The following is a 57,671-nucleotide window of genomic DNA, read 5'->3' as shown; positions in this document are numbered from 1 at the left end:
AACCAAAGCCGGTGGTAACAGGCGTGATATTGGTGAATGCCCCTGTTGATGTATTGTATTTATAAACATAACCCGTGGCGTTGCTGTTATTGGGCCCGTTATTGCTTGCGTATGTAAGATAAAATGTGGTGCCGATTAAGACTCCGCGGAACGCCTGCACGCCTGCCGGCTGCCCTGCAACCAAAGTCCATGTAGCGCCGCCATCCGTGCTTTTATAAAGGCTGCTGCCGTTAACGCCCGCTCCCACATAAACCGTCTGTGTGCCGGCGGCTGTGACAGTTGAATTTTTATCAAAGATAATAAAATTTATTATTGTCTGCGGGAATGATGTTACCTGTGTAAAGGAAGTCCCTCTGTTCGTGGATTTCCATAATCCGCTTGGAGTGGTGCCGGAGCTTCCGACAAATATTACAGTTCCAAGATTAGGGTCAACCGCCACCCTTTCGCCTGCGCCGCGGCCAACTTCGTTGCCGCCCACTTTAAAGTTAAGCGCGTTAATTGTCCAGGTATTGCCTTTATCATTTGACGCAAGAAAATTCCCATTGACCGCCCAGCTCTGTGTGTATTTGCCGCAAAGCATGTAGACTCTGTTTACATCAGACGGGTCAACCGCCATTCCTAAAATACCCATATTATCGGCGTTGTCCCTTGTCATGGAATCTGTTATGGGAATCCATTTGCTGTTTGTATTGTCCCACCTGTAAGCGCCGCCCATGTCTGTGCGCGCGTACAGAAGGTTCTGTTCAAGGGGGTGATAAACAAAACCGGTCACAAATCCGCCGCCGCCCACCTGCACGCTTTTCCAGGTATAGGGTTCGGCGAATACCGCGCCTGCCAGAATAAATATTATTAATAAGGAGAGCAGCTTAGCTTTCAGTTTGTTCATTAATTTCTCCCGTATATTTGTTGATTCCCTTAATTCATTTAAATAATAACTTTTAATTAATCCCCCGTCAATTGCTTTATTCCCGATTTAACAAAAACGCTTTAGTTTCAATGATATTTAGACAAACAAAAAGCGTTTTTGTTGTGGTTATTTTTGTGCAAAAATAGATCAGAGGGACGGATGTGCGGAGGGACGGAAGGAAAACTGAGGGTCAGAAGGTCGGAGGGTTGGATGATTGGAAGATACAAGAGCAAACAGAGCCGGATAGCGTGAATGTTGAGACATCGCAGGCATTCGTGATATTAATACAAGTTCAAAGACAAGATAAACTGCCGCACCTTAAAAGGTGCGCCTACCAAACAAAAGAGCCGGACAATGCGGGTGACGAAACTATAACAATATTAAAAAACTATTTTTTAAACGCGTATTCGTTGTTTTTGTCTTTGCGGAAAACGCGTAAAAAGGTTACTTTTAAATTGTGCATCATAACGGTAAATACCGGTATCATAAAAAGAGTTACCACCGTGGAAAATATCAGACCCCACGCAAAAACAAGCGCTACAGGTTTTAAGAATGGGTCGTTTGCGCCGAAAAGGCCGTATCCCAGCGGCAATAAACCGGCCGCGGTGGTTGCGGTTGTAAGAAAGATAGGCCTTAACCTTGATATTGCACCGCTTAAAACAGCTTCTTCAAAAGCAATCCCGCTTTTAATATTTTTGTTTATAAAATCCGTCATTATCAAAGAGTTATTTACAACCACGCCTGACAGCCCCACAAACCCCATAAACGCTCCGAATGATACAGGCATGCCGTGAATTGCAAGCGTAAGCATAACTCCCATAAATCCAAAAGGTATTGCAAGCATTATAATAAACGGCTGAATCAGTGAATTAAAAAGCGTGGCCAATATAATGAATATAAGGAATAATGCCACGGCAAAAGCGTTCCCCAAAGACCTGAACGTTTCCCGCATCTCTTTAAACTCCCCGCCTGTTATAAATTCAACATCCGGATATTTCATCTTAAGCGCCGCTATTTTTTCAAGCAGTTTTGAATTTACGCTGTTTACGGTTGTTTCTTTTTTATCAATAGACCCCAGAACACTTATTGCCTTTTTTGTATCCTTGTGTTTAAGCACGGAATAGCTGTAGCCTTTTTCTATTGATACCAGATTCTTCAGGGGTATATTTGCGCCTGTCCTGTTTGGGATTTTCAGGGACAGCAGGTCATCTAATGATTTTATCTCTGAATCTTTTGCCTTTACTATGACGTCTATATCTTCCCCGTCCCTCTTTATTGATGTTACTTTTACGCCCGCTACTGCTCCGCGCAGCATCATTCCTATATCCGACAGCATAATACCGGCCTGTGACGCTTTCTTTTCGTCCATGATAAGGCGCAGTTCTTTCTTTCCCTGTTCAAGGTTAGCCGATATTTCAGTGACCCCGCTGATGGTTTTCGCGGCCGTAATAAGTTCCAAAACCGCAGGCTGAAGTTTTTCATACGAATCGCCCACAACCGAATAATCAATGTCATTTCTTCCCGGTCCGCCTTCTCTGGTGACTCCGGATATTTTTATGTCGGTTACACCTTCGGGCTTGCCTACAAACTGCCTGACCGCGCTTATCACGTCATTGGTGTCTTTGGTTTTTCTTTCAGCTTTTAATTTCAGATAAATTTCTATCTGCGCAAGATTGCTGCCGGTTTCGGGCTGCCCCTGGGAATTTGGATACTTTCCTATATAGTAGAAAATTGTTTCCACGTCATCTTTTAAAAGATTTCCGTCAAGCTTCTGTTCTATCTGCCTTACAACCTTATCCGTATCCGTTATGGAAAAAAGATTATCACACTTTATTTTTATGTTTATGGCGTCAGTTTCCTGGCTGAAAAATTCCACCCCTTTCATCCCGCCCGCGAAAACCGCCCCCAGGAAAATAACCATCATAACACCGATAAATTTCCATCTGTGTTTAAGAACCGGGGTAAGAACTTTCAGGTAAATATTTTTCAGTGTGTTTGTAAATGAATCCTGCAGCGGGGCCAGCCTGCCGGAACCGCCAAACTGCCCGAAATAAGCCAGATGCGAAGGCAGTATTATGTAGCATTCCATCAATGACGCGGTAATAGCTATAATAATCGCCGTCGGAATAGGCGCCAGAAAACTTCCAAGCACACCGCCTACCATTAACAGAGGAAAAAACGCGGCTATAGTGGTTGCAACTGACGCGGTTACGGGAATTACCATTTCCGCGGCCCCGTCAACAGCTGACTGCATGGCGCTTTTTCCCATTTCCATATGCCTGAAAACATTTTCCCCCACAACTATGGCGTCATCTACAAGAAGCCCAAGCGCCATAACAAAGCCAAAAAGCGAAAGCATATTATAGGATAATCCAAGCGCTTTTAAAGTTATAAGCGCAAGTCCAAATGCCACAGGAAGGCCAAGCGCGGTCATTACGGCTATTGACGGCCTTAGCATCAAAAGCAGGATGGCTACAACCAAAAACGCCCCGGCTATGCCGTTTGAAAATACAATATTAAGCCTGTCTTTGACAAATAATGATGTGTCATTGGAAAATTTTATCCTGACCGACGGCGGTATAAGAGTTTTTATGCTTTTTATATTTTCTTTTACATCCCTGCTGATACGAAGCGTGTCATCGCCGCTTGTTTTAAGTATTGTAAAGAGTATCGCGGTCTCTCCGTCCGCCCTTGTTAAAAAGTCTGAATCAGAAAATCCTTCATAAACATCCGCCACGTCAGCAATATTTATGTATCTGCCCACATCGTTTGACCTTAGAATCACACCGCCGACATCTTTGCTGTCTTTAATTTCCGCAAGGGCCCTGATGGAATTCTCATAACCGTCAAACACCTTATTGCCGGCGGGTATTGAAATATTCCTGTTTTTAAGGGCATTGGCAATGTTAAAAAGAGTAACGCCGTACTTTCTTTCCTTTTCCGCGTCAGATTCAACCCATATAACTTTGTCATAATAACCAATTTTATCAACCTTTGTAACGCCGCGGATTTTAGACAGTTTGTTTTCTATAAATTTTGCGGCTTCTCTTAATTCGCCGTAATTGCTTCCGCCGGAAACGGAAAGCTGTATTACCGGAAATTCATCAGTTGTAAGTTCGCTTACAACCGGGTCCTGCGCGTCAGCGGGCAGAGTGCGTATTTTATCAATTGCACCTTTAATGTCATTTAAAATAACAGAAGCGTCTTTAATTCCCGATTTTAAAGTGATACTTACTATTGAAACCCCTTCAGATGATGAAGATGTAATACTGTCAATACCCTTTATGCCGTCTATTGCCTCTTCTATCGGGGTGGTAATAAGTTTTTCAACTTCCTGCGGCGCGGCTGACGGATAAAGAGTCTGTATCACTATCAGCCCGAATTTGATTTCAGGCAGAGCTTCTTTGGGCGAAGTAAGAAAAGTATAAAAACCCGCGGCAGTCACAAACACAGCCAGAAGATTTACCAGTATGTGTTTCTTGGCAAAAAATTCAATTATCTTCATGTTCACCCCTGTAAATATATAGTGGAAAAACCGTAAACGGCCTTTCCACTATATTATAACATTCAGCCTGTTATGCCCGGTAAAATAAATCCGGGATTTCCATTTAACTTATCTTCTGACTGCTTTCTTTCTTACTGAAAGCCTTTTTCTCTTCCCCGCCTTTTCCAAGTTTTCTTTTTATGGAAATTTTAAGATTATTAACAGTTACCATAAAACTTGGAATAATGAACAGCGTTACAAAAGAGGCAAACAGCAGCCCCCACGCAAACACAACCGCCATAGGCGTAATCATAGGGTCATTTCCGCCAAACCATCCGTATCCCAGCGGCATAAGCCCGATTACCGTGGTGAAAGTCGTAAGCACTATCGGCCTTAATCTTGTTTTAGACCCTTCAATAATCGCGTGTTCAAAGGATTTTCCTTCCGCAATCAGGCCGTTTATAAAAGAAACCATAATAAGAGAATTATTTACAACAACACCCGTTAAACCCACAAACGCCATGAATGCCATAAATGAAATTGACATGCCGTGGAATACAAGCGTCCACATAACGCCTATAAACCCAAAAGGTATGGCAAGCATTATTATAAACGGCTGAACAAGCGAGTTAAACAGCGTCGCAAGGATAATAAATATCAGAAAGAGCGCGACAACAAAAGCTTTTCCCAAATCCTGAAAACCTTCCGCCATAGCTTCCTGCTCGCCGCCTGTTTCAAAGCGCACATCTTTATATTTTTCTTCAAATTCCTTAATAACGCCTTTCATCTTCATGTTAAAAAAGTTAACATTTATATTTGGTTCTTTTTTTATCTTTGTTTTTTCAGTTTTATCCGCTTCTGCTTTAACGACGTTTGATTCGCCTTTGTCTTTTTTAACGGGTTTTTTAAGAGTTCCAATTACCGATACGCTCTTTTTGCCGTCAATATGCTTTAACTGCGAATATGTTGTGCCCTGTTCAACTTTCACGATTTCCCGCAGCAGAATCCTGTTGCCCATCATGTTTGGCACCTTTAACTGAAGCACATCATCAATAGTGGCAATTGACTGTTCGTTCACCCTTACTTTAACCTCTATGTCTTCGCCCAGTTTTTTAATGGTTTTCAGTTTAAAACCGGCTATCGCGGACCTCATTATTATACTTGCCTGCGTAAGGTTTACCCCCGCCCTTGAAGCTTTTGCTTCATCAACAACAAACCTTAATTCTTTTTTGCCCTCTTCAAAATCCGTATTTAAAGAAGCAACAGGGTTATAAAACGCGGCGGAATCTTTTTTAGTATCGGCAAAATTAATCTTTTTTACCGCTTCCATAAACTCTTCTGAAACCGCAACCGCCCTGTCAAAACTGTCCGCGGATATGGCGACATCAATTTCTTCGCCTGACGGCGGGCCGCCTTTAACAACTTTAATATCAAGGGTCTTTACGCCTTCCGGCATGCCTATGCGGTTTCTTAACGTTTCAAGTATCTTATTGGCGTCTTTCGTCTTTCTGTTATCTTCTATATGAAGAATTACCGCAATATTTCCGATATTCGGGGCAAAAGTCGGCGGGCCGTTTGTGGAATTCCACATACCCACAAAACTGTTAACCGCTTCAAGGTCTTTTGGATCAAGCTCCAAAACTATTTTTTCTATATCTTTGACAATTCTTTCCGTATCATCCACTGAAAACTCTTTATTAGTTTTTAGTTTTATCTCTATTTCATTTACCTGTGAATCAGTAAAAGAAAAACCGTTTCTCATTTCAAGCCCTATTCCAAAAATAAACATAAGGGCTATCAGAACCGCGGTTGTACCCCTTTTATACAGGGATATTTCCAGAAGTTTGCCGTATTTTTCCTTAAGCACTTCAAACCAATGCTCCTGTAACTGTTCGCCTTTACCGCGCGTTTTCTGCTTTACAAAATCCGCCAGATGAGAAGGCAGAATAAAGAAGCATTCTATTACAGACGCTGCCAATGCAATAATTATAACTTTGGGGATGGCAGATAGGAATTCTCCCATCATGCCGCCAATCATCATCAGCGGCGAGAATGCCGCGATAGTGGTTGACACAGAAGCAATAACCGGCATTATCATTTCCGATGTCCCGTCCACAACGGCGTTATATGTATCCTTTCCCATTTCCATATGCCGGTAGACATTTTCTCCGACAACAATCGCGTCATCCACAAGCATACCCAGAACCATTATGAAACCGAAAATTGACATCATGTTGAACGAAATGCCCAACTGGTTTGTTGCAAAAAATGATATTCCAAAAGCCACCGGAAGGCCAAGCGCGGTAAAAACAGCTATGGATGGGCGGAGCAGAAGCATAAGCATGCCCACAACCAGCAGCGCTCCAAAAGCGCCGTTTGAATAAAGCACATCCAGCCTGTCCTGAAGGTAAATGGACATATCATTGGAAAATGAAACTTTAATATCGCCGTTGAATTCTTTTTCAAGGTTAAGCGCTATTTCACGGACCTGCTTTGCTATTTTAATGCTGTCTTTGCCCTGATTTTTTAAAACATCAAACAGAACAGCCCTTTGGCCCTGCGAACGCAGGTACATATCTTCGTCCTGAAAACCGTCAATTACTTCAGCGACATTTTTTACCTGAAGTTTTCTGCCCGCATCATTAGAACGTAAGATTACATTTTCAACATCTTCTTTGCTGTCCATGGGAGACAGGAACCTTACCGCGTATTCATACCTGTCAAACGTCTTGTTTCCCGCGGGCATTGAAATATCCCTGTCCTGCAGTGTTGAAATGAAGTTAAAAAGCGTAAGGCCGTATCTGTCAAGTTCGTTCTTGTCTACATCTATCCAAAGGGCTTTGTCGTAATAACCCCACATTTCAATTTCACCCACACCCTTTACTTCCAGAAGCCTTTCTTCAAGCCTTTTTGAAGCTTCCCTAAGCTGTGCATAATCTTTGCCGCCGGAAACAGAGACATTAATAACCGGAAAGATATCAGACGCAATCTCAAAAACATTGGGGTCCATTGCTTCGTCCGGCAGATCGCTTATAGCATCAACCGCTTTTTCAATATCATCAAGAGCCTCTTTGATATTAGCGTCAGCGACAAGTTCTATTCCTATCATTGACATGCCTTCAGATGTCCAGGAAGTGATTTTATCAATCCCGTCAACATCTTCTATGGCGTTTTCAATGGGTATGGTGACAAGCTTTTCAACTTCTTCGGAACCAGCCTGAGGATATACGGTTGTTATTACAATATAACCCATCTGAATATTTGGAAACACTTCCTTTGCGGATGTAAAGAACATAAAGAAACCGATTAACGTGATGAAAACCGCCACTAAATTTACTAAAATACTTTTCTTTACAAAATAACGTATCAGGCCCATGAATTACTCCTTGTCTTTAAGGTATTCTTCAAAATACCCGTTATATTTTCCCGAAATTTTACTCCAGTTATTTACCGCCTGAATATATGTAATAAAAGAACCTATCTCGCTTAACTTTGCGGTTGAAGCGTCTGTCTGCGCCATTAACAGTTCCCTTGTTGAAGACCTGCCCTGTTTAAAATCTTTTTCTTCTATACCAAGCCTTTTATTCTGAAGTTCTGTGGCTTCTTTTTTCTTTTCATAATCATTTTTAGCGGAAAGCAGTTTTCTGTACCCGTCCCTTATCATTATCTTCATCTGCCTTCTTAAAAATTCATAATCTTCCCGGGCTTTCTTCAGTTTTTCTTCTGTCTGGCTTTTTGCGGCTATGTTTCCCCTGTTAGGAAATGAATATTTAAGATTCACGCCCACCATAAAGTTATTGTAATTATTTGTGGACAGAGTATCAAACGCACCGTCCATATCTGTTCCAAGCCCGTCAATTCCATAGCTGCCGATAAGGTTAAGTTCCGGAAGCATGTCCGCGAATTTCATATCATCTTCAATTCCGGTCATATCCATCCCCAGCTTTGCCATTACAACTTCGGGCTGAAAATCAACAAGGGTTTCTTCCATTTGGGAATTCAGTCCGCCGGGAATCTCTATTTCTTCAACAGCGCCTGTCATTTCAACTTCTATATTTTCCCACTGCGCGTCAGAGTAACCCGCAAGGTTCAAAAACTGTTCTTTGGCAAACTTAAGCTGATTCTCGGCAGGTGTAATGCCCGCTTCAGCCGATAATAAGGAAGCCTGCGTCTGATAAACATCTTTTGTTTCCCTCATTCCTATCTGCTTTAAATTCAGCGTTTCCTTATAGAACTTGCTTGCGTCTTCGTACAGCTTTTTCTGTGTTTTCAGCATTTCATCGGACATATATACAAAATAAAACGATTCACGCAGGGCTGATATCTGATTATAAACAGTATTTTTCAGGGCTTCTTTTGAAAGAAGGATGGATTTTTTCCCTATCTCAATGGCTTTTTCATCAGGCCTGCCCCATACGCCTTTTAACAGAGGCTGAGAAAGGGATATTGAAAGCGAAGGGTCGTATGTTTCTGCCGGCCCTAAAAACGCCGCCATCATGGGGTCAATATCACCATAAAGCATTGTGGTTCTGTCGTTTGTAAGTTTTAACCCAAGAAACCCGCCTGTGAATATTTTCTCTGAAAGCCCCACATTATATGAAAGGACTTTTAATTCGGACGGCGAAAGCGGGGAAGTTGCAAGGTCCCTCTGTTCTATATAATTGACGCCGGCATCAAGCATTACATCAAACATGCCGTATGTCTGTTCTACCACCGCTTTTGAAATTTTATAGTCCGAATACGCTTTTGTTATGGATGTATTTTTTTCAAAAGCGTTTTTTAAAGCGTCATTAAATGCCAAAGGCTCCGCCGATACCGTGCCCGCGATAAATACCGCGCTTAAAACCAGTGCTATTAATCTTTTCATTTTTCTCCTCCAAAGTTATCCGGATGTATATTATTTTCCAAATTTGACCGTAATTCAGTAAGCAGTTTTATAAGCTGCCTTTTTTTAGCATCAGAAAAGTTCTGATAAATATCTTTAACCCTGTGCGCTTTTTTCATTCTTAATACAATATCCGAAAGAAGCAGCACGCCCTTATCGGTAATTTCCACCTGCACAGCCCTTTTGTCTTTATCGCTTGAACTTTTCTTGGCGTAATTTTTTCCTATAAGGCGCTGAACAGCCCTTGAAACAGCAGGCGCGTCCTGAAGCGTAATATCGCCAAGCGCCTTCTGCGTAAGCGCCCCTTTGCTTCCAAGTATCATCATTATCTGCCATTGCTCCGGGGTAAGGTTATACCTCATAAGCATTCTTGCCCCTTCCCTGCGCATCATCATGCCCGTGCGGTAAAGGTTCCAACCCACCTGGTTATTCAGGCTTTTATCCTTTTTCTGTTCTGTCATCTCAACCTGCTCTCCTTCCGCTAATTTACAGTTAACGGAATGTTAATACTTGTCTAAGCAACTATATTGTTGTTCGGACAAGTATATATATTATCCCGCCTGATGTCAACAGAAATTATTTGTTCAGACAACTGTTTTTTTAACAACTGAGGCTTGGAAGCTTGGATGGTTAGAGGCTTGGGAAAACACGAGGGACGGAGGGACAGATGCACGGAGGGACGGTTTAAAACGCGAGGGGCGGCGGGTCAGTTTGTTTTGGCAGTGGTAGCCGCGTCCTTTCAGGGCGCGTTGTTTTGATTTAATTCACAGATTAAAATCAACTGCCGCACCTTAAAAGGTGCGCCTACCAAACATTTAATACCAGACAACAAAAGAACCGGACAGCGAGGGAACGCCGTCCCTACAAGTTCCAAGACAAGATAACTGCCGCGGGCTAAAGACCCGCGTCTACCAGGACAAAAGATCCAGAACATAAAGAAAAAATCAACTACCGCACCTTAAAAGGTGCGCCTACCAAACATTTAATACCAAACAAAAAGAGCCGGACAGCGCGGGAGCGCTATCCCTACAAGAGCAAAAGCAAAAACGCGCGGACTCTATGTTGCCAAGCATCTAAGCATCTAAGCGTCCAAGCCTCTATTTAATAATTATAATCTTCTGCACCCTGCTTCTTGTTTCGTCGCCCTGTTCTCCGGCTAAAAGGACAAAATAGTATGTGCCGTTGGATAAAGTTTCAAGGTGTTTGGATTCGTATTGTATGTATCCCCTGTTCACAATCTGCGTAAGGGCATCACGTTCGTACGATACTTCCCTTATTAATCTGTATGACGATGAATATATCCTCAACGAAAGGCGTTCTGTATCCGGCTGCGCTATTTTAAATGATATCCTTACATAGTTATAACGCGACGGGTTAAACGGATTTGGGTATGGCAGTACTTCTGTAATTTCCTGTTTGTCCGCGGGAACCTTTGTATATGTCGGTGTTGCTGTAAAGACAGGCGTTTCTGTGGCCGTATAAGTAAACGTGTGTGTCTGCGTAAAAACAGGAGTTTCTGTAAGTGATGATGTATATGACGGTGTCTGTGAGTATGTGGCGGTAAATGTTGCGGTGTATGTATTTGTATGGGTTACGGTATCAGTTGCTGTATTTGTCGCCGTATCAGTAACTGTGTTTGTATTTGTTGCGGTGTTTGTATTTGAGCTTGTATGTGTGTGCGTGGGTGTGCCGGTTTCTGTCGGCGTATCAGTAAACGTAAGCGTGGGGCCGCCGGGTGTAATTGTGTCTGTAAAGGTATTCGTAATAGTAGGCGTATATGTTTCTGTGCTTGTGTTTGTATTTGTTGAAGTATAAGTGTATGTGGCTGTATAAGTATGTGTGAAAGTATCCTGGGGTGTATTTGTATTGGTATTTTCAGGGGTGTGCGTAAACGTGTCTGCAGGAGTTTCAGTATAAGTCTGTGTGAATGTATATGTGTAAGTCTCTGTGGGCGTGTCCGTAAACGTGTGCGTTGACGGCGGTGTGCCTGTAACCGTATCCGAAGGGGTATAAGTTATGGTTGCTGTATGCGTGTCTGTGGCTGTATCAGTTACCGTGTATGTATGCGTGTATGTGGCGGTGTTTGTATTTGTGTCTGTATTTACAGGTGTGTTTGTGGCGGTTTCAGTATATGTGTCCGTGTAAGTGTGCGTGGCGGTATCAGTATAAGTGCTTGTAGATACGGGAGTCTGAGTATAAGTTTGTGTATTTGTATATGTATGCGTATTACTGAACGTACTTGTGGCGCTGAAAGTATATGTGGGTGTCTCGGGGACTGTATTTGTAGGCGTGTTTGTGGGAGGATAATACGTACTTATCCTTATCGCGTTAATAAGCGGCCAGTCCGCGCTTCCCTGAGTAAGATTAATATTTAAAGTGCCGTCTGTAACTTCAACGTAATAAGTTTTTACAAGCGCCGCACGCTGCGCGCCTGTTTCCGCGTATATATCAAGATTGGTTTCAACTGTAAGCGATTCAAGGGCGATATTAAACTGCCTGCATCCCGCAGCCGTGCAGAACCCTTCTGTAAAATGAAGTTCAACTTCAAACATCCCATTTCCCGTATCCGCGTTATACTGTAAAAGTGTATTGCCGCTGCCCGACCACCTTTCGCTTTGATACAGTTCGTCATCATTTGTTAAGGTAATCTCGCCGGTGTACCAGTCATTTGTGGAACCTGCTGTGACATATCCCCACGCGTTGCCGCCGCCATACGCCTGATCCGCAAGCCAGATATTTCCCTGCCCGTCTGTGTAATTATCATTGGACGCGCAGTCAATAAAAAGGTCATCAATCCGCGTGGGCGTGATTGAGGCGGTAAACGTGGCTGTAGGCGTGTTTGTGATTGTATATGTATTTGTATAAGTATAAGTTGCCGTGTTTGTTGCCGTGTCCGTATATGTATAGGTAAAAGTCTTTGTCCATAACGGGTCAGGTGTCTGTGTGTCCGTGGCTGTATAAGTAGAAGTGGCGGTGGGCGTGCGCGTGGCGGTTGAAGTGTGCGTTGAAGTGGGCATCTGCGAAACAAGCACAACTTCAATGGCGGTAATGTTAGCGTTGTCAACAGATGCCGAAAAAGTAATATTTAAGACTCCGTCAGAAACCTGAACGGCGCTAAACACTTTATCCAGCGCCGTGCTTGCGCCGGCTTCGGCAAAAATATCAAAATCATCAAGTACGCGTGTGCCTTCTATAAATACATCAAATACCCTTGCACCCACAGAATAAGCGCCCGAATACGTCTCCGCAAATTTTAAAGTTATATCATAAGTGCCAAAAGGAATGTTATTAAAAGTGTACGCGGACATTCCCCATCTTTCGGTCTGATAAAGCGTTCCCTGCCCTGCAGGCGCGCCCGCAACCGCACCCGAAGGCCCTGCCGCCGTACCCGCGGTGTAACCATAATCCGCCGCCCATATATGCGTTCCGTCATTGTGTGCCGCCCCGCCGCAGTTTACCCTGATGTCGGCAAATGTAGGCGTTACTGTGGCTGTATGGGTATAAGTACTTGTATTGGTTGCCGTTGCTGTATTGGTAAAAGTATATGTTGGATACGCGGGGTCCCAGGTATTGGTATTCGTGGCAGTGGGCGAAGGCGTATAAGTGGGCACGGGATGTACGGAATCATACGCGTGTTTAACAGCCCACACCGCTGTTGCCCTCATATAATAAAACGCCCTTGGTATTGTAAGGTTAACGCGGAACGCTTCGGGTGTCCTAAACCAGTACTGCCCGGTATTCCAGATTGTGTTTAAAAGCGACTGGCCTATATCGTCAGCCTGCGCTTCCATTCCCTGATGAATCATTCCCGCGGCAACGCCCCACGAAGTGCCAACCCAGCATTCTTCTGTCTGGCTTGAAGTTGTGTCTATTGTACCGTTCGCGTTCATTACGTTAATTACACCGTGCGTGCCGTTCCCGAATTTGGCAAAATTATTATCGTATATTTTCTGAAAAGAAGAAACCGCATTGGCGTCTGACACTATTCCGGGAAGCCCAAGCGCTTTGTTATACCACTGACCGCACAGCTGGTCTGACATTATCCTGGTTGGATCATGGCTGTCAGTATCAATCCTGTAATATTGCCCCGTCCACAGCTGTGATTCAAAGTTGGGCTGCGCGAAATCAAACCTGTCCTGATACGTCTGCGCAAGCGCGGTTTCGCCCTTTGCCAGCGCCATTTCTTTTGCCGCAAGCAATGACGCAAGATACAGCCCGCCGCAGTATGAAGTGTCGCCTGTTAAATCCATGTCATCATAAGTCTGGTCTATACCGTTGGAATCCGGCAGCCCGTCGCCGTCCGCGTCCTGCGTTGCGGTTTTTTCCATTGCTATTTTGCACGGCTGCCAGCAGTAATCAAGAAAAGCCGAATCTGTCCTGCCTGTTAAGTGCCAGTCGCGGTAAACCATAAGCACAAGTTTGGAATTTAAATCTTTCCAGTTTGTGGAATCCCTGTACACGTAAGCGTTCCAGCGTGTAAAGACATCGGCCCTTGAACCTATATCGTGCGCGGTTGTCCCTAATCCCGCGGGCCTGTCAGAGCGGTTGTTGTAAACAGAGTCTGAAAATTGTTTTATGCACTGCTTGTCAATTTCCGGCCAGTTCATGAACAAAGCCCATGAACCGTAAAACCTTACGTCTGACGTGCCGTAAAAATCATAAATATATGATTCCAGATGCGAAAACATATTTTCCGAAGGGTTGTCCGCCTGCCCTGAAGCAGCGCCCGCTTCCCAGTATGTGCCTGCGGTAAAATAAATATACATTTCATTTAACAGCATGGATTTAAGCCATTCGGGGTAATTGGGGTTATCGGTTATCCTGTGAATCCATTCATCAAGTTTCTGTTCCCACACAGACCTGTCAGCAAGCGCTTCACGCGCTATTGCCCACGAATTTGTCCCAAGGCGGTTAAAGTGCTGCGTATATTTTCTGTACCACTTGGCGTTATACTGCGACTGTGTTATTGGAATGTCCCACGATAATATTATTGGAATCCTTACTGTCTGACCCGGCGCAAGGGTGACCTTAAAAGCAACCGCGCCTATTGTGTTGCTGCCGACTGTATTTGAAAGCGCGCCGTCCGTGGAAAAATCAGTTTCAAGGGCGGCCCTGTTTGCCGCTGACATTCTTGTGACTGTAACGTTCGCCGATGATAAAGACGCAAGGCAGAACTCACCCTGTGTTTCAAGCGTTGGCGTGCCTGTGCCTGCTTTGTTTAAAACAAGGCCGGTATAATTTCCGTCCGTTACAAGCGAAGCCGAAGAACCATAGGGATTTTCCCACGTTAACATTATTGCCGCGTCATAGTTCTGGGTTGTGGGGTTTGTAAGCTCCCATTCATAAACGCCCACAGGATAACTTACGCGCTGATAATCTTCGGGAATAAGCGGAGAGTATTGCGTCACTTTTGCTTTTACATTAAACCTGCTGCCGGAATAGTTGACCCACGCAAAAGGAAAAAGCGAATTGTAAACAGCCTGCCCTGTGCCTAAGTTAGCAGAATCAAGGCGCTGTACTGTAGCCGCACCTGACGCCGGTTTCTGATACATAAAGAATTTGCAGTTAGTGTTGGCCGCGGTAAAAGTTCCCGTTTCATCGCCGGCGCCAATGTCAAGGCGTGAAAGGTAAAAATCCCCGTTATTTTTCCATGTAATTGTTCCTGCGCCAAAGCCGCCTATAGGCGCGCCGTCGGTATAGCCGGAAGCGCCCACATCGCGCGACCACGCCTGGGTTGGTATTATAGAAGAAGCGCGCAGGCCGGTAATAAAAACAAGCAAAACCATCACTGTAAAAAGCGTTCTGCGCAGCAAAGTTTTCTCCCGATAATATTAATAAAGGCGTATTGTTTAACCGTTTAAACAATATACAAAATTAGGGCAAAAGTGTCAAATGGTTTAAAAGGCGGCAGCTTGGCAGCTAAGTAGCTAGGCAGCTAGGAAAAACATGAGGAACGAAGGGACGGAAGTAAAAACTGAAGGTCGGAAGGTTGGATGGGCAGAGGGTCGGTTTGTTTTAGTCTTGGTAGACGCGGGTCTTTAGCCCGCGGCAGTTGGTCCGTTTTTACATAATCAAATCAAAACAACGCGGGCTAAAGACCCGCGTCTACCAAGACATAAGAATTAACCAAGCCTCTAACCATCTAACCATCCAAGCGTCTACTTCATTATAATCAGTTTATCCACCTTGCTTTTAATTTCGCCTTCGCCGTTATCTGTGGTTAACACAAAATAATACGTTCCTGTGGAAAGGTTTTTCAGTTTTCCCCTGTTTACGCTTCCGGTGTTTATTCCCGGGGTGCAGTTTTGGGATATTTCTGTTTCGCTTATCAGCCTGAACGCCGACGAATATAAACGCAGTTTCACCAACCCTGTACTTTTTGAAAGCTTGTATCTGATAAACATTTTCATCTCGTCAGATTCAGGGTTAAACGGATGCGGGTAAATAAATACATCTGTAATTTCCTGTTTATCCCCTTCCTGAATTGCCGGTGTAAGCGTAACGGTTGGGGTTAATGTGTTTATAATATTTGTAACAGTGGGAGTAACCGTCACCGTGATTGTACGTGTAAAAGTGGCTGTTATAGAAGGCGTAACTGTTGGTGTCGGAGATGTAAATGACGTGATAGTAATTGTCCTTGTAACCGTATTTGTAGCGGAAATAACCGGCGTCAGCGTTATGGTCGGCGTTGCCGTAAAAGTTAAGGACGAAGTAATTGTTATTGTTACAGTGATTGTATTTGTAACTGTCGCGGATAATTCTTCCGTATGCGTTGCCGTGGGGGTTGCTGTCTGTGTTGATGTAGCGGAGACCTCCACCGTCGAAGTTCCTGTTGCCGTTGCCGTCGGCGTCGATGTGGATGATATATCCTGTGTTACAGTTACTGTCGCGGTAGGCGTCTTGGTTATAGTTAACGAAAACACCTCTGTCATTGTAACTGTTGCAGTTGCTGTTAATGTCGCCGTGGCGGATAATACTTCTGTCATTGTAACTGTCGCTGTTGCCGTCGCGGAAATTACCGGGGTAAGTGTTATCGTGGCGGTTGGTGTCTCCGGGGATGCTGTTGAATAAAGGATCATATTGTCAAAATATAACGTCCCTGTATTTCCTGTCTCTGAATTTATAATAAATGTAAGATTGCTAATTGCGTCTATGGGCAGTATCGGGTCAGGGTCCAAATCAAGTGCCCAGTTTATTGTAAACACCAGGTGGTTCATGCCTGTTGTAATATTCTGATTTGCTGTAATAGTCCTGTACCATTTTGAAGTATCATTTGAATCCACAACTAATACAAGCTGATGATAAGTATCTGCCGCGCCCCAAGGTTCTTCGCCGGGCGCGATATAAACATCCATTTCAATGCGTGCAATACCGCTCCAGTCTGACGGAACAAAACCGCCAAGTGATGCTATTCCGTCCTGCCATGCCGCAATTGTTTCAACATCAATCTGAAGCGCGCCTGTCCCCTGCGTAATGGCCGCTGTTTCAATTGTGTTGATGGATATTGTAGAAGCGGTTTCTGTCCAGGCGCCGTTGTAATTTATGGTATCGCAGGTATTAAAAAGCACGCTTACAGGCGTGGGCGTCTGTGTGGAAGTGTGGCTGTTTGTAAATGTTTCAGTGGGCGTGTGCGTAAAAGTAAACGTAGGCCCGCCGGGTGTTATTGTATCGGTATAGGTAAAAGTATATGTGGGCGTGGCTGTCGGGCCCGCGGCAGAGGCGAAAAACGAAGCAAGCAGAGTGTATCGCGACTGGTAGCCCGTTGAATTTTCCGTTACTTCCCATGAATTTTCCGGCCAGCTTGTGTTCCAATCCTTATATGATTTCATGGGCGGCTGATTTTGCGGCGGTTCTATTGTGCCTATATACGAAGCGTCAGGAACAAAGTACCAGTTAGGCCCGCCGGATAATATTCCGGGCGCTGGATTTATATCCCAAACCGTGCCGTGGTGAAACCAGCCGTGATATATCTGCTTTATCGGCTTATCCGCGCCGTAAAGCTGAGACTGTGTAATGTAATTAAACGCGTTAGGGTTGCGCCCGTGAATGTAATGAAGATACTCTTCGCCTGTTTTTAAATATGCCGCAGAAAGCCCGGCGTTAACATTTAACTTATTACCAAAGACGCAAAGATTGCCCCATTCAGATTTGATTCCGTTTGAACCCCAACAGTGATGGCCATCCCAAGTATAAGACTTATATGGGTCGTTATTGCGCTGGCCATAAGCCTGGTTCTGTATACCCTGATTGATTGAATTTTTTACCGCGGTTACAACTGATGACGTGGCGCCCGGCACCAGGCAGTAAGAAATCAATCCCCTTTGAATTTCATAAGAACCGCTTGTTTCAAAATATCCGCTTGTAATCGGATTATGCACTCCGGTAGAAGGCGGGTCATCGTAGTGATCGTCAATATAAGTTCTATAATCTGTATCTCCGGTCAGCCTGTATAGTTCCGCTGCCGACATTATCCTGTGCCCCCTGTCAGCATCAACCCCTTTATTGGCGTTGGCGTTATCAAACCCGGTGTGATTGTAAGTAATATTCGAAGGATTTGCCTGAAGATAAGCCCACGCGTTTTCGGCGGCGATTTGAAGCGCGGCGGAATAACCCGGATAAGCTGCTTCATAAGGCGCAAAAAGGCGAGCGCCTATTGCGAATGACGAACAGCCGGAACCTGTGGCCGCTGTTGAATAGTTGGCATAAAAATACTGCCTGTTCTCTGTTGACGGGTCTCCGATACCGTTTCCTGTTCCGTTTATTCCTGTCACGACAAATGCGCCTGAATAAAGCGCGCCGTTTGTACCCTGCATTCTCAAAAGCCAGTCAAGTTCCCATTTTATTTCATCTAATATATCCGGTACGCCATTGTTAGATTCCGGAATTCCGGTAGCATCCGAAAATGCGTCCGGGTTCCATTCGTAAGCATAAGCCAAGTCCCATACTATAACAGCCATCCAAGATGTGTACTTTCTGTAATCGCCGGCATCGTGCCATCCGCCGGTAATGTCGCGTGCGGTTGCCGCTCCCTGATCGCCGCCAAGTGATGCGTCGTAAAGGCGCGCAGTCTGTTGAGTGGTTGTATGGCAAGCGGCATGTGTCCACGTACCGCCGTGAGCGCCGGTAATTGCCGTACCGCACCGCTGGTAATAATAGGATTTAACAGAGCTTTCAAGAATTGTGTTATACGTATCATCCGCAATATCAAAATCAAATGACTGAGTATTGTTTGTGGTGTCAAATATGTAATAAGTACCGGGCGTTGTATATGCGGAAAAATTTCCCTGCCATACCACATCGCCGGACTGGGAATGTTCCGCGCCGGCATTCCATGCGGTAACGGGGATAGTCATAACCGATATATCATCAGATGCGCGCCTTAATTCCACGCTTGCACCCGGAACGTATGTAACAGCTGCGTTATAACCCGTCCTTGGATCCGCAATCATAAACCATTTGTCGGCAGTTGTCCTGTACCCTATCTGGTCAACGATAATCTGCTCTGTTATCGGCGCACTAATAATGTAAGAGTTTAATATGGAAAGAAGAAATACCGTGGCTAAAACCCGTTTAAGTGTCATCTTTTCTCCTTTGATATAAGGCGTTAATTCGTTTTTGGACAAAAACAAATGAATAAAGTTGTGATGATTATAGCAGAAAAATTGAGGAAAGAGAAGCGGCTAGGCAGCTAGGCAGCTAGGCAGCTAGGAAAACATGAGGGACGGTTTAAAGCGTGAGGGACGGAAGTGTATCGAGAATCGAAATTCGAGATTCGAAATTTGATAATACCAACATTCACCTATCCCATAGGTAAAGACGCGGCCGGATGTATGCCTTTATTTATGGGATATGGGATAACAGGTTATGGGATAAGGTTTTCATTCTAACCATTACTTCATTATTATCATCTTATCCACTTTACTTCTGACCTCTGTTGCATTATCTTCCGAGATCAGGACAAAATAATACGTCCCGTTGGACATTGTTGACAGCCTTCTTCCGCTTATCGCGCCGATATTACTGCCCGGGTGGCAGTTTTTTGCTATGTCCGATTCTTCCAACAACCTGAAAGCTGATGAATATAATCTTATCTTTACCACAGCCGCGCTTTTGGAAAGGTTAAACTTTATGCCGGCGTAAGGATTTTTGGAAGCGTTATATGGGTGCGGGAAAACCATTACATCCGTAATCTTCTGTTTATCCCCTTCCTGTATCACAGGGGTTACAGTATATGTAGGCGTTGGAATTGTTGGAGTTTGAGTGAAAGTATTTGTCGGCGCTGTTGCTGTGCTTGTAAATGTATTTGTAGATACTGTTACTGTACTTGTAAACGTATTTGTAGGGACTGTTACAGTACTTGTAAACGTATTTGTAGGGACTGTTGCAGTATTAGTAAATGTATTTGTCGGTACAGTTGCCGTGTTAGTGAAAGTATTTGTCGGAACAGTTGCCGTATTTGTAAACGTCTGTGCTCGTAAACGTATTTGCAGGTGCAGTTGCTGTGCTCGTAAACGTATTTGCAGGTGCAGTTGCTGTGCTCGTAAAAGTATATGTAGGTGCAGTTGCTGTGCTTGTAAACGTGTTTGTAGGCACTGTTGCTGTGTTTGTAAACGTGTTTGTAGGCACTGTTGCTGTGCTTGTAAACGTGTTTGTAGGCACTGTTGCTGTGTTTGTAAAGGTTGATGTGTATGACGCAGTATGCGTGTAAGTGGATGTGTTGGTATAAGTGTGCGTGGGCGTTTCCGCGGCACCGCACGGCGCGCCAAGGGTTACTTCGCCGAAATTTGAAGGGTTCTGCCAGTTGGTGCTTGTGCCGTTCCACATCAAAACACCTTCCCTTTCATCGCCGTCCTGGTCATAATTTACGCCTACGTCAAAACCCATTACCATGCCTTCAAAAGGGGTAACTCCCAAATCGGCCCATGGCACATCAATTTCAACCGTGTAACCTCCCACAATATAGCCGTAAGCAGCGTAAGCGTTTCCGGGATCACCGCTTTGTTCCCTTATTATACCTTCGACGTAGCGCACGCTGAACTGATAATCATCAGCGTCGTATGTTGTGCTTTTATCATTATTAACATCAAGGTAAAGTTCAACCGAATCGTCGTTATACCATTCTGTGCCGGAATCATTGTAAAGCGCGCTGTCAGTAATCTGCACGCCAAGGGTAAAACCATAATCATCATACCGCACTTTATAACGCGCGGATACGGGCGCAGGCATTGTACCCGTAACCACTTTTAAAACCTCAGTCCATTCCCCTGCCTGCCAGAAAGCTTCATCCAGGCTTCCGTCAATTATCAAAGATGGCCCGGAACAAATTGCCACAGGTAATACAACAGTGGGTGTAACCGTGAATGTATGCGACGGCGTGTACGTATTTGTCTGCGTAGCCGTATTTGTGAAAGTATATGTGGGGCCGTCGGGCGTATTTGTATTAGTGGGCGTGAATGTGGGTACTGACGGATTTTTACAAAAACCCGCAAGCGCGTAAACAAGCGCTCCCTGCCAGTTTATAGCAATTTCATTTGAGGCATATGAATCCTGATTATCTGTCCAGTACATAGCGGCACCAAGGCCTGCCGGCATTGCGGTTAAAGCGGGGTCGCCGCTGTTGGTTCCGTTAGAACCGCCTACAAGATATCCCGGCACAGGATTTGTTATACCATCCGCGCCGGACGTCCTGTCATGCGGGTACATCGGAGGGCTTGTCCCGATTCCCGTTACATATGAACGCCTGAAAGGGTTTCTTCCAAGAAGATATCCAAGCGAATCAAGCGCTGTATTAACATAGTTAGCGTTGGGCGACACCATATTGGCAATCTGAAGCAGCATTGTCTGCCTTGCTACCGAACCATTGCAGCCCCAGTAAAAATTTGTGCCCAAAGGCCTTGAATACGCGTGATTATTTTTCTTTGTAACTATAGTGTTTGCATCGGCAATCAAATCAGCCTGTATATCATTTACAATAGCTGTGTTCTTGCCTGTCCTTGTGCACATCAAATACGTGTACATGCCCAGATTTTTTACGTTGCCCCAGTCAAAATCCTCATCCGTTTTATCGGAATAAGCATTTGCCCTGTTATCAAGGTCTGTCTTTGCATTGGCATCACCTGTCGTGGCCCACATTTCAGCTGCAGCCCATAGCCTGTCGTCGCTGTCTGTTGTCCCATATCCTCCGGTTGTAAATGCGGACTGATCCGGGTTTTTATTCGCCGTATTTGTGCGCAGAAAATTATAACTTACCCATGCCGCGTCAAGGCATTTCTGCGCGTACACAGGGTCATACGGGTAGAAAATTCTGGCAGCCATTGCGCACATCGCCACAAAATCAGCGGTAGCCGCAGAACCCCAGTCAACATAATAGCGGGTTGCGGTTTCTGTTTCCGGCATTATAAAACCGCCGAAATTCAGGGTGCTTAATTTATGGGAAACTTTACCGGAACCGTCCGGATACTGCATTTTTAAAACCCAGTCCATTTCCCACCTTAATTCTTTCAGAAAATCAGGATACGCCGATACATTATACTCCGGATAACCTGCAACTGTATTCGGCATGTATGTAAGCGGGATATTGTTCAGTACGCTTCCGTAATGTTCCCACGCCATGAAGAACATACCCATTGTTATGCCTGCGTTAACTATATATTTGTTAAAATCTCCGGCATCATGCCAGCCGCCTTTTCCGTCCCTAATATTGCTTCCAAATCCTATGTAGTTCTGATTCGCGTCATTTGTATGGCACGCGCCGTGCCCGAAAGTCTGCCCGTTTGTAACAGCGCTGACAGCCATTCCGCAGCGCCAGTAATACATGGATTTATAAGAAGTAATATAAGCATCATTATATACATTATCCGCTATAGTAAAATTAACCGACCTGCCGACGCCGGTCACATCAACATAATAGGTGCCGGGTGTTGTAAAAGAGGTAAAATTAAGTTTATAAACAGTTTCATTGGAATCAGTTGCATTAACCGGCCCGGTGATATTAGCGGCGGTTGAAGAAAAAACAACAGCGTTTGTTGAAGCCCGAAACCGCCGTAGAGACCGACGCCCCTTTGTCATTTGCAGGAAGAAATCCCACAGAATTTACCCTAACCTGAGAATCCGCAGAGAATATAAACGACGGGATTAATATTAAAAGCCCTGTAAGTAATTTCAGTATCCCTTTTTTCATAAAATCATTCTCCTGTTCTGTCATTTGTAATAACTTAAATATAATTTTTTATGTATTAAGCCCTGGTAGCCCCGCCTTTTAATACCGAGCCTATTATTACATTGCTCGGTATTATGCGCGTGTTCTGTTTTAAAACAAATCCAACTGCCGCGGGCTAAAGACCCGCGTCTACCAGGACAACAAATGCCTAACCACAGCTGACTGCCGCACCCTAAAGGGTGCGCCTACCATGACAAAAGACTCAAGCCGAGCTGCCAAGCTTTCCAAGCCTCAAAGCATCCAAGCCTCAAAGCATCCAAGCCTCTATTTTAAAATTATCATCTTCTCTGTCCTGCTTCTCACATATCCGTCCGCGCTATTACCTTCCAGTACAAAATAATACGTCCCATTTGCAAGATTTACAAATTCCCCTGCCGCTATTGCGCTCTTCTTTCTTCCGGGAACGCATGCCGAAGAAACATCAACTCTCTTTAACAGCCTGTAACCCGAAGAATAAATCTTCAGCTCAACGGAGTTCATGCTTTTGGTAAGGGTAAATTCAAAATATACGTTCCCTTTTTTTCCAAAAGGAACCGGATAAACATCAACATCTTTAATTTCGGCTTTTTTGCCTTCAGTAGCAACCGGCGTTGGCGTACCTGTAAACACAACAGTTACGGTTGCCGTAAAGGTATATGTGGGGGTAAAAACAACGGCTGTTTCAGTATAAGAAACGGTAAACGTATGCGTGGCTGTCGGCGGCACTGACGTGAACGTATTTGTGGCCGTATTTATAAACGTCCTTGTAAATGTATGCGTGGCTGTCGGCGGCACTGACGTGAAAGTGTTTGTGGCCGTATTTACAAACGTCCTTGTATATGTATGCGTGGCTGTCGGCGGCACTGACGTGAACGTATTTGTGGCCGTATTTATAAATGTATTTGTTATTGTGTGCGTAAACGTATTTGTGCTTCCCGGCGGAGGCGTGTTTGTAATTGTGGCGGTATTTGTATTGGTGGCGGTATTGGAATTTGTAAATGTATTTGTCGCCGTGTTTGTGAACGTACTTGTGGGCGGAACAGGCGTAAATGTATCAGTTGCAGTATGCGTATTTGTAAACGTATTTGTTTTTGTAAATGTATTTGTTATTGTATGTGTAAACGTATCAGTGCTGCCCGGGATAGGTGTTTCCGTAACAGTCGGCGTGTTTGTCTTTGTGGCAGTGTTCGTGAATGTGTTTGTCGGCGGCACAGGCGTGTTTGTTTTTGTGGCTGTGTTAGTTGCCGTATTTGTAAATGTGTTTGTTGCAGTATTTGTAGCCGTTTTAGTAAACGTGTTTGTAGGCGGAACGGGCGTATTTGTCTTTGTGGCTGTGTCAGTAAATGTGCTTGTTGGCGGCACAGGAGTATATGTCCTTGTAGCCGTATTTGTAAATGTGTTTGTGGGAGGTACCGGCGTATATGTCCTTGTCGCCGTATTTGTAAATGTGTTTGTGGGAGGTACCGGCGTATATGTCCTTGTAGCCGTATTTGTAAACGTGTTTGTGGGAGGTACGGGCGTATTTGTCCTTGTGGCTGTAAAAGTATGAGTAATTGTCGCGGTAAAGGTGTTTGTCCTTGTCGCGGTAAAAGTATTCGTCCTTGTAAAAGTGTGCGTGAATGTTTTTGTAAACGTATTTGTATGCGTCCTTGTGGCGGTAAACGTATTGGTCCTTGTGGGAGTGTTTGTCACAGAAGCCGCGTTTACAATTTTTATCGCGTTAATAAGCCCGTTATCAACATCAGCAGGCATTGATATATTAAGCTGCCCGTCATTTACGGTAATATTGACCGTTACGTCATAAGCATTGTTATATCCCGCCACCGCGTACAAATCAAGGTTGTTTACTACAGTATTGTTTTCCGCTACTATGTCAAATATCCTGCTTCCGTTTCCGCCTGTCGTGTTTCCCCAATAAGATTCACACATTTTAAACGTAACCGAATATGTCCCGTTAGGAATATCAAACCTGTATTCCACCGGGTCCGCATAACGTTCAGTCTGATACAGCGTGTCATCTGTGGTATTGCCAATTGCCACACTTCCCCTGCTTACAACCGTACCACCCACATATCCCCAGCTTCCTGCCGCGTAAGCTTTATCAGCCTGCCATACGCCTTCCGCATTTGTATACTGCGGCCCGGCACAGTTGACCAACAAACTTGCAAAAGGAGTGGGCGTTCTGGTGGGTGTAAACGTAGGCCCGCCCGGTGTTATTGTTTTTGTAAAAGTGGGAGTCTGCGCGTTACACGCTGTCCAGTTATTCGGATTCGTCTGAATCTTGCCTATTATATAGTTACCCGCGGTTGTAAACCTTGGCGGGTTGCTGAGGCACGACCCTGCCTGCAGATACGCAGAAGATTCGTTTTTATCACACCACGACCACCCTGCCCAGCTTATTTTCTGACCGCCTGTATTGGCTCCGTCAAATATGTTTAAAAAATTCGTGGCGTTTGCAGTGTCAATTGCGCCGTTTCCGCTTGCATCGCTTATGCCCCACTCTGTACAGAAAATTGGAAGTTTATCGGTAAAGGGCGTAACTAAGCCGGTGGAATGTGATGCGGCATAGAAATGAAACGTGTACATAATATTTGTATAGTTTAATTTATTATTTGCAACATCAGTACCAAGCTGTGACCAGTTAGGCGTACCTACTATTATTATGGTGTCAGGGTCATTTGCGCGGATTATGGGGATTATGATATTCGCGTAAGTCTGAACAGTTGACCACGAAACGCCGTTAGGTTCGTTGCAGATTTCATATATTACGTGCTTTTTATCTTTATGCCTTAATGACATTTCCGCGAAAAAAGTTTTGGCCTCATTAATATGAGCATTAGGATCGCCCGGCGTAAGCATATGCCAGTCAATTATCACATAAATACCCCGTGCTTCGCACCAGTCAACAATTGTATTTACCATATTAGAGTATTTCGTTTTATCAGTCAGGTATCCGCCTTCATCAACATACATAGCAGCCCTGAATACATCAATTCCAATTGTATTAACCATATAATCCATAGTGGCGGTATCCAGACACTGACCAACGCCGTACCACTGAAGCCCCATGCTGGACATTCCTTTTAATTGGACCGGATTTCCGCATGAATTGGAAAGCTGATTTCCGACAAGCTTAAGCTCGCCGTTTTCAGATACAGGCGTGGCATATAATAAAGGAATAAAGATAAACACCATTAATAAGGCGTTTAAAGATTTTTTCATTGAAATCTCCTCTTTTTTGCATGGTATTTTAAGCCATTTCATAATGAAAAATCACGTTCCTGTATATTACCATACTTTTGACAGTTTTAACGTTAAAAAGTTGCGGTTAAATGTTTAACAAAGGACTGCAGCTAAGCAGCTGGGCAGCTAAGCGGCTTGGCGGCTCTGAAGGTTTGGTATTGGTAGATGTGGGTTTTTATCCCGTACTGTTTAGATTTAATTGTTGCGATTTTTTTTGTTTCGTACGCATAGTAATAACGTCGTTATAACAGAGGCAGAAGTCGTTTTGTTTACAACCAAGTTCAACTGTCCCGCCTGCTTTCACTCGCAAGCTCGCTTCATTGCCGGGATTTCCGCTTCGCAGGCTTGCTATAACCGCACCCTGAAGGGTGCGCCTACCAGATCTAAACTGAGCTTCTAAGCTGCTGAGCTGCCTAGCTGCTATTTTAAGACAATCATCTTATCCGCTTTGCTTTTGGCTTTTCCTGATGCACCGTCCGCTGTCAGGACAAAATAATAAGTGCCGTTTGAAAGATTTTTAAAATCTTCTGCGCGGGTATGCGCCCTGTTCAACCCTGCCGTAAATACTCCTTCAAATTCAATATTTTTCACAAGCCTGAATGAAGATGAATATATTCTAAGCGACACTCCTGCGGCATTCTTCGCAAGTTTAAATATGACAAAGGGTCCTGCCGGAGAAATTTTAGAATTATAAGGATTTGGATAAATCATAACTTCAGAAATTATCTGTTTTGCGTCTTCCGCGATAATGGAAGAGGGAGTATTTGTAATCGTGGCTGTGGGCGCCGGAACCGTTGCCGTTGCCGTATGCGTATCAGTCGGAATAACAGGTGTACTTGTAGCCGTGTATGTATTTGTAAACGTATGCGTGTGTGTATGTGTAGCGGTATCAGTGTTTGACGGAATCAGCGTTTCTGTGGGAGTGTTAGTGTTTGTACTTCCCGGCGGAACCGTGTTTGTTTCCGTAAAAGTATTTGTGGCGGTATAAGTGTTTGTATAAGTACTTGTTTCAGTGGCCGTATGCGTGTGGGTATTTGACGGAATCAGCGTTTGCGTGGGGGTGTTAGTGGACGTGCTTCCCGGCGGAACCGTATCTGTTATTGTTGCCGTGTGCGTGTAAGTTGAAGTGTATGTGAACGTAAACGTTTCCGTGAAAGTACCTGTAAAGGTCGGAGGCACTTCGGTATAGGTCTGCGTTGCCGTATTTGTAAATGTGTAAGTATAAGTATATGTGGCGGTATGAGTATCCGACGGAGTTGATGTAATTGTGAAAGTATGCGTGTTTGTGCTGCCCGGCGGCGGAGTGTTTGTAATTGTTGCGGTATTTGTGTCTGTCGGGGTTTCCGTATTGGTATGCGTTGCCGTATGTGTATGCGTATATGTGAAAGTGGATGTATTTGTATTCGTATAAGTATATGTCGCGGTATCAGTTGCGGTATGTGTATTTGTGGGAGGCTCCGGTGTATTTGTGGCGGTATGTGAACTGGTATGCGTATAAGTATATGTGCTTGTGGCGGTATCTGTTGCCGTATAAGTGTTTGTGAAAGTGGATGTGGCTGTCGCAGTATCGGTATTTGTGTTCGTATGTGTGTTTGTCGGAGGCACCGTATTTGTATATGTGAATGTAGGCGCCGGGCCCGCGGGGATTATTGCAATGGCGCGGAAGTTGGCGCTGTCAACCGCGGATGAAGCGGTTATATTTATCTGCCCGTCCGTAATTAAAACATTTGATATAATTACATCATACGCGCGCATTGCTCCGGGAGCTGATACATATAAGTCAAGATTGTCAATTACAGTTACTCCCTCCACACTTACGTCAAAAATCCTCTCCCCTGCCGCGTTGAACCATGTTTCAGCGAACTTAAACGTAATATCATAATATCCGTTTGGAACGGTAAAAGTATATGACGGGTTTCCGTACCTTTCGCTTTGATAAAGCGTGTCATCTGTTGTGCCTGCAATCGCGTCAGTTACAGATGTGGCAGTCCCGCCGGTAAACCCATAATCCGCAGCCCATGTGTTCCCCGCGCCGTCAAGATAAGCCGCGCCTCCGCAGTTTACGCGTATCGGAGTGGGCACAGGCGTGTTTGTAGGCGTTTGTGTGCTTGTGTAAGTATTGGTATTTGTAAACGTACATGTAAGCGGATAGCATTCGCTTGTGGATGTATTTGTAAATGTAGCGGTTGCTGTCGCGGTATTTGTGAACGTATTTGTGTTTAAAGGAGTGTATGTATAAGTGGCGGTTGGAGGGTAATATGATTCTATCCGCAGCGCGTTTAAAATACACATTTCGGTTACCTGCGTAAGGTCAATGTTCAGTTTTCCATCTGTTAACAATACCGGATAACTTCTGTCAACCGCGTATGCCTGGCTGTTATTAACGGCATAAACGTCAAAAGACGATTCCACAACCTGCCCTTCAAGAAGTATATTAAACAGCCTGGCATTGGCGCTGTTTACAAACATTTCATTAAATTTAAGCGTGACAAGATACCAGCCGTCTGCAAGGTCAAAAGTATAAGAAAGCGCCGCGCCCCATCTTTCCGTAAGATACAAAACATCATCTGTTGTGTTGTTTACAATATTTCCAAGCGCGGTACGGTCGCCGGTATTTGCGGGTGTGTTATAACCCCAGCTTCCCGCTATATATGCTTTGTCGGCAAGCCAGACATTTCCGCCGGTGGTTACCTGAGCCCCCGCCACATTTACCCTTAAAACATTTATCGGCGTGGCAGTGACAGTCGGTGTGCTTGTCTGCGTAAAAGTACATGTAAGCGGGTGGCATAAAGACGTGGGGGTATTGGTAGGCGTATTTGTAGGCCCCGGCGTCGGAACAAAAGCCGCAAGCACATAAGCGTACGCCGCCATCCAGTTTATTGCCACTTCGTTGGAAGTGTAATTCCCTGCATCATCAACATAACATTTTGCCGGCGCCCCTATTGTATCGTAATATTCATTTGGCCCTCCGGCAAGAATCCCGGGCCAGGGCGGCGTAATTCCATCCGCGGCAGACGGCTGGTGATGAGGCTGGTTCGTGTAAACCTCGCCGACGTAAGTAAGATAAGATTTATTCATGGCGTTTCTGCCAAGGATATAATGAAGCACTTCTTCCGCGGCGTCTTTATAAGTATCATCTCCGAATATTTCCGATGCCGCAACAAGCCGTATCGCCCTGTTTAAAGCAACAGAGTTTGAGCCCCAGTAATAATCGCCGGAGTTAAGTACAAACTTATACCCGTTCGTTGACTGCACCCTGTTCCTGAACGTGTTAACCTGCGGCTGAAATAACGTTTTCATAGCGTTAACCACGGTGGTATTTACCGATGGCTGTTTGGACTGCATATATGACATATAAGCAACGGGATGAAGTTCTTTCCAATCATCGCCAAGGTCAGACATTAATGTAAGCGTTCTATCCGTATAATGCGCGGCAACATAAGTATTATACTGCGCCTCGCCTGTGGTGTTAAACAGTTCAACCGCCGCCCATAACCTTTCATCACTGTCATCGGTATCGCCGTAAATTCCGCCCATACTGCCGTCAGTAAAACCGCCGGCCGGGACAATATTGGGGTTTGCCTGTAAAAAAGCCCACGCGTTTTGTGCGGCTGTCAGGCATTCCGCGGCGTACGCGGCGTCATACATATCAAAAACGCGCGCCGCAATTGCCATTACAGCCGCAAAATCCGCGGTCGCGGCGGAAGATATTGCAAAGATATACCTTGTATCAGTATCTGACGTCGGCATAATATTCTGAGGAAAGCCGTTTGAAAGTTTGTGGAAAACACCGCCGTTTGTGTGCTGCATTTTTTTATGCCAGTCAAGGTTGTATTTAATTTCGGTCAGAACGTCAGGCAGCGCGCCGCCGGAATATGGAAGCCCAAGATTAATGTGTTCAAGCGCATCGTAATATTTTTCGTACATAAGAAGAAGCTCGCCGTTTGTTACGCCGCAGTTTAAGGCGTACTTGCCGTAATCGCCGGCGTCGTGCCAGCCTCCGGTTGTATTCTTTGTCCCGTTTAATCCGGTTGAACCCGCGTAAGTTCCGTCATTTAAATGGCACGCGCCGTGGGTAAAAGTGGTTCCCCTGTGAGTTAAGGTTACAGATGCGCCGCAGCGCTGCCCGTAAAATCCCCGCATAAGAGTGGTTAAAGTGTCAGTATGAATGGTATCGGATATTCTAAAGTTATAAGATTCGCCCAACCCTGTTACCGCTACGTAGTATTCGCCGGGTGTTGTAAGCGCGGAAAAATCGCCTGTTTTAACAGAATCACCGGACGCGGCATCGGCAACAGCCGCCGAAAAAGTGCCGGTAAATACAGTTGTACCGCCCGAAACAGTTTTAACGGTGAATGATGTAGCAGAATTCCCGACAAGAATTACATATTTATTACCAAGGGTTCTATAACCCTCCATGTCCACGCGGATGGCATTATTTTGTGCGGAAAAAATATTAACTGTTATAAACAAAACGGCTATAGTCAGCAATGTTAGTTTTTTCAAGTGCCGTTTCTCCTTAAATTATTCTTTTTGCGGTTATCACATTTAACAATTATTTTGACAAATTTAAGCGTTTAAAGTTTCGGTCAAAGTGCAATTCTGAAACGGTGTTTATTATACTAAAACAGGGATAGATTGGCAATGAAATAAGGGAGAAATACGGCAGCTAGGCAGCTAGGCGGCTGGGAAGCTGGGAAGCTGGGAAGCTGGGAAGCTATAAGACATATCAGAGATAGATGATAAAAGCACGGAATATATTTAAGACACCTTGATGGTTGGATGGTTGGAAGTTTCTTTGTGCCTTGGTAGACGCGGGTCTTTAGCCCGCGTTGTTTTGATTATGTTTTTATATAATTAATCCGTTTTATACTGGTTCTATTCTATTTAAAATATTCTTCATATTAACAACCAACTGTCCCGCCCGCTTCAGATTGCAAGCTCGCTTCATTGCCGGGATTTCCGCTTCGCATGCTCGCTACAACCGCACCTTAAAAGGTGCGCCCGCCTTGCCGCCTTGCCGCCTTGCCGCCTTGCCGCCTTGCCGCCTTGCCGCCTTGCTGCCTAGCTGCCTAGCTGCCTAGCTGCCTAGCTGCCTAGCTGCCTAGCCGCCGTCTATTTTATTACCACAACCGCACCCTGCTTTATAGCTTTCTTATTTAATCCACCAAACTTCCCGTTGTCCGCTTCAATGACATAATAATACATTCCGGACGCAAGTTTCTTTTTGGGCTTCCACAAAACTTCATGCCATCCTATACCTATGTTATTCTCTTTTATCGTGTCAAACTTTCTGTCTGCAAGGGTGTAAAAATGAATGTTAACTGTTTTTGCCAGCCCTTTTATTATCTGATATCTTATTTTAATTTCATTTCCTTTTGACGGGTTTGGATAAGGAAAATGTTCACCCACCGTTATATAAACCGAAGGAATTTCGGAAGTTGGGGTGGCTGTAATTGTTATTGTTGACGTCATGGTTATGGTAAACGTGGGCGTGGATGTCACAAACGGCGTAACCGTTGATGTCAACGTAATTGTAGGCGTAGGCGAAGCTGTGCTTGTAAAAGTAATTGTCCTTGTGGCTGTCTTTGTCGCTGTAAGTGTCCTTGTCGGCGTCGGCGATACAATAGGAGTGTTTGTTCTTGTCAGGGTTACCGTAACGGTAGGCGTAACCGTAGGCGCCGGCCCGTCTTTTAAAAAAGCAGCAACACCGTATATCAGCCCTGCCTGCCAGTTAATGGCAATTTCATTTGATGAATAAGAACCCACATTATCGACCCAATACGCGGCCTTTGGAAGCCCAGCGGGCATTGCTCCAATTATCGGGTCATCCGTATTATTAGACCCATGCGAACCGCCCACAAGATACCCCGGTATCGGCGCGGCAATTCCGTCGGCATTACACCTTCTGTCATGCGGATAAAGCGCGGGGTTAGTGCCGATACCCGTTACCTGAGAGCGTCCAAAATGATTTCTGCCAAACAGATGGCTTAATATTTCAAAGCCGGCATTTCTATATTTGTAATCCCCTGTCATTTTAAAAGCCGAATATAAAATCACAGACATCCTTGCCACCACGCCGTTACTTCCCCACCAGTGATTTGACATTGACCTTCCATAGCCATGAGAATTAACGGATGAAACAATCCCATTTGCTGTATTTATCGTGTTGGTTCTTATCCTGTCCGTAATGACCGAATTCTTACCCGGCCTGTCGCAGAAATAATAAGTAAGCATAGCCATATCTAAAAGATTATTCCAGTCATATATAGACTGCATATATCCGCTTGAAGCCCTTGCTTCAAAATAATCGCGGTAAACCGTTTTTCCCGTGGACGCAAAAAGTTCCGCGGCCGCCCATATCCTGTTGCCCGCGTCATCTCCGTTATAAATGCCGGTGTAAAAACCAAGCCCGTAAGCGTCAAATGTTACTATTGACGGATTGTCTATTAATGCCTGAAACGCAAGTTCCGCGGCGTCAAGGCATTCCTGCGCGTAAAACGAATCATAGGGCGCGAAGTATCTTGCCGCCATTGCCATCGTGCCGGCGAAATTAGAAGTGGCATACGTGCTCCACGGAAGAAAATACATAAGCGAAGTGTCATTCGCGGGCAACACGTTCATTGAAGTGTGATTTTTGCTTGTAAGCTTATCGTGAATTTTACCGCTGCCGTCCGCGTACATCATTTTAAACAGCCAGTCGGTTTCCCATTTTATTTCCTGAAGATATTCCGGCATCCCCGGATTTAAATCAGGAATCCCGTATGTCATGGCATTTATTGAATCGCCGAAATCTTCCCACGCCATAAACATAGGCCATACTGTTATCCCCACATTTCCCAGGTATCTTCCGTAATCTCCAGCGTCATACCAGCCGCCTGTGCCGTCCTTGTATGAATTTGAATACGGCTCGTTTGAATAGTATAAATTCGCGTTAGCCATATGTCCGGCGTTCCAGGAATATGTTGTACTGCCGTAAGTATAAGAAACCGCGGTTCCGGACCGCCACATATACATTCCAAGAAAAACTTTTTTAAAAACATCCTCAAAAACCGTTTCTGAAATTTCAAAACCCTGCGTCCTGCCCACCCCGTCCACATTTATGTAATAATTGCCCGGCGTTGTAAGCGGCGAAAAGTCCAGAACATAAACATTTCTTTCGCTGTCAGAAGTATATACAGGCGCTGATGCAGTGCCGGAATAAACAGATGCATTATCCGATGACCTAAGCACCTGAAACGAGGTGCAGGGCACATTAACCGATGCCTTTTTTGACATTACAGGTTTATATCCTGCACCGCAATAAACAATATCGCTGTCAGCGGCTGAAAGAAAAACCGAACAGCATAAAAGAGCGGTGAGTGTCAGGTAAAATTTACGCATTTTATCTCCTGCCGTTATTTAAGCACTACAATCGCACCCTGAACCACATCGCGTTTTAATCTGTCCCCTGTCCGCCCGTTGTCAGCCTCCATTATATAATAGTACATTCCGTTGGAAAGCTGCTGTTTGGGTCGCCACAGCACATCGTGAAAACCGGGCGCGCTGTCAGAATCCTTTATCATATCTATTTTTCTGTCGCCAAGCGTATATATATGTATTTTAACATTTTTCGCGAAACCGGTCTTTATCTGGTAACGTATATTAACGCTTCTTCCGTTTGAAGGGTTGGGATAAGGAAAATGATCGCCTATTGTTATCCTTATATTGGCGGAAATAGTGGGCGTAACCGTAGGTTCCACATAAACAGTAGCCGTCAACGTGGGCGTATAAGTCGCCTGCGGAGTCATTGTAACAGTGGGGGTTGCAGTCATTGTTGCCGCGGGCGTCCTTGTCCTTGTAGCTGTCCTTGTGGGTGTCCTTGTCCTTGTGACTGTGGGCGTCCATACTGACGCGTCAAAGAACTTTATATTATCAATCTGAACTGTATATATGGCGCTGTTAGAGATAAACCTCATTGTCCCAAGGGTTGTCGGATACGGGTTATAAACTTTTGAAAGCGGGATATACGCGGTCTTCCATGTTGTTGTTATCACACCGCCAGGCACGTATGCGGCAACGTTAAAATCATTATCTGTTGCGCGGTTTGTCCATGTGTTCCAATCAGGTATAAAAAGCAGCTGGCTTATCGTGCCTGCCGTCGCCCTTACATCAATACTTATATATGTCCTGTCATTTCTGGGCCTTGCAGTTGTCATCCACCGGGCTTCCTGCCATCCTCCCGCAGTGTAAGCAATCTGCATCGCATTGCCCGTGTTCCCCGCCGCCGGTTCAGAAAACATTGCCGCGTTGTTGACGCTGCCGTCCGCAAGTGTATAACCCGCGATATCGCCGTTATAAATTAAATCAGGGACAGGCGTCGAAGTTATTGTTCTTGTGGGCGTTACAGTCCTTGTAACTGTCGGCGTATGCGGGTCGCCGACAGGAGTTTCAGTTGCAGTCCAGCAGATAAAATTTCTTGCAGGATTGGTAATATTAGCGGCAACAAACTGCCCTGCCGTGCTTAAATTTGCTATTGTCCAGCCGGTTGTGCTGCAGGAATTTAAAGTAAGATGCGACGTGGATTTTAAGTGCTGGTCAGTTGCCCAGTCCCTGTCGTCGGAATACGACCATGAAGCCCAGCTTAGTTTTATGCCCTGCGGATTGTTTATCGTGTCAACGCCGGACATTATATCCATAAACTGCTGCGCGCGCGGATAATTGTCGCCGCCGTCGCCGGAAGCATTGCTTGCGCCCCATTCGGATACAAATATCGGAATCTGGTTTATATATGGTATAAGCATGGACGTGGAATGTGTACCCGCGTAAAAGTGAAACGCGTACATTATATTGGGTTCAAGTATCTGGTCATTTACAACATCGGCGCCCAGCTGCGAATAGTTGGGCGTACCGACTACAATAACCGCGTCCGGGTCAATGGCCCTTATACGCGGAATAATATCTTCGGCGTAAGCTTTTATCTGAGCCCAGGTCACGCCGTTAGGTTCATTGCATAATTCGTATATCACAAAGTTTTTATCCTTGTGTTCTGTTGCCATTGCAGTCCAGAATATCCTTGCGTCTTCTATAAAATTATTCGGGTCATCATTTAATATATGCCAGTCAATTAAAGCGTACATTCCCGCCGCGCCTATCCAGTCCACCATCTGGTTAACGCGCGATGTCCAATACGCCGGGTCCTGAAGATAGCCGCTTTCCGAAGCTTTTACATACATTGCAATCCTGAACAAATCCGAATTCATTGTATTTGCCGCGTACTGAACCGCAGCCTGAGTATAACAGCCGTCAAACCACCCTATACCATGCGTGGAAACGCCGCGCAGCTGCACCGGCGTGTCGCATTGATTAACAAGCTGAAGCCCGTTTACTTTAAGCTGCCCGTTTTCAGAAACAGGCGAAGCGTAAATAAACGCAGCCATAAGAATTAACGTTAAAACAATCAGGTGCTTTTTAGCCATTTTCAGTCTCCGTGTTTGTGTTTTTGTTTAAGCGCTTTCCCTGATAATCAGTTCAGGTTCAAATACCTTTATTTCTTTTTTGACATTCTTTTCTTCCATAAGTTTCTTTAACATATCAAAAGCAGCGCGCCCCATATCCACAACCGGCTGCTTTAAAGTGGTAAGCGAAGGTGTTACAAGAGAGCCCGTATCAAGCCCGTCGTATCCTATAATTGCAATATCATCGGGAATTTTAACGCCTTTTTCTTTGGCCCTTTTTATCATCCCCATTGCGACAAGGTCTCCGGCGCTGCAAAATACCGCATCCACCTGCATTTTATCATTTATAATTTTGTCCATCAAATCCTGCCCTTCCTGAAAATTATAAGCGGCACTGCGCAGTGTCTTGCTTTCATCATATTTAAGCCCGTTATCAGCCAGCGCCTGCATAAAACCTTTCTCCCTGTCGGTCACGCATGAAAGATGAGTGTACACGGCGCTGATTAAACCTATGTTTTTCTTTCCTGTTTTAATAAAGCGCTCCGTTGCTTTATACGCGCCTTTAAAACTGTCGCCTTTAACTCCGGCAAAACCGTCAAATGTCTCTTCAACAAATACTATCGGCAGGCCGGTATCATTGTATGCCTGCAGTGTTTCTTTTTCTGTCCTCATGTTAATTGCAATTACGCCGTCTGCACGCCTTCCATAAACAATTTCCTTTAACAATTCAGCTTCCTGATCCGCGCGCGCTGAAAAATGCAGTGTGGTATAATCCGTTTCAACGACACCGGTGTCTATCCCGTTAAAGATATCTATTTTAAAAGGGCCATAAAACATTGATGACGCAACGGCTATTACATTTGTCTTGCCTTTAACAAGGCTTCGCCCAATCTGATTGGGATAATAATTCATCTCTTTTACAGCCTTTAAAACTTTCTCTTTGGTTTTATCGCTTATCCTTGGGTCGTTGCGGATTACCATTGATACCGTGGTTGCGGTAACCCCGACTTTTTTGGCAACATCTTTTATTGTAATGCTCATTTTATGGCTCCTTTAATTTTAACGTTAAAACAAATATATAAAAAAAAAGCGGTTATGTCAACTTATAAAACTATGGCCTTAACAGAACCGCATTCCATATAAGCAGCGCACCTTCCAGAAATAACCTGAAATTCGGGTAATAAGACGGGACAATATAACCAAAAGCGAAAATAGGAATAAAAAACAGGTAAAAAAAGTAAGCTGTTTTTCCGGGAAAATCCGTGTCAGCTTTAAGCCGCGCTATACAGATAACAGCGCTGTATATAGCTATAAAAACTACCAGAAAAGTCGTTATGCTGCCCGCATTTTCCTGTGCCTGTGTAACGCCTTTAAAATAATAAAAAATAATGTTATTAAAAAGGTTTAGTACAAGAAAAAATACGGTAAGCCTTGCAAGAATATAACGTTCTTTGGGAGGGGCTGAAAAATATAATGCAATTGTCCCGGGAAAATCAGATGAAACCACTTTAAAATCAACCTTTTCCCTTTTTAACGTTGAGAAAATTGACTTTTTAACTTTCATATCAAGCGGTTTTTTTTCGCCGGTGGCAAATATGGTATGGCAGCTCCAGCACGTATCGCTTCCATCTTTGTTTACCTGATTACAACGCGGACATTTAAAAGCCATAGCCACCTCTTTAAATTTATTATACAACAATAGCGGCGGCGGCGCAAGATTATGATTTAAAAGCATAATTAAAAAGCGCGTCCCTGCCTTTTTCGGGGGGGGCGGTGAATTAGGCAGGGACGCGAAAAGAGCTTTTGCATTTCTGCAGATTATCACATGCACTATTAATTACTTGTGATAATCCACAGAAGTCAGGCGCTGTTTTGTTTCATATAATGTTCAATGTATTCTTTGTCTTCATCTTTTAAGATCAAAAACTGCACTTCCACTTCATATCCTTTGTTAAAACTTTCCTTTCTGCAGCCAATTGACTCACAGCAGGTCTTAATTTTACGTTTTTCCGCACCAAGTATCAGTTCAACAATCATTGCATCTTCGGGTTTTACCCTGTGTTTCATAAGAAGAATTAACCCTTTCTTGCTTATTGAAATTGTCCTTGCTTCCATATAAAGGCCCTGAAACTCTTCATCTTCCCTGTCCAGGATTTTATAGCGAACCTCTTCACTTACATGAACTCTGTGCTTGTTGGCTATCATCTGTTCAAGCTCTAAATTGAAGTCCGGTTCCATAACTTTCACCTCCTGGCAATTTACATATAACAATAAGCAAGATTCATTCCTTCCAAAAAACTGTCAAAACATAGGTATTATGTAATATTTATTTTGAATAAATGTCCCTAAAGGCACTATTTGTGCCTTTAGGGACATTTGTATGTTGGGATTGTTAGATTTTATATTCTGGAATTTGTAGGTTTGTATAAATGCATTATTTTAATAGAAGGTGTTTATTGCGTTATGTAAAATTAAGCAATCCCCCACGAAAACAAAGGATTTTACAGGGACAGTAAGCCATGACTACGTCAAAGGATACTATTCCAGTATAAGTTAATGTGTCTAATCATTTACGGTTATTTTACCGGTCAATTAACCGGTTACATAATATATCTAATCAGTTTGTAGCGGTATCCGGATACCTTTTTGAAAGGTTCTCTGCCATCATGAAATAAACGCCGTCAAAGGTTATAAAAAATTATAATATCCGGCCAAACCCTGTTTACAGCGTTAATTTTCTTTACCGCTCATCTTATTCCTATTATACTAAAGTCTGTAAGCGGGTTTTGACAGCATAACCAAGTTAATGCAAAGACAGTAAAGGCGGACATTAGTATTTAACCGGCGGCCCGAAGTTTATAAGTATTAAACTTAAACTTTTCATTTCCTTGATGCTGAGAATGTTGCGGCTTTTTCTCAGGCTTTCAAATATCGGAGCAAAGTTTTCTTTTTCAACATCAGCATCATTGAAAACAAAAAGCAGATTTCCATCTCTGTTCAAACTGTTTGTATATTCACTAAGAAGTTTATTTTGGATATTGTCAGGAAGTTTCCGCCACTCGGAGATATTTGAATAAGACAGTATAAGGGGTATATCTGAGAACGAAACCTCTCCATTAAAGTGCAGCCTGTTAAAATAGTATTTTACCTGTCTTTGTGATTCGTTAAATAAAACTATTTGCCGAACGTTGCGGGAGTTTGAAATTATTACCTTTGTTATTATTTTGTCGGTATCGAAATAAACAGCGCGCGATGAATACAGCGTAATATACAAAAAAATCGAAAAGTAGGCTGCGGCCGGATAAAAAAAAGGTTTATATGAAATACTTCCAAGATAACCAAGAAGCAGGGCAAATGGAGCTGCGGCAATAATAGGGCCGCGGTCAACGACATATATCGGCCTGAAATATGAAATCAGGTATGGGGTAAGCAGACTGAAAGTGATAACAATAAAAAGAAAAGAAGCATTTTCGGAAAAGTAATTAATTTTGGCAGTATCTTTTTTCAGTCTTGAAACTAAAACTCCTGCAAGTACAGGTATCAAAAAAAACATGAAGATAGTATTTAATTTTCCGGCTGTGAAATACTGAATTGTCACTCTCAGATCGTCTCCACGAAATAACATCCAATCATTGCTGGCGTTTTGCATTTGAGCCAGCAATATAGGGCTCCATAATAAAATAAAAGGAGTGAAAGAGCTCAAAAACAGAACAAGAAAACGTTTACCTGTGATTTTGTTGCTTTTCAGATAAAAAATAATTTGCGGCAACACAGAAAAGAAAAACCAAATGTGGGTAAAACTACCTGCAATATTTACAGCCACAAAAGATATGCCTGAGACAAGACTGTATTCTTTTTCGATAAAAAGTTTATGAAATAGCATTAACGAAAGTAAGCTTAGCAATGCCAGCATTCCGTAGGGTCTGGCACTGACTGCGTTTGTTGTGTTTATTTCCAAAAGAAGATATATAAGCGCTGAAACGAAAGCAAAACCGGTGTTTTTGAAAAGGTTTTTCCCGAATAAAAAAACAAGAACAGTTGAAATTATATAAAAGAATATCCCGGGTAACCGGAGTGCTGTCTCGCTAATTCCGAAAACAAAGGTCCATGCACTCATAAAATAATAGTAAGCCGGAAGATTATTGCCGGATGAAAGCATTTCTGTCAGTCCGGACGGAACAAGCCTTGAAAAATCAACAGTACAGGCTTCATCATACCAAATTGATTTATCTGCGTTCGGCAGAACGATTGAAAAGGCAAGAACACATAAGAAAACAGGTATTATGAAGTTTAAAAATTTTATTTTCAAAGTCAGCGAACTCCTCTTTCGTTTGTTTTGTTGATTATGCGGGCCGGGGATCAAACCTTTATCACTTATTAATTTTTCATTTTTTCTCATACCTGTATAAGTTCATTATTTAATTCACTTCCTGCTTTGCTTTTTTATCCTCTTTTGTTCCATTCATTACTTTTAAAATTATCCACCCTATGTTACTGTTGCGTATTTCATTCAACAGTTCTGAGTTTTCAGTATTATTCTTTCCTGCATCCCTGGAAAGCAGGATTAATATGGGTCAAACCTGCTTATAGCATTTATTTTCTTTGTTACTCAGCTTAATATACACAAGTCTGTAAACAAAGTTTTAACCCTGCCCTATTAAATTCAATCAGTTTGCGGTTGTATCCGGATATCTTTTCGAAAGGTTCTCTGCCATCATGAAATTCACGCCGTCAAAGGTAATTAAAAATATACCCTGTGTCAAAACTCCCGCTCCATACCCTTTTACGCTTTCATTTCCCCATACCAGCATTCCGGTTCCCGCCAGAATACAGGCGCCGTCTATTATCATATTCAGCCAGATATTATCTTTAAATTCCTGCAGTTCTTTTTCCGGGGTAATATTTGCCTTTCTAAAATCAATGCTCTGCTTTGCCCATATGCCAAGCGCCGTATCAACCGCGCCCCATATCAGGTTTGTAAGCCCGTAACCTTTTACAAATTCATTTCCGTTCGAAAACATTACCAAACCTGTGCCAAGCGACAGTCCGCCCCATCCCATAAGTACGTTTGTGGCAATGTCCTCGTGCATAAAAATATCATAAACAGTTGTTGTGGTAACGTTTGAATTGGCGTTAGTATCCGCAGAAAGCTCATCGCTTAATACAGGCGCGCATAAAACCGCTACAAGGACAGAAACTAAAAGAATTTTTTTCATTAATATTACCTCCGTTATTTTGATACAACAAAAAATTTACCCTTTATTTTTTCCCGGGTAATTAAATTAATTATAACATAATAATAAACACCGGGCGATACTTTTTGTCCCGCCCTGTTTGTCCCGTTCCAAAAAACCACAACGCCCGGCGAATGCATACTTATTATGTGTTCTCCGGAAATATTATATATTTCCACCCTTGAATCAGGGACAAGGTTAATGAATTTCATATTACCGCCGACAGCTGTGGCGGGGTTAAACGGATTCGGGTATACTGCCGCGATTCCCTGCGGAAAATAAGAAATATCAGAGCATACAGGCGGATGCCTGTGATTCTCGGTATTATAATGCTGGTCCATGTAATCGGCATATACAGTATTCGTTATTATTCCATCCGGCCTTATTGATGCTATCCTGGTACTGAACCTTATGGTAATTGAACTGCCCGGATTTAAAGCGGTATCGGGCAGGCTCCAGTAATAATAATTTCCCGAACTATATACTGTGTCAGGCTCCGGACCGGATATGCGTGAAGCGTAATATATTTCATTCGGAAGCGTGTCCCACAAAGCAGGATTATAGATAATAAAATCCGAATCGTTTTCAAGGGTAATTTCATATGTGATTTCCGAACCAATACGCGGATTTTCACCAATAGCTTTTTTTACGGGTTTCAAATCAACAGGCGCGGGCGTAATAGTGGCGGTTACAGTGCACGTTGCTGTCGGGGTAATCTGTTGTGTTAATGTTATTGTGGCTGTACAGGTGACCGTATTTGTAACGGTAACGGTCATTGTTACAGTAGGGGTATGCGTCGGCGTTACATAGCCGCAGATATGATAAAGATAGTACACGTCCTGCTGGCCGGCTATATCGTCATGCCACGCGACAGCCGGAACATCACCGGGTTTAACCGCGCTTTCAACAGAACCTGCCGCCCTTCCTGATGAAGGCGCTATCAGTTTTGAACCCGGCAGGCCGTCAGCGCCTGTAAATTCACCGCCATTCCACCTTATAAAATAAATCCCATCTTCATCAAACCACGCGATATGCGGATATCCTCCGCTGTCAAATGAAATTGACGCGCCCTGCGAAAAACCGGGAGTGTTTGAAACATTAATTGATTCCTGCCCGGCGCCGTCATAATCAACCCACTGCGTTCCGTTCCATTTAAGATAGCAGATTTCCCTGTTGCCGCCTATAACGGCATCAAACACCACGCCGGGGTTTCCAGCGCTGTCTATTGCAAGTTTTACCCGCCGTGGATTTGTCACGGAAGGATTTGTTATTATATCGGTTTCCGCCGTGCTTACGCCGTCCGCCTGAGTCCACTGTGTAACCGACCATTTTTTTACCACTACAGAATTATCCCCCGGCGCCTGCATTATCCACGCGATATACGGAACCGCGCCAAAAAACATTTTCAAATCGGGTTCAAGGCATTCATAAGTGTTGGAACTTACCGCGCTTGATTCATAACCCGTACCGTCGGCATCCGTCCACCACCCGCCGTTCCAGTGCAGAAAGAATACATCTTTTACCGTGTATGTTTTACCCGCCGGATAGTCAACCCACGCGCACGCGGGCTGCTGAGCCCCGTCTAACGCAAGTGAAACATCCTGCGGGAATCCGCCGTTGTACGCCGGAACAGTTATTTTTTCAACGCCTGTCCCGTCCGCGTCCACCCACGTTGTGCCGTTATGCTTAAGATAATATATCTGCTGCCACCCAATATATAATCCGCCGTTCCACGCTATATGCGGCCTGCCAAAACTGTCCACTGTAATTGCCGGGTCAAAGCTGTTATCCATATGGACCGAAACCATGCTGCTTTCCCTGCCGGTGCCGTCCGCGTCCGTCCACTGTGTCCCGTTCCAGAAAAGGTAATAAATCTCACCGGCGTCTTCGTACACAATATGCGGGTTTCCGGACTGATCCAGGGCCATTTTTGAATTCGTTCCCGGGCTTACTTTTACGGATTCCTGCGCGGTGCCGTCCGCATCCACCCAGCAGTTATTCGGCGTGGCAGAAGGCTGTGGATTAGGAGTCATGGTATAAGTAAGCGTCCTTGTTATAGTAGGCGTCCTTGTAAGGGTGATTGTTTTTGTATTGGTATGCGTCATTGTAATAGTGGCATCTTCCACAGCCGTATGGGTAATGGTAATTGTGGGGGTGATTGTGGGCGTACCTTCGGGAAGCCAGCGCAGATAATAAATGTCGTGCGGGTCTGTCAGATAACCGGCAGGCCATACCACATGCGGGTAACCGTCGGGGCCAAGTTCAAAAGAAGACCATGAATTATTAATTTCGTTTGAAGATATGTTAACGGATGCCTCGGTGCCGTCCTCGCCCGACCAAAGCGCGCCCGCAGGGTTATATTTAAGGCAGTAGCGCTGCGTGGTTTCAAGAGAGCCGTATCCAAACATAACATGCGGTATTCCCGACGCATCCACCTTTATCATCGGTACCGAAGAATTATGATAGCCGTAGGTTATGTTTATATTTCCTGTGCCGGTGCCGTCGGCATCCACCCATGAAGCGCCGTTAAATTTAAGATAATAAACATCCTGATGCCCGGAAGAAAAGTCCTCCCAAACAATATGAGGCACATCCCAGTTGTCTATATCTATATAAGGCCAGGCGGAATAATCCGGGCTGTTTGAAATATTTATTGATTCCTGCCCTGCGCCGTCTGCGTCCACCCATGATGCGCCGTTCCATTTTAAATAAAATATTTCCCTGTTTTCATCCTCTCCGTCGCACCAGGTTATATGCGGCCTGCCTGCCGAATCAGTATCTAAATGGGGATAAAGCGAGTAATACGGCGATGAATAAATTGTTCTGGATTCAATGCCTGTTCCGTCCGCGTCCGCCCACTGTGTCCCGTTCCACGCCGCATACTGAATATCAGCAAACGCTCCCCCCATATATTCGTTTTCAGCACCCTCATTCCATACTATGTGCGGTTTGTCAAACGCATCCAAAACCATAAACGGGTGTGCCGAAGAAACTGTTAAAGAAGCCGACACGCTGTCAAATCCCGGGACACCATCCGCCTTCACCCAGTTTAAGCCGTTCCATTTACAGTAATATATCTCGCCGCCGACACCGGAAGTTTCCTGCCAGGCTATGTGCGGCCTTCCGGCCGAATCAATTGCCACGTTGGGAAATATAGAATCACCCGATGTGACAGTTATCCGCGCGGATTCAAGCCCTGCGCCGTCTGCGTCCACCCAGCCTGTGCCGTTCCATTTAATATAATAAATCTCATAATTACTCCCTGAATGTTCAAACCACACGATATGCGGATATCCGCTGCCGTCAATGGCAATGTCCGGGTCTCCTGCCTGATTATCGGTGGGATAAATATTTATCCCCTCCTGCCCTGTCCCGTCAACATCCACCCACGCGCAATACGCGAAAAATGGAAAAGTTAAAAAAAATACCGCGGCAACCGCCATATGAAATAATAATCTTTTGTTAAAAATTCCATCACTCATATATTATCTTTCCCCTTTAATATTGTGACAATTATAATACATTAAAGTTCTTAATACAATAAGGGCTGATATGTTATAATTATTTTAAAGGAGGTGAAATATGAAAAAATTTCAGTATCTGCTTCTTGTCTCCTGTTTGTTTTTATCAGTTTCCTGCGCCACGGTTCAAAAAGACAGAAAAGCGGGGCTGCCCCCTCCTGACGAGGCAAAAGAATCAACTTATTTCATCATAAATTCAGTGGCCACTTTTGTCGGAACGGTCATAGGCGGAACGCTTGGTTTTCTTGCCGTATCCGGCGATGAAGACGGCGGAAAAACAGCAATCACGTCCGTTGCAGCCGCGGCAGCCGGCGGGCTTATAGGCTGGTATTTTGGCGGTCAAATCACAGATTATATGCGTGCTAACGAAAAACCCGACGACAACAAAATAAAGCAGTATTACGAAGAGTATCAGATTATAAGGTAGGAAGGGCAGCAGCTAGGCAGCTAAGCAGCTAAGCAGCTAGGCAGCTAGGCAGCTAAGCAGCTAGGCAGCTAAGCAGCTAGGCAGCTAAGCAGCTAGGCAGCTAGGCAGCTAGGTTTGGATCTGGTAGCCGCGCCCTTTAGGGCGCGTTGTTTATATCAAAACTAATTAATTTTTCCGGCCGCTTAATCTTACAAGCTTACTTCATCGCCGGATATTTTTTCTTCACAGGTTAAATTAATCCGAAAATTTAAGATTGGACATAAAAAAAGAGACGTAATATATTGCGTCTCTACAAGCAAAGACAAAACACGCGCCTGCCGGATATATAACATCCATAAAAATCAAACATTTCCCTGTCACTTCTTTCTTATAATCACAACAGTATTAATCTTTGAAACGGCCTTTGCCCCGCCGTCTTCCGCGCTTATAACACAGTAATACGTCCCGTTGGCTAAGGATTCAAAGTTTTCGGAGCTGATTTCAGCTTTTTTATTCCCCGCACCCGGTGTAATATTTATTTTCGCCTCTTTAATTAACCTGAAGCTTCCGGTGTAAAGGCTGAACTTAACAGACTGCGTGCTTTTGGTAATATCAAACATAACAGCCAATCCGCTGCCCGTATACGGATTTGGATATACCGTTACATTTTCTATTTTCAATTCATCCTGTTCGTTAACCAAAACAGGCGTATGCGTGAATGTGGCGGCTAAGACAGGAGTTTCAGTCGCTGTATAAATTGCGGTATTGGTAACTGTTGCCGTGCCTGTACGTGTGGCGGTTTTTGTAAATGTAATACCCGCGGTATTTGACGGCGAGACGGTTATTGTTTTGGTTACGGTTAGAACCGCCGTATTTGTAAGCGTTACAGTGGCGGTATATTCCGCTGTGTCCACAGCAGTGGCTGTAAATGAAATCTGATGTGTGCTTGTTATGGTAAATGTTATCGCCGGCGACGGCGTTAAAGAAGGCGTAAGCGTGGCGGTATTTGTTGCCGTATTCACGGGAGGATTTACAGCGGTGTTAACCGCCGTTTCTGTTTCTGTAGCTGATACCGTATATGTATATGTGGGTGTCTGTAACGCCTGCCCTGTTATCCTGACATTATCTATAATAACAGAATAGTCATTATTCGCGTTTGCAATAAAAACCAGCCTGTTAATAACATTACCGCCCTGAAGAAGGATATTAAGCGGAATTGATACGTGATTCCATGTCTGATTAATAACACCGCCCGATATGTAATCAGCAACATCAACCGACCAATCCGCAAGGTTCCAGTCAAGGCCGAACCTGAAACCGTTAGGGATGCCCGCTTCTGAAATTATGTCAAATTCCAGCAGTGTGTAAGCGCCGGTATTAACAGGTGTGTTTAACGCCCAGTCATGCTGCTGCCACCAGCTTTGAATTGAAGCGAACGCCGCAACCATTCCGTCGCCGGGGCTTCCAGCCGAGCCCTGTGATATTCCGCCGCCGTCAGCGGAATTATTTACCGTACCGTCCGTAATTGTCATTCCTGCGGTATCGCCGTCATAAATATCAATACCCGCGCCCGGCGTGGGAGTATTGGTTGCCGTATAAGTGCTTGTATTTGTATGCGTATGTGTATAAGTATTGGTAAAAGTTAAAGTCGGGCCGCCCGGAGTTATAGAAGGCGTGGGTGTGTTTGTCGGGCCGATAGCGCCGTAAAAAACAAAGTGATATGCGCTGTAAGCCGGTATTGAATAAGAAAAAGTGTTGCCTGTGACCACAGGAGCGGCCTTTACCGTGATTGTACTGTCGCTTCCGCCAAACCCATATGCTTCGCCGGTTTGATACGCGGCGCTTCCGTTTATTACAAAAGCCGCGTCCTGGGCGGCTGATGATTTGTTAAGTACAATGACGTGAAGCTCGGTTTCATCCGTGCCGGAGATTGAAGCGTAAGCGGTCATTGACGCGTTATCGCCGCTTTCACAGTAAACCTTTGTATCGCCATATGTTGAATTCGCCCCGTCATAATTGCGGAACAATTTGTAAGCCGCGGAATGAAACAATCCGTAATCCGTATTCCACATGGTGGCGATATAGACTCCGTACTTACCGAATATCCCAAGCGCGTCAGCCATAGCTATACCGCCGGAAAAATTATTGCCGCCGCCAAAACCAAATTCAGTTACAGCAATTTTCGTCCCCGGAAAATTCGTGTCTATTGCCGCCTGAACTTTTGGTATTATCGGAAGCGCCGTGCCGCACCATTGGCCGGCGGAACTGTTTTCTATATAAGCAGGATCCCAAAGAGAACGCGGCGCCTGAAGCCTTGCCTGTATAGCTTCTGCTGAATTGCAGCCGGATTCTGTTATTCTGCACTGGCCATTATTATAATCAAACGGCGGGTAAAGCCCTTCGCGCGCCTCCGAGTAATAATGAATATCTAAAACATCCAGAAGCCTTCTTCCGTCGGCATCTGACTGCGCTTTCATCTGCTGAAGGTAATACGGGACATACCATGTATTGGTACCCCTTACCGAATCCCAGTCATCACCCTGGCTCATCATTGACCAGATGCCAAAAAACACAGGCCCCATTATCTGCGCCTGCGGGTCAACATCTTTTACCGCTTTTGCAAGCTGCGCGCCCCTTGTCACCCATTCATAAGCGCCAACGGGCGACGGGTGAATTCTGACATGAGTGGAATTCCATAAGTCCCCTTCATTATCAAGTTCATAAAATCTGACACCGCCCGCACCGGACAGGCCGTATCTGTTCACGATATGCGCCACTTCTTCATCGGCGTAAACATAATTATCAGATATGTCCGGCGGAAGTGAAAACGCGGAACCCTTTTTTGAAATCAGCGTTTTCCACCTTACAGAAGGCGCGGCTTGTGACTCTAAAACATTTCCATTTTTATCAGCCGCCACATACCCCGCCATTGGAAGCGTTATTAAAGGTTCATATCCCCTTGTTATGCAATAATCTATGAAATTATTAAGAACAGCGCCGGGTACATTCGCGCAGTCATAATCGCTTACCGGATTTTCAAGGCTGGTACACATAAAAGTATCACTTGAATGATACCAGTCGGAACCGGCATTACTGGCATTGTTTTCCCAGTTATACCCGGTCACCCTGTTGCCGCCAAAACGCATACAGGTAAGATTTTCATTACCCTGCATCTGCTGGTTGGTGCCATAGATTAAAGGGCTTATAGTTCCCCTTGCGTTTAAAGTATCAATTGTTATAGAGGCGGAAAATACAGCAAGCGGCAGAATTAAATAAGTTAATAAAACCGCAAGTTTTCTTAAAAACAGCCCTTTTATTCTATTCAATGATTAATGCCTCCGCGTCAACTGCATTAAACTGGTTGCACTTAATTACAAGCCATTTTATACCAGCGGTTTTTCAAAGTCAACAAGGCATAATGATATTGACAAAAACCTTTATTTATAATAGAATTCATCATTATTTTGAAAATCTTAAGGAGGTTTTTTACAGAAATGCCAAATTTAAACGCGTCAAAGAAAGATTTAAGGAAAACAAAGAAAAGAACGGCAAGCAACAGCGCCGCCCTTCATAAGTTAAGGACTCTTATGAAAAAAGCAAAAGCATCAAAGGACCCAAAAGAAGTTATTGAAGCTGTTTCTTTTATTGATAAAGCCGCCAAAAAAGGCATCATCAAAAAGAACGCGGCATCAAGGTATAAAAGCAGAATTGCGGCAGCCGTTAAGGTAAAAACAGCTTAACTACCTGTTTTTTTCCTCTAATAAAGTAAACAGCCTTTCAAACATAACGGTTAACACAGATTTTGCAAGATCACGGTGGGAAAGTTTAATCTTCCTGTCGGCTTCCCTGAAAATAGAGACAACTTCTTCATAACGGACCTTCTTGAAAAAGCGGGTCCGTTTTTCTTTTTCTATAAAGAACACCTTCCCGCCAAGCACAGCCCTTGCCCTGAAAGCATTTCCGGTCATGTCATACAGGATATAGATATACAGGTCTTTTATGGATGAAAATACAGTGCCTAAAATGGCTTCCGGGCTGCTGTCTTCAAAAAGCGCGTCAAGAATTTTATATGTCCTGGCGGCTTCTTTATTCTGAACGGCTGCCACCAGCGACCAGATGTCATACTCTTTGGATACACCGCGGACCGCGTTAAAATCCTCTTTCGTTATCTCTTTTCTGTCACCGGCAAACAGCATAAGTTTATCCAGTTCATTCTTTATGGAAGCAATATCACCGTTAGATTCGGTTACTATGTATTCAGAGACATCACTGTCCACGGTTATCCCGTTTTTGGCGGCGTAATCGGCTATCCATTTGCCCGGAAGTTCTGCCGCCTGATTTTTTGAAACTTCTATCAGATTTTTTTTGCCTATGCCGCGTTTTTTAAGTTCTTCCCTGCGCGGGGCGGTTATTTCACCGGAAGTGGTAAGCACAACGCATGTACCCGGCGGAATTGAGGGTAATAAATTAAATAGTTTTTCAAGGTCGTCTTTTTTTAGTTTATAGAATTCTTTCATAATAACCAGTTTGGCCGGTGAGAACATAGACGCGGTTAACGCCCCCTCTATTGCTTCATTTACGGATGTTTCTTTGTCCGAAAAATCAAATGCCTGCACCGCGGACGGGTCATCATGCCCGTTAAAAAGCCCTTCCCTTATCTGCCCTGTGACTTCCCCTGTATAGAAATCATCCTCTGCAGCTATTATGTAAAAAGCTTCCGGTTTTGAAAAAGGTGATGCCATTTTAATCTTTCATCTCAAAAAAGGTCATTGCTATTTTTCTGCCGTTTAAATAAAGGTCAACGTGATAAAGCCCAATTTCGTCCGGCAATAATCCCTGCCCGTTTTCCGGAAACATCTGCTTTATGCCGATATAATTGGCGACAACATACGGCAGGTATTCCCCGCTGTCCACGGTTACTTTTTTATTTTCCGCCGCGTTCTTATCCCAATTTAAAACCTTCTCCGCTATCACTTTGCCCGTAGGCGATATTATTCTTAATTCAAAAATGTTTGAATCTTCCACTTCCTGCGAGCCTGCCCCGGAATATACCGCGTATGGGTTTTCAAAAAAGTGGTTTCTTTGTTTCATTCCCGGCGATGAATGTTTTGCCGGAAAAAGAAGGTATGCCCAGTACTGAACGACCTGGTGCTGCGTCCTGAAAAACCAGTTGGTTGTGTCCGCCGGATAATTATTTATAAGCCCGCTGCAAGTTGTTATATGCCCCGTAAGTACAGGCGAAGTCTTCGCGCCAAAAAGCGCTGATGCAAATACCGTCAGTATAACCGCTAAAATTATCCGTTTCAATTCATGCTCCCGTATATCACTCTTCTCATCACCTTGTTGGCAAGCTGGTCAAGCACCCGCTGCCTGGCGCGTTCTTCGTCTTCCGCCGGCATTCCAAGGTTATTTACAACGTAATACGTGGTCTCTTCCCACATGTCTTTGGTAAGCCAAAGTTCGCGCTGCTGCTTATTGTCAAAGAATGTGATGTTCACGTATATCCTTAACCTGTACTGCTGCGGCACCTGATTTGTGTCAAAAAGTATCGGGGTCTGCACGTATTTTGTAATGACGCATTTAATAACCGCGTCAGATTTGTATTCGTCCAGAATTGTCACCCTGCCATCGGCAAGAAATTCATCTATTGTCTTCTGTGTTACGTACTGCTCCAGTCCGTATTTGTCAGTCTTATTCAGAAAAACCGGAATAGAAATAGTCTTAACATCGGGCGCAAGATTGGGCTGAGGAATGTAAGTGGCACAGCCGGCAGCCAGTGCCGCTAAAACCATCAGGCTTAACATAATTTTTTTCATATTAGTTCCTCCTGTTTTTGAAAATCAGTCAGTTCTTATTTTACTACAATATTAAGCAGTTTGTTTGGTACAAATATCTTTTTTACGGTTTCTTTGCCTTTTGTCCATTCAAGGACTTTTTCTGACGCAAATGCCGCATTTTCAGCTTTTTCCTGCGGGGCGTTAAAGTCCAGTTTTATTTTATCCCTTATCTTGCCGTTAACCTGCAGGACAAATTCAACCGTGTTTTCAACCGTAAGAGATTCATCATAAACAGGCCATTTCGCCTTAAATATGCTTTCTTTATTTCCAAGCATTTCCCATAACTCTTCGCTGAAATGCGGGGTCATAGGCGCCATTAAAAGCGCCATTGTCTTTATTACAAACTTAATTACCGGCGCGTCTTTGGAAGCGTCCATTTCTGTCGCGCTTACCGTATTAAACAGCTCCATCAGCGAAGCTACCGCGGTATTAAACTGCTGTTCCACGCCCAGGTCATTTGTAACTTTTTTAATTGTCTGGTGTGTTTTTCTTACAAGTTTCTGTTTTGCTTCATCAAGCGCTGAATAATCAACTGTGTCTGAAGCGCCTTTAACCCGGTCAATATACTGGGTAAACTTTCTCCATATCCTGTTAATAAACCTGAAAGAACCTTCCACTGCCTCGTCATTCCATTCAAGGTCGGCCTGCGGCGGAGCAGCAAACAGCATGAAAAGCCTTGCCGTATCAGAACCGTACTTTTCTATCATATCATCAGGGCTTACGGTATTACCCTTGGATTTGGACATCTTAAAGCCGTCTTTAATTACCATGCCCTGCGTAAGCAGTTTTTTAAACGGCTCACTGCAGCTTATAAGCCCCAGGTCGCGCATTACATAGGTAAAGAACCTGGCATAAATAAGGTGCATGCACGCGTGTTCCGGCCCGCCTACGTACTGGTCCACCGGCAGTTCCCTTGCGGCAGCATCTTTTCCTATCGGAAGCTTTTCATTTTTGGAATCGCAGTAGCGCACAAAATACCATGACGAATCCACAAAAGTATCCATTGTGTCTGTTTCGCGCCTGGCATCGCCGCCGCATTTTGGGCATTTTACATTTAAGAAAGATTTGGATGTTTCCAGCGGATTGCCCTTGCCGGAAAATTCAATATCGCGCGGAAGTTTTACGGGAAGGTTTTCTTCCTTTTCCATTACGATACCGCATTTGTCGCAGTATATGGCGGGAATAGGTGTTCCCCAGTACCGCTGTCGTGATAACAGCCAGTCTTTTAACCTGTAATTTATCTCTATCTTTGCCATGCCCTTATCATTCATCCAGGAGGCAATTTTTTTCTTGGCTTCAACATTATTTATCCCGTCAAATTCGCCGGAATTTACAAGCACGCCTTCATCTTCATACGCGTCTGTCATCTCTTCAAGCTTAAGTATTTTATCCTTTGGCTGAATTACCACTATCATTGGCAGGTTATAATTTTTCGCGAACTTAAAGTCGCGCGAATCGTGTGTGGGAACAGCCATAATTGCCCCTGTGCCGTAATCCATAAGCACGTAATTCCCGATCCAGATACGTACCTTTTTCCCGTTAACCGGATTTATTGCCGTCTCTCCCGTATCCACACCCTCTTTTTCAAGGGTTAAGAGCGTGTCAACAGTGACATCCATTTTTTTTACTTTATCCCTAAACGCGTCTATTTCTTTCTGTTTTTCCGCGGTTGCTTTTGCCCTTATTTTATCCACCATAGGGTGCTGCGCGGCAAGTACCACATATGTAGCGCCAAAGATAGTATCCGGCCTTGTGGTAAATACAGGTATTTCCTCGCCTGTTTTTTCTTCCTTAAAAAGTATCCTTGCGCCTTCGCTTCTGCCTATCCAGTTTTTCTGCATGGCAATAACGCGTTCAGGCCAGTCAATTTTAATATGCCCGTTAAGCAGTTCCTGTGAATAAGCCGTGGTCTTAAAGAACCACTGGGTTAAGTCTTTCTGGACAACTGTATTTTCGCAGCGCCAGCACTTGCCTTCCTGTACCTGCTCGTTTGCCAGAACCGTGCCGCATGATTCGCACCAGTTAACGGCTGACGCTTTCCTGTAAGCAAGCCCCTTTTCAAAAAACTTAATAAAAAGCCACTGATTCCATCTGTAATAAGATTCGTCGCAGGTGGCAAGTTCCCTGTCCCAGTCGTATGACATTCCAAGTTTTTTAAACTGACCGCGCGCGTGTTCAATATTCTTTTTTGTCCATTCAGCGGGATGAACGTTATTTTTAATCGCAGCGTTTTCCGCGGGTAATCCAAACGCGTCATACCCCATGGGGTGAATTACGTCTTTACCCTGCATTCTATTATAATGCGCAAGCACGTCGCCTATGCTGTAAACGCGGATATGCCCCATATGAAGGTAGCCAGAAGGATACGGAAACATTTCAAGAATATAATATTTTTCTCCCTTTCCTGTCGCCTTAAACGTCCCGTTTTCTTCCCATTTCTTATGCCACTTTTCTTCTGTTTCCTTATGCGGATAATGCTCTGACATATATAATTTCCTCCTGGATTTGTAAACAATGGATAAATTATATCACGAAAAAATGGGAAGATGGAAGATAAAAAATAGAGGGACGGCTGTAAAGACGCAGCTAAGCGGCTGAGCGGCTGGGCAACCTAGAAAACACGAGGGACGGAAGAAAAAGACGCGGCTGGGCGGCCGGGGCAAAGAATAAAATCCAAGGACAGAAGGTCAGCGAGATTCGGAAATTAGATTAACACCTACAGGGGTTGGGTGTTTTTTTTCAGGGTGTGCCGCGCTAATATACTGTGTCTGCGGCAGGAGCTGTTAAATGCCGCGCCGGCATATACGTATGTGCCGCAAATTCCCGATTGCCAATTAATTAACACCATGTTGATTTCAAGTTTGTTTGGATGCAAGAATACCAATTTTCGGCACACCCTGAAAAAATATACCCAAGCCCGGGAAGGAACGAAGGGAAAAACTGACGGTCGGATGGCCGGAAAATCGGATAGTTTAGTATTGATAACAGCGGGTTTTAATATTTCAGCTGTATCAGGCATCATGCAATATTATCCGGGGCAGTTGTTTTTTCATTTTGTTTTGGTAAACATCCACACCTAAACCAACTGCCGCACCTTAAAAGGTGCGCCTACCAAACCTAAAACCAGGTATCTTTTGTTATTTGTCAGCTGTAACCTGTCAGTTGCCCCTGTCACCTTTTTACTATCGCCTTTCTGTATGCCGGTGCGCCTGCCAAATCCAAACCGTCCCTCCGCATAAAAATAAAACCGGCGGGGGCTTTCGCCTCCGCCGGTTTTTTTATCCGTCAAACTCCGCGTAAATTAAATTACTTTGCCGCCGGGTTTGTGGCTTTTTCCATCAATTCAAGGTGAGCGTAACGCTCGTCAATTGTCTTTTGTATCTGGGCAATAATCACCTTACTCTTGTCATCGCCCTTCATGAGATGTTTGAACCTTACCTGAAGCTTAAGGAATTCTTCAACCGGTTTCCTTTTTTCAACAGGATTTTTGTACGTAATTGTGTAAACTCCGTTTTCCACTTCGTAAAGCGGCCAAAGGTTTGTTTCAACAGCCATCTTTGACATCTTTACAGTCTGGGACATGTGGTATCCCCATCCCGGAACGCACGGTGAATACACATTTACAAATTTAGGCCCTGTTACTGCCCATGCTTTTTCAAACTTTTTTGTTGCATCCTGCCAGTAGCCTATTGTTGTCTGGGCTACATAAGGAATATCGTGAGCCACCATTATTTCAGTTAAATTTTTGCTTCCCTGTGTTTTTCCTGAAACTACTTTTCCCGCAGGTGAAGTGGTGGTGTGCTGTCCAAACTGAGTTGCGCCGGAACGCTGCACGCCTGTGTTCATATATGCTTCGTTGTTATAGCATACATACATCATGTCGTGGCGCCTTTCCATTGCCCCTGACAGCGACTGCAGCCCGATATCGTATGTGCCGCCGTCTCCGCCTAACGCAAGGAACTTTACGTTCTTGTCGTATTTGCCCTGTTTCTTAAGCGACTGCCATGCGCCTTCAATACCGCTGCAGGTTGCCGCGGAATTTTCAAACGCGTTGTGTAAAAAAGGCGTCTTCCATGCTGAAAAAGGGAAAATTGTGGATGTAACTTCAAGGCAGCCCGTAGCTGATACAACCACTACAGGATCACTTGTGGAGCCAAGAACCTGTTTTAAAAATATCGGGAAACCGCATCCCGCGCATGCCCTGTGTCCGCCTATAAACCTTTCTTCTGTTAATGCTGACTGTTTCGGATTCGCCATTGTTATGCCTCCTTTAAGCCAAGGTACTTGACTTCATTGCTGCCCTTGGAATCTTTGGATATGTTTCTAAATACCGTCTTAATGTCTTCTATGTATATTTCCCTGCCGCCAAGCCCGTAAATATAATTGTGCATGGGTTTTACCATTCCCGCATCGTAAAGGGCCGCTTTAATTTCTGTTGCAACCGGGCCTGCCTGTGTGTTCATGGCTTCAGAGCGGTCAAGTACAACAACGCCTTTGCATTTTTTAAGCGCTGCCGCAAGTTCTTCAGCCGGGAAAGGCCTGAACATTCTTATTTTGATAAGCCCGCACTTTATGCCTTCCTGCCTTAATTCTTCAATTGCCGCTTTTGTGGTGCCTGCCGTGGAACCAAGGCACACAAGGATATAGTCAGCGTCATCTGTCTTGTATTCTTCAAAGAAACCGTATTCTTTTCCGAACACCTTGCCAAACTCTTTACCAATATCCAGAATAGCCTGTTTCGCGTTCTTCATGGCTTCATGCTGGGCTTTTTTGTGTTCAAGGTAATAATCTGTCAGAACGATGGAACCCACTGTTATAGGTTTTTCAAGGTTCAAGACGTTATACGGAGGGTCGTACTTACCGATAAAGTTTTTAACATCAGCATCAGGATACGTTACAAGCCTTTCCATTCCGTGGCTTATGATAAAACCGTCTGTTGTTACCATTGCCGGAAGGCTTACATCTTTTCTTTCCGCGATTCTTATTGCCTGTATCATGTTGTCGTATGCTTCCTGAGTATTTTCGGAGAAAATCTGAATCCATCCGCTGTCGCGTTCCGCCATTGTGTCGCTGTGGTCGCAGTGAATGTTGATAGGCCCGGAAATGGCGCGGTTAACATCCGCCATTACTATCGGAAGTCTTAAAGACGCCGCAATGAACAGAATTTCATGCATGTAAATAAGCCCCTGCGATGAAGTGGCTGTCATTGTCCTTGCGCCGGCTGCCGCGGAACCCACGCAGGCGCTCATGGCGCTGTGCTCTGATTCCACTGTTATAAGGTTTGTGTTAACAAGCCCGTCGTTTACAAACGCAGAAAATATCTGCATTATTTCCGTAGCCGGTGTTATCGGGTACGCCGCGCAGACATCAGGGTTAATCTGACGCATGGCTTCTGCCATGGCTTCATTCCCTGTCCTTGCTACAATAGTCTTTTCCATTATTTTTTATCCTCCTGTTTTTCCAATTTGTTTTGGTTATTTAACGCCGAATTTATCTTTGGCGTCTTTCAGTGATACCATTAATATGGCGGCTTTTTCCACAAACCTTGGGTCTTTTGCGCCGTCAAAACTGTCCACTTTAGAGCTTGGGTCTTCTTTCTTAATTGCGTTTATCGCGATTGTTGTTTTCGGGCATTCTTCAGCGCATATTCCGCACCCTTTGCAGTATGCGTAATCATATTCAGCGCGTTTGCCGTCCTTTACTTTTACAGCGTGGTCCGGACAGAAAGCCCAGCAGTTCATGCACTGTATGCAGTTCTTTTCCTGCCATACGGGTACTTTGCTTCTCCAGTCGCCTGTATGAAAAAATTCCGACGTGCCGCTTTCAACGACGCCGCCTACGTTTAAGTCTTTCCAGCCTTTAATGTTAGGTTTGGTTGACATTATTTCTTTACCTCCTCATATGCCAGAGATATGGCTTTAAGATTTCCTTCAATAACTTCCGGTTTGGATTTAAACTTCTTTTCAAGTTTCTTTTTTGTATCGTCAAGGAAAGCCTGCAGCGGCATAAGGTTTGTTGCGCCAAGCAGGGCTCCTATCATGGGCGTGTTCGGTATCGGTTTTCCGATAGTGGCCTGAGCTATCTTTGAAGCGTCAATAACAACAACCTTTCCTTTCCAGTTTACCCTTTTTTCAACTTCCGCTTTGTCAAACGGGGTGTTTACGATAAGGACTCCGTCTGCGGGAAGCCCTTTTGTAACGTCTATGGAATCCATAAGCGTTTCGTCAAGGACAGCAACTACGTTTGGCGCGATTACAGGTGAGTGAATCGTAATTTCTTCATCCGCAATCCTGTCATAAGCCGCAACAGGGGCGCCCATTCTTTCCGGTCCGTACTCGGGGAATGCCTGAACATACTTTCCGGCATTTACCGCTGCTTCTCCAAGAAGAAGCGCGGCGGTCTTTGCTCCCTGACCGCCTCTTCCGTGCCATCTGATTTCTACCATATTCTTCATTACTGCGCACCTCCTTAAGGTGTATAGAAATTTAATAATAAACAGTAAAATTGTTTGTTTCAGGATATCAGTTTTGCTGATAAGCTTCAAAAAACATTTATATATTACTCCTGCATTTGCAAAAAATCAAGGATAATATTAAATGAAAAAGGCAGGGCTTGTTATGCCCTGCCTTTTATAAACGCTATATTTTTAAGGGTTATTCTACAACTAAACTACCTTCCGGACATGAACTGATTGTGCCGGCACCGGTTCTGACAAGAGGCACTGTATCTGATTCGCCATACAAATCAATATGCCATATCCCGGGAACCTCTGTTCCTGCAATGTGATAAAACATCTGAAGCCCGGACATTCCCGGTGTCTGACAGGTTAACAGTTCTGTTTTAAGCAGGTTGTTCCCCGCGTCATACAGCGCAATGCGTGTATTTTCTGTACAGTAATTAACCTTTACAGTAAAAGCATTACAATCGTTTAGTTTATAATCGAAGTACTTAATCAGGGTTAATTGGCCGTGGTAAACACCAACCATATTGGTACACGGCAGTGTTGGCGTGGGTGCCGGAGCGCTTACCATTACTGTGAATTCATAAATATCCTCAAAATCCGCATCAGATGCATTATAAACCGCAGGCGGATTATAAGACGGTAACATTATGGCAACATGCCAGGGCGCGCTTATATTATTACTTCCATTTGAAGTGTAATTATATGTAAGCACACCGCCGTAACCTGAATACGCAGTTTTTGTGGTGATAAGATTATTCGCGCCGTCATATATCGCTATTTTATACTGAAGGTTTGCAGCAACACACGATCCGGTAAAATTAATATTTGTGTATAATTCATTGTATTTGTTATTGGCCTTAATTTTAGCCGTCAGGCACGCCACAGCCGGTGTTATTGTGGGAGTCATTGTGATTGTCGGAGATATGGTTGTTGTCGTGGTAACCGTATTTGTTACATCAGGAGTGTTTGTACATGCAGGCGGCGGCGTGCAGATAGCGACAGGAGAATTAAATACATTATTATTTTCATTTGCTTCCGCTATATTTGAAGTTGAAT

General features: G+C 44.3%; 33 protein-coding genes (1 of these 33 running past the window's edge). 3 read left to right on the top strand and 30 right to left on the bottom strand.

Annotation, left to right across the window (positions count from 1 at the left end; all coding sequences use genetic code 11):
- The 19 genes from CVV21_07620 to CVV21_07530 all read right to left on the bottom strand — a co-directional run.
- On the bottom strand, positions 1 to 886 hold the 5' portion of the coding sequence (locus tag CVV21_07620; GenBank protein PKL91444.1) for a hypothetical protein. It extends 3,965 nt beyond the left edge of the window; the window shows 886 of its 4,851 coding nt (coding positions 1-886); the start codon lies at positions 884 to 886; its stop codon lies off the left edge, out of view.
- Positions 887 to 1,295: 409 nt separating this feature from the next.
- Positions 1,296 to 4,412 (bottom strand): hypothetical protein, encoded by a 3,117-nt coding sequence (locus tag CVV21_07615; protein PKL91443.1) that lies wholly within the window; start codon positions 4,410 to 4,412, stop codon positions 1,296 to 1,298.
- Between the two features lie 103 nt (positions 4,413 to 4,515).
- Positions 4,516 to 7,767, bottom strand: coding sequence for a hypothetical protein (locus CVV21_07610; GenBank protein PKL91442.1), 3,252 nt, complete (start codon positions 7,765 to 7,767; stop codon positions 4,516 to 4,518).
- A 3-nt stretch (positions 7,768 to 7,770) separates the two neighbouring features.
- Complete coding sequence (locus CVV21_07605; GenBank protein ID PKL91441.1) at positions 7,771 to 9,258, bottom strand: hypothetical protein; 1,488 nt, start codon at positions 9,256 to 9,258, stop codon at positions 7,771 to 7,773.
- The gene (locus CVV21_07600; protein PKL91440.1) at positions 9,255 to 9,737 is read right to left on the bottom strand and encodes a hypothetical protein; all 483 of its coding nucleotides are present in this window, start codon (positions 9,735 to 9,737) and stop codon (positions 9,255 to 9,257) included. The genes CVV21_07605 and CVV21_07600 overlap by 4 nt, the downstream gene beginning before the upstream one ends.
- A gap of 636 nt (positions 9,738 to 10,373) precedes the next feature.
- Complete coding sequence (locus CVV21_07595) at positions 10,374 to 15,089, bottom strand: hypothetical protein (GenBank protein PKL91439.1); 4,716 nt, start codon at positions 15,087 to 15,089, stop codon at positions 10,374 to 10,376.
- Between the two features lie 345 nt (positions 15,090 to 15,434).
- The gene (locus CVV21_07590) at positions 15,435 to 18,857 is read right to left on the bottom strand and encodes a hypothetical protein (protein PKL91438.1); all 3,423 of its coding nucleotides are present in this window, start codon (positions 18,855 to 18,857) and stop codon (positions 15,435 to 15,437) included.
- A 309-nt stretch (positions 18,858 to 19,166) separates the two neighbouring features.
- The gene (locus CVV21_07585; GenBank protein PKL91437.1) at positions 19,167 to 19,454 is read right to left on the bottom strand and encodes a hypothetical protein; all 288 of its coding nucleotides are present in this window, start codon (positions 19,452 to 19,454) and stop codon (positions 19,167 to 19,169) included.
- 244 nt (positions 19,455 to 19,698) lie between these two features.
- Positions 19,699 to 22,344 (bottom strand): hypothetical protein, encoded by a 2,646-nt coding sequence (locus tag CVV21_07580; protein PKL91436.1) that lies wholly within the window; start codon positions 22,342 to 22,344, stop codon positions 19,699 to 19,701.
- 415 nt (positions 22,345 to 22,759) lie between these two features.
- Positions 22,760 to 25,738 carry a hypothetical protein gene (locus tag CVV21_07575; GenBank protein ID PKL91435.1) on the bottom strand — a complete coding sequence of 993 codons (2,979 nt, stop codon included), beginning with the start codon at positions 25,736 to 25,738 and terminating at the stop codon, positions 22,760 to 22,762.
- A 399-nt stretch (positions 25,739 to 26,137) separates the two neighbouring features.
- Positions 26,138 to 30,223, bottom strand: a complete 4,086-nt coding sequence (locus tag CVV21_07570) for a hypothetical protein (GenBank protein PKL91434.1) — start codon at positions 30,221 to 30,223, stop codon at positions 26,138 to 26,140.
- A 609-nt stretch (positions 30,224 to 30,832) separates the two neighbouring features.
- Complete coding sequence (locus tag CVV21_07565) at positions 30,833 to 33,100, bottom strand: endoglucanase (GenBank protein ID PKL91433.1); 2,268 nt, start codon at positions 33,098 to 33,100, stop codon at positions 30,833 to 30,835.
- Positions 33,101 to 33,114: 14 nt separating this feature from the next.
- The gene (locus CVV21_07560) at positions 33,115 to 35,175 is read right to left on the bottom strand and encodes a hypothetical protein (protein PKL91432.1); all 2,061 of its coding nucleotides are present in this window, start codon (positions 35,173 to 35,175) and stop codon (positions 33,115 to 33,117) included.
- Positions 35,176 to 35,202: 27 nt separating this feature from the next.
- Positions 35,203 to 36,195: a hypothetical protein gene (locus CVV21_07555; protein PKL91431.1), complete on the bottom strand. Its 993-nt coding sequence runs from the start codon at positions 36,193 to 36,195 to the stop codon at positions 35,203 to 35,205.
- A gap of 70 nt (positions 36,196 to 36,265) precedes the next feature.
- On the bottom strand, positions 36,266 to 36,985 hold the full coding sequence (locus tag CVV21_07550; GenBank protein PKL91430.1) for a hypothetical protein: 720 nt from the start codon (positions 36,983 to 36,985) through the stop codon (positions 36,266 to 36,268).
- Between the two features lie 29 nt (positions 36,986 to 37,014).
- Positions 37,015 to 37,392 (bottom strand): hypothetical protein, encoded by a 378-nt coding sequence (locus tag CVV21_07545; GenBank protein ID PKL91429.1) that lies wholly within the window; start codon positions 37,390 to 37,392, stop codon positions 37,015 to 37,017.
- Positions 37,393 to 37,984: 592 nt separating this feature from the next.
- On the bottom strand, positions 37,985 to 39,553 hold the full coding sequence (locus CVV21_07540; GenBank protein ID PKL91428.1) for a hypothetical protein: 1,569 nt from the start codon (positions 39,551 to 39,553) through the stop codon (positions 37,985 to 37,987).
- Positions 39,554 to 39,821: 268 nt separating this feature from the next.
- Positions 39,822 to 40,370 (bottom strand): hypothetical protein, encoded by a 549-nt coding sequence (locus tag CVV21_07535; protein PKL91427.1) that lies wholly within the window; start codon positions 40,368 to 40,370, stop codon positions 39,822 to 39,824.
- 14 nt (positions 40,371 to 40,384) lie between these two features.
- Positions 40,385 to 43,870: a hypothetical protein gene (locus CVV21_07530; GenBank protein ID PKL91426.1), complete on the bottom strand. Its 3,486-nt coding sequence runs from the start codon at positions 43,868 to 43,870 to the stop codon at positions 40,385 to 40,387.
- Positions 43,871 to 43,970: 100 nt separating this feature from the next.
- Here CVV21_07530 and CVV21_07525 point away from each other — a divergent pair, with 100 nt between their 5' ends.
- The gene (locus tag CVV21_07525; GenBank protein PKL91425.1) at positions 43,971 to 44,336 is read left to right on the top strand and encodes a hypothetical protein; all 366 of its coding nucleotides are present in this window, start codon (positions 43,971 to 43,973) and stop codon (positions 44,334 to 44,336) included.
- A 356-nt stretch (positions 44,337 to 44,692) separates the two neighbouring features.
- On the opposite strand, the gene CVV21_07520 is transcribed toward CVV21_07525, so the two are convergent.
- Positions 44,693 to 47,641 (bottom strand): hypothetical protein, encoded by a 2,949-nt coding sequence (locus CVV21_07520; protein PKL91424.1) that lies wholly within the window; start codon positions 47,639 to 47,641, stop codon positions 44,693 to 44,695.
- A gap of 168 nt (positions 47,642 to 47,809) precedes the next feature.
- On the opposite strand from CVV21_07520, the gene CVV21_07515 reads away from it, so the two are divergent.
- Positions 47,810 to 48,055, top strand: a complete 246-nt coding sequence (locus tag CVV21_07515) for a 30S ribosomal protein S20 (GenBank protein ID PKL91423.1) — start codon at positions 47,810 to 47,812, stop codon at positions 48,053 to 48,055.
- Here the strand turns inward: CVV21_07515 and holA are convergent, their stop codons facing one another.
- Genes holA through CVV21_07495 form a run of 4 tightly spaced genes read right to left on the bottom strand, consistent with a single transcriptional unit; the run spans position 48,056 to position 52,638 of the window.
- Positions 48,056 to 49,057: a DNA polymerase III subunit delta gene (gene holA / locus CVV21_07510; protein ID PKL91422.1), complete on the bottom strand. Its 1,002-nt coding sequence runs from the start codon at positions 49,055 to 49,057 to the stop codon at positions 48,056 to 48,058.
- Position 49,058: 1 nt separating this feature from the next.
- Complete coding sequence (locus CVV21_07505; protein ID PKL91421.1) at positions 49,059 to 49,622, bottom strand: hypothetical protein; 564 nt, start codon at positions 49,620 to 49,622, stop codon at positions 49,059 to 49,061.
- Entirely contained in the window at positions 49,619 to 50,131 is a 513-nt protein-coding gene (locus CVV21_07500) for a hypothetical protein (GenBank protein ID PKL91420.1), read from the bottom strand. Before CVV21_07500 ends, CVV21_07505 begins: the two co-directional genes overlap by 4 nt.
- Before the next feature lie 35 nt (positions 50,132 to 50,166).
- Entirely contained in the window at positions 50,167 to 52,638 is a 2,472-nt protein-coding gene (locus CVV21_07495) for a leucine--tRNA ligase (protein ID PKL91419.1), read from the bottom strand.
- Positions 52,639 to 52,881: 243 nt separating this feature from the next.
- Here CVV21_07495 and CVV21_07490 point away from each other — a divergent pair, with 243 nt between their 5' ends.
- The gene (locus tag CVV21_07490) at positions 52,882 to 53,232 is read left to right on the top strand and encodes a hypothetical protein (protein PKL91418.1); all 351 of its coding nucleotides are present in this window, start codon (positions 52,882 to 52,884) and stop codon (positions 53,230 to 53,232) included.
- Here the strand turns inward: CVV21_07490 and CVV21_07485 are convergent.
- The 6 genes from CVV21_07485 to CVV21_07460 form a co-directional block, all read right to left on the bottom strand.
- Positions 53,229 to 53,441: a hypothetical protein gene (locus CVV21_07485; protein PKL91417.1), complete on the bottom strand. Its 213-nt coding sequence runs from the start codon at positions 53,439 to 53,441 to the stop codon at positions 53,229 to 53,231. The genes CVV21_07490 and CVV21_07485 overlap by 4 nt on opposite strands.
- Before the next feature lie 17 nt (positions 53,442 to 53,458).
- Positions 53,459 to 54,409, bottom strand: coding sequence for a pyruvate ferredoxin oxidoreductase (locus tag CVV21_07480; GenBank protein ID PKL91416.1), 951 nt, complete (start codon positions 54,407 to 54,409; stop codon positions 53,459 to 53,461).
- A 2-nt stretch (positions 54,410 to 54,411) separates the two neighbouring features.
- Positions 54,412 to 55,590 carry a pyruvate ferredoxin oxidoreductase gene (porA, locus tag CVV21_07475; GenBank protein PKL91415.1) on the bottom strand — a complete coding sequence of 393 codons (1,179 nt, stop codon included), beginning with the start codon at positions 55,588 to 55,590 and terminating at the stop codon, positions 54,412 to 54,414.
- A 36-nt stretch (positions 55,591 to 55,626) separates the two neighbouring features.
- Positions 55,627 to 56,016: a hypothetical protein gene (locus CVV21_07470; GenBank protein PKL91537.1), complete on the bottom strand. Its 390-nt coding sequence runs from the start codon at positions 56,014 to 56,016 to the stop codon at positions 55,627 to 55,629.
- 17 nt (positions 56,017 to 56,033) lie between these two features.
- Positions 56,034 to 56,606, bottom strand: coding sequence for a pyruvate synthase (locus CVV21_07465; protein PKL91414.1), 573 nt, complete (start codon positions 56,604 to 56,606; stop codon positions 56,034 to 56,036).
- A 199-nt stretch (positions 56,607 to 56,805) separates the two neighbouring features.
- Positions 56,806 to 57,671, bottom strand: an 866-nt coding sequence (locus CVV21_07460; GenBank protein ID PKL91413.1) for a hypothetical protein, incomplete at its 5' end; no start/stop codon positions are given.

This window comes from Candidatus Goldiibacteriota bacterium HGW-Goldbacteria-1, from assembly GCA_002839855.1.
In the GTDB taxonomy this organism is placed as follows: Bacteria; Oederibacteriota; PGYV01; order PGYV01; family PGYV01; genus PGYV01.
Note: the sequence above shows the minus strand (reverse complement) of the source record. Positions and strands in the feature narration are given on the sequence as shown.

Bases quoted from the DNA above. Each gene is read 5' to 3' on its own strand.
- CVV21_07480 (PKL91416.1), bottom strand. From the start codon at position 54,409: ATGGCGAATCCGAAACAGTCAGCATTAACAGAAGAAAGGTTTATAGGC.
- CVV21_07495 (PKL91419.1), bottom strand. From the start codon at position 52,638: ATGTCAGAGCATTATCCGCATAAGGAAACAGAAGAAAAGTGGCATAAG.
- CVV21_07525 (PKL91425.1), top strand. From the start codon at position 43,971: ATGAAAAAATTTCAGTATCTGCTTCTTGTCTCCTGTTTGTTTTTATCA.
- CVV21_07615 (PKL91443.1), bottom strand. From the start codon at position 4,412: ATGAAGATAATTGAATTTTTTGCCAAGAAACACATACTGGTAAATCTT.
- CVV21_07535 (PKL91427.1), bottom strand. From the start codon at position 40,370: ATGAAAAAAATTCTTTTAGTTTCTGTCCTTGTAGCGGTTTTATGCGCG.
- CVV21_07540 (PKL91428.1), bottom strand. From the start codon at position 39,553: ATGAGAAAAAATGAAAAATTAATAAGTGATAAAGGTTTGATCCCCGGC.
- CVV21_07600 (PKL91440.1), bottom strand. From the start codon at position 9,737: ATGACAGAACAGAAAAAGGATAAAAGCCTGAATAACCAGGTGGGTTGG.
- CVV21_07610 (PKL91442.1), bottom strand. From the start codon at position 7,767: ATGGGCCTGATACGTTATTTTGTAAAGAAAAGTATTTTAGTAAATTTA.
- holA (PKL91422.1), bottom strand. From the start codon at position 49,057: ATGGCATCACCTTTTTCAAAACCGGAAGCTTTTTACATAATAGCTGCA.
- CVV21_07590 (PKL91438.1), bottom strand. From the start codon at position 18,857: ATGACACTTAAACGGGTTTTAGCCACGGTATTTCTTCTTTCCATATTA.
- CVV21_07465 (PKL91414.1), bottom strand. From the start codon at position 56,606: ATGAAGAATATGGTAGAAATCAGATGGCACGGAAGAGGCGGTCAGGGA.
- CVV21_07500 (PKL91420.1), bottom strand. From the start codon at position 50,131: ATGAAAAAAATTATGTTAAGCCTGATGGTTTTAGCGGCACTGGCTGCC.
- CVV21_07565 (PKL91433.1), bottom strand. From the start codon at position 33,100: ATGCGTAAATTTTACCTGACACTCACCGCTCTTTTATGCTGTTCGGTT.
- CVV21_07530 (PKL91426.1), bottom strand. From the start codon at position 43,870: ATGAGTGATGGAATTTTTAACAAAAGATTATTATTTCATATGGCGGTT.
- CVV21_07605 (PKL91441.1), bottom strand. From the start codon at position 9,258: ATGAAAAGATTAATAGCACTGGTTTTAAGCGCGGTATTTATCGCGGGC.
- CVV21_07560 (PKL91432.1), bottom strand. From the start codon at position 35,175: ATGGCTAAAAAGCACCTGATTGTTTTAACGTTAATTCTTATGGCTGCG.
- porA (PKL91415.1), bottom strand. From the start codon at position 55,590: ATGGAAAAGACTATTGTAGCAAGGACAGGGAATGAAGCCATGGCAGAA.
- CVV21_07575 (PKL91435.1), bottom strand. From the start codon at position 25,738: ATGAAATGGCTTAAAATACCATGCAAAAAAGAGGAGATTTCAATGAAA.
- CVV21_07580 (PKL91436.1), bottom strand. From the start codon at position 22,344: ATGACAAAGGGGCGTCGGTCTCTACGGCGGTTTCGGGCTTCAACAAAC.
- CVV21_07515 (PKL91423.1), top strand. From the start codon at position 47,810: ATGCCAAATTTAAACGCGTCAAAGAAAGATTTAAGGAAAACAAAGAAA.
- CVV21_07545 (PKL91429.1), bottom strand. From the start codon at position 37,392: ATGGAACCGGACTTCAATTTAGAGCTTGAACAGATGATAGCCAACAAG.
- CVV21_07585 (PKL91437.1), bottom strand. From the start codon at position 19,454: ATGGTTTTCCCGCACCCATATAACGCTTCCAAAAATCCTTACGCCGGC.
- CVV21_07555 (PKL91431.1), bottom strand. From the start codon at position 36,195: ATGAGCATTACAATAAAAGATGTTGCCAAAAAAGTCGGGGTTACCGCA.